The sequence below is a fragment of the Myxococcus dinghuensis genome, from assembly GCF_024198235.1.
Classification (GTDB): domain Bacteria; phylum Myxococcota; class Myxococcia; order Myxococcales; family Myxococcaceae; genus Myxococcus; species Myxococcus dinghuensis.
Genome location: NZ_JAKCFB010000003.1, coordinates 114,945 through 169,440, shown reverse-complemented (window position 1 = coordinate 169,440; position 54,496 = coordinate 114,945). Strand labels below are relative to the sequence as shown.

Sequence of the window (54,496 nt, the reverse complement as noted above, 5' to 3'; positions counted from 1 at the left end):
ATCGCATCATCCTCTACGTGGACGGAGCGGCTTCCGTTCAGTTCTCCGCGGACACGGATGGCGCCTTCTCCGTCACCCTGCCGGCGCCCGCGCTCACGGACGGTGTCCACACGGTGTCGGCCCGCTCGGAGGGGCTCGGGCTCTACAGCATCGCGGCGACCGAGGTGTCCTTCACCGTGGGCGCCGCCCAGGCGAGTGACGCGGGCACGCTCGCGCAGCCCGTCATCGTCGTCCCCGAGGCGGGGGACGTGACGGGGCCGCTCCCGTTCATCGCCGGCGTCGCGCCCGATGCCGACACGGTGGGCATCTACTTGGACGACCGGCCCGAGGCCATCGTCAAGGCGGATGCGTTCGGGCGCTTCCGCTTCCAGGTTCCCGACGACGAGCCGCTGCTGCCCGGTCCGCACCGCGTCAACGCGCACGCGCACAGCGCCGCCGGCGACACCGGACCGTCCACGGCCAACACCATTTTCGAGTCCGTCGAGGACCCGCAGACACCCGACGCGGGTGAGCCGGACTCCGGGACTCCAGACGCGGGCGCGCCGGACTCGGGGACTCCCGACTCCGGCACTCCGGACTCGGGGACCTCGGATGGTGGGACGCAGCCGACGACGGATGCGCCGGTGGTCGTCGTCCCCGCTTCGGGTGAGGTCGTGGACCCCCGCCCGCTGTTCGCTGGCGCGGCCCTCCCCGGAGCCTCCGTGGCGCTGGAGGTGGACGGCACCCGCGTGGCCACGGTGGTCGTGGATTCGCTCGGCGCGTTCCGGTACGTGCTGCCCAAGGGCGCGGAGCTGGTCGAGGGCGAACACGCCGTCTCCGCCTACCTGCTCGTCACGAACGAGCCCGGCCCGCGCTCGCCCAGCACCTCCTTCCAGGTGAGGGGGCCCACGGCGCTCGATGTCGGCTGCGGCGGCTGCGGTGCCTCGCCGGCGGGCATGGCGGGGGCGTGGGCCCTGCTGGTGGGCTGGGCCGCGTTGGTGCGTCGCCGCCGTCGGTAGCGCGCCTCACGACGCGCGGTGAGGCCTCCCTCCCATGGACGAGGGAGGCCCGCGCGTCGCTCAGTCGTCGCCGCCGAGCAGCGAGCCCAGGCCGACGCCGCCCAGCACGCTGCCCTCCTCGCGCGCGCCACCGGGTCCGGCGGCGGAGAGGATGCGGCCCGCGAGCCGGCTGAAGGGCAGCGACTGGAGCCACACCTTGCCGGGGCCCCGCAGGGTGGCGAAGAAGAGGCCCTCGCCGCCGAAGAAGGCCGTCTTGATGCCGCTCACCATCTGGATGTCGTAGTCCACCGAGGGCTGGAACGCGACGATGCAGCCGGTGTCCACGCGCAGCATCTCCCCGGCCGCGAGCGTGCGCTCGCGCAGGGTGCCACCCGCGTGGATGAAGGCGAGGCCATCACCGCGCAGCCGCTGCATGATGAAGCCCTCGCCGCCGAACAGGCCGGTGCCCAGCTTCTTCTGGAACGCGATGTCCAGCGACACGCCCTTCGCCGCCGCGAGGAAGCTGTCCTTCTGCGCGATGAGCTCCCCGCCCAGCTCCTTCAGGTTCACCGGGATGATCTTCCCGGGGTAGGGCGCCGCGAAGGCCACCTTGCGCTTGCCGCTGCCCTGGTTGAGGAAGACGGTGGTGAAGAGGGATTCACCCGTCAGCAGGCGCTTGCCCGCGCCGAGCAGCGAGCCCAGGAAGCCGCTCTTCTTCTCGGAGCCGTCACCGAAGAGGGTCTCCATCTCGATGCCGTCCTCCATGTACATGAGCGTGCCCGCCTCGGCGACGGCTGCCTCTCGCGGGTCCAGCTCCACCTCCACGAACTGGAGGTCGTCGCCGAAGATCTGGAAGTCCACCTCGTGCATCTGCGCCATGTCGTCGCTCCGTCGAGTTCGAGAATCGTGACGAGATGGCGCACCCTATGGTGCGCGGGTCTCGATTCGCGAAAGCAAGACGAAGCGGACGCCAGGCTATTGCGCCAGCAGCAGGGAGAGCGCGGCGGCGAGCTCGTCGTTCTCGTCGGCGAGCCGCGCGGGCACGTAGAGCGACACGGAGCGGTCCAGCTTCTCGCCGCAGGTGCGCCAGCCCTCGTAGCGGTCATGCCGCGTGATGAGCAACTGGTAGTTGCACAGGCCCACCGTGCCGGTGACCTGCTGGGGGCCTACCTGGAAGCTGGTGAGCTGACCGCCGAACGTCCCCTCGGCCTCGAGGATCTCCTCCCTGTCGGTCACCTTCAGGTCCACGGGCTTGCCGCCGTACTGGCCACGGACGGTGTCGTTCTTCAGCGTGAGGTCCACGGGGCGGCCGAAGGCCTGGCCGCGGAGGGTGTCGTTGGCCAGCTTCAACTGCATGTCCGAGCCGGAGAGGCTCTGGTCGGTGACCTGGACGGAGACGTCGTTGTTCGACGTCTGGAGCCGCAAGGCCGACTTCGGCGCGGCCAGGGCGGTGGTGCTGGCGAGCAACCCGAGGGCGAAAAGGCGGGAGGTCTTCATGCCCTCAACCTAGGTCGCGCCTCGCTCGCGCGCGGAGCGTGCCGCCCGGGCGTGGGGCGGGGTGCTCAGTCCGCAGGCGGGACGGGCGTGCTGCCCCCGGCGGGCAGCTCCACCGGAGGGCCCTCGTCCGGGTCGAGCACCAGCCGGCGCAGCGTCCACGTCTCCGGCGTGTAGGTCACCCGCGCCTGGAGCACGCCGCGCCCGAGCGGGCCCTGCACCGTGAGGTCGAAGTCGACGCGCCCGCCTTCGGCCGCGCCGTCATGGGCGCGCAGGGTGAGGAAGCTGCTCGTCAGGGGAGCGCCGAGCCGGTCGGTGGCGAGCGGCGTGGACTCGGCGGTGCGCAGCACGAGGCGGTGGACGTCCGCCCGGCGCAGCTCGCGCTCCATGTCCTGGAAGAGGGAGCGGGAGATCCACGCGACCCCCGCCGCGAAGCAGCCGAGCCCACCGACGACGAGCGCGGCGGCCACCATCCAGCTCTGCCAGGGGCTGTCGCGGTGCTGCGAGGGCATGCGCGGGTCTCCGTGGCCTCACACTAACGGGCAGGCGGGCGGGTTGCCGGGCAGGCGACGAGGCCGACCGTTATGCTCCCAACCCAGCCCGGGGACGAATCATCCTGGAGCGTGCGGCGCGGAGGTCCTGGTCGTGGCGGAGCTGTCCGAAAGCGTGGAGCAGGAGGGGCGACGGTCTCGCGCGAGGCCCCGGGTGTCGCGGTGGCTGCTGTCGCTGGGCCTCATCCTGTCGATGTTCGGGGGGCTGCACGCGTACATCGCGACGCGCCTGTTCGTGAGCCCGGCGTGGCCCGCGCCCTGGGGCGTGCTGGGCTGCGTGGCCGTGGCGCTGCTGTTCCTGTCGCTGCCCGCCGGGCTCGTCTGGGCCCGGGGCGAGGCGACGCGGCTCTCGCGCGTGTTGCAGTGGACGTCGTTCATCTGGCTGGGGAGCTTCGGCGTCCTGCTCAGCGCGGTGCTGATGGCGGACGTGGTGGGCGCCGTGCTCGGCGCGGCGGGCGTGGTGCCGGAGGGGCTGCCGCTGGCCCGGGGCAAGGCCGTGGCGGTGCTCGCCGTGGCGCTGCCCGCGGTGGTGTACGCGTTCTTCACCGCGCGGGGCCGGGCCACGGTGGAGCGGGTGACGGTGCCGGTGGAGGGGCTGGGCGAGGGGCTGCGCGGGCTGAAGGTGGTGCAGATCTCGGACGTCCATGTGGGGCCCACGCTGGATGGTCGGTGGCTGCGGCGCGTGGTGGAGCAGGTGAACGCGCTGAAGCCGGACATCGTCGCGGTGACGGGGGACCTGGTGGACGGCGACGTGGGGACGCTCCGCGACGAGGTGCGTCCGCTGGCGGAGCTGCGCGGGTCGCTCGGGGTGTTCTACGTGACGGGCAACCACGAGTACTACCACGGTGGGCCCGCGTGGGAGGCGGAGGTGTCGCGGCTGGGGCTCACGGTGCTGCGCAACGCGCACCAGGTGGTGGAGCGGGACGGGGCGCGGCTCGTGGTCGCGGGCATCACGGACCACGACGCGGGGCACATCGTACCGGCGCACGCGAGCCGGCCGGACGTGGCGCTCGCGGGCGCGCCTCCGGAGGTGCCGCGCGTGTTGCTGGCGCATCAGCCCCGCTCCGCGCTGCGCGTGGCCGAGTCCGGCGTCCGGGTGGACCTCCAGCTCTCCGGCCACACCCATGGCGGGCAGGTGTTCCCGTTCATGTTCTTCATCAAGCTCCAGCAGCCGGTGGTTCGCGGACTGGCCACCGTCGCCGGGGTGCGCGTGTACACGCACCGGGGCACTGGCTACTGGGGCCCGCCGCTGCGGCTGGGGCCTTCGCCGGAGATCGCCGAGCTGACGCTCGTCCCGGCGGGGTGAGGTCGCGGAGGCCTGGGGCCAGGGTGGGCGTCAGGTCGATGGAGGTGGATGCGTCGGGTGCCGGCCCGGTACGGGCGGCTTCGAGCCACTCGCCGTGACGAGAGAGCGCACCATGTCGACCTTCGCAGTGGATGCCGTCGAGGAGACGCAGACCCCGCTGGAGACCGTGCCCCTGGGGGACCTGATAGGAGAGGCGCTCTGGTTCGTCCCTGACGCCGGGACGCGGGTCATCCAGCTCCATGGCGTGCATCCGCTCCTCGCCGCCGTCCATCAGGCCTTCGCGGACCACCGCCCCCTGGTCCTCTCCCCGGACGTCGTCTGGCTCACCCTCGCGCAGGGGCTCGCCCATCACATCCGTCTCAACGCCGAGCGGTTCCGGGGGCGCCTCGTCCGTCATGAGGGACGCTCGACGCTGAGGGTGGAGGTTCCTACGACACCTGGGACCGATGAGGAGTTCAAGGGGCTGTTCGGGGCCTTCCGGGAACAACTGCGAGTGGCCGTCGGCCCCGGGCTTCCCCGGCTGCTGTCCTGTGATTTCTCCACGAGCACCGACGTCGAGCGCATGGCGGGGGACGTGGTGCTCATGGACGCGATGTCGCCCTACTTCGACTTCGAGGTGATGATCAGTTGTGGCATCCCGCGAATCACGCTGCTGGGGACTCCCGAGGACTGGCGGGCCATCCGGCGCCGCGTCGACGTCGTGGCGGAGTTCGACCTCGGTTGGTGGACGTCTTCCCTGGTGCCCATCCTCGACGAGTTCATCCGCGCCTCGGAGGGGACGCCGGACCGGGAGTTCTGGAAGGAGCTCTACAAGCCTCGCCAGGCCTATGGATGGGACCGCATGGCGGGTTGGGTGATGCGGCTCTTCCCCTATGTCGCGGGCGCCGGGCGGTTCGACGTCCGCAACCCCTTGCTCGAACGGCCCCACGCGGAGCTGATGCGATGGTCGGAGGAGAACGCCGACGCGGATGGGTTCGACGTGCCGGGGATTCCGCTGAGGGACATCCCCGCCGGGCTGTCGAGCGTGCCGTTCCACATCTCGTACGAGGACGACGAGCGCCGGGAGACATGGTCCATCGAGGCGGGCGTGCTCGCGGCGGCGGTGGATGCGAAGGGCGCGCTCATGCCCCGCGCGGGCGTCGTCGTGCGCAAGGTGGCGGGCATCTCCGTCCCTGACTTCGTCGAGACGCTCGCGGCCGAGCACACCGTGACACGCGCGACGGAGCCCACCGCCTACCATGGCCTCGCGGAGCTGACGGCGCTGTATGACCGCGTCACCACGGCGACGCTCTTCCCCGGGACGAACCCCTGGCGCGTGCGACCCGTGTCGGAGCACATGGAGGTCGACATCCTGCTCCCATGGGGAACTGCCACCCTGGTGCACTGCATCGTCGACTTGCCGGATGGGAGCGTGCTCGCGCTGTCCAACCACTACGGCGAGCGTCCGTATGTCCTCATCCGCCTGCGCTCGGAACTCTTCCAGCCCTTCCCCGCGAAGGACCTGGAGTTCCTGTCGAATTCGTCGGACGACAATCCCCGGACGCTCCCGATGCGGACCTTGCAGCCGGCCTCGGAGATTCCCATCGTGGGGAAGTCGCTCCTCGAGGTGTTGACCCGGGCGATCGAGGTTGGCGGGGACGTGGGCCGGCTGACCCATACCGAGTGTCTCGCGGAGGTGCTTCAGCCTCGGCGGAGGCACGGTCGCACCACCTGAGTCGTCGTGCCTCGACTCGCCGGGCGGGGATAGGATTCCCCGGCGAGCGTCGAGGGCATGGTGCCTGGTCAGTCCACTCCGCACGCGATGAAGAGGGGGCAGGAGCATGATCACCTTCGAAGTGGACGAGGTCGAAGAGGCGAAGACGCCGCTGGAGACCGTGCCGCTGGCGCAGCTCGTGGGCGAGGCGCTCTGGTTCGCGCCAGACGCCCAGACCCGTGTCATGGACCCGGGCGGGCTTCACCCGCTGGTGGCCGCCGTCCATCGGGCCTTCGCTGAGCATCGGCCCCTCGTGCTCTCGCCCGACGTCGTCTGGCTGACCATCGCCCAGGGGTTCGCACAGCACGTCCGGCTGAACGCCGAGCAGCTCCGTTCCCGGCTCGTCCGTCATGAAGGGCGCCGCGTGTTGGAGGTCGCCGTCGAGTCCCTGCCCCAGGGTGAAGAGGACATCCGCGCCGTGCTCGATGGCTTCCGCGCATGTCTGCGCGAGGCGCTCGGGCCTGGACTGCCTCGGCTCTTGTCGTGCGACTTCTCCACCACCACGGACATCGAGCGCATGGCGGGGGACGTCGTCCTGATGGACGTCATGTCCCCCTACTTCGATTTCTACGTCACCTGTGTGTGTGGCATTCCACGCGTCACCCTGCTGGGGACTCCGGAGGACTGGCGGGCCATCCGGCGCCGCATCGACGTCATCGCGGAGTTCGAGCTGGCGTGGTGGACGTCCTCGCTCGTCCCCATCGCGGACGAACTCATCCGCGCCTCGGAGGGGAAGCCGGATCGCAAGCTCTGGAAGGAGCTCTACAAGCCCGTGGCCGCGTATGGCGGTGAGAAGGCCGCAGGGTGGCTCATGCGTTTGTTCCCCTACGTGAGCAATGACGGACGCCTCGACTTCCGCAATCCGATGCTGGAGGTGTCCCACGCGAAAGCGATGAAGCAGGCGAAGCAAGGGAAGAGTCCCTACGGCGGTCCCTGGCTCGCGCCAGACGCCGTGCCCTCGACTGTCTCGCGTGTGTCGATCCACGTGAAGGACGTCGTGGGCTCGCGGGTGCTCTGGTCCATCGAAGGAGGCGTCTTCGCGGTGGAGGTGGATGCCACGGGCGCGCTCGTTCCCCGCGCGGGCGTCATCGCTCGCAAGGGGAGCACGTCCGTCCTGGATGTCGTCGAGCGCATCTTCGCTGAGCATGAGGGGCAACACGCCGCGAAGTCCGGGCTGGAGGTCCACCTGGGGCTGGCGGAGCTGACGGCCCTCTTCGACCACCTCGCCTCCGCCACGCTCTTCGCGTGCACGAACCCCTGGCGCATCCGCCCCATCCTCGAACAGCCGGAGATCCACATCCTGCTCGGCGAGGACGAGGTCTGCCCGGTTCGCGGGATGGTCGACCTGCCGGACGGGACGATCCTCGCGTATCGCTCCTGCAACGGCAGGGCGCGCGAGTCCTTCGTCCGGCTCCGCGCGGCGTTGCTCCAGCCCCAGCCCGCGAACCCGAGCGGGTTCCCTTCGTACCTGCTGGATCACGGGCGTCATCCGCGCGTGCTCCTCGAGACCCGCGAGCCCGTCGAGGACATCCCCGTCGTGGGGCGCTCACTCGTCGCCCTGCTCGTCGAGGCCCTCGACCATGGAGGGGACCTGGGCCGATTGCCGAAGCTCGGCTCGCTCGAGGAGGAGCTGGAGCGCTCCCAGCGGCGGCCCAAGAGGGCTGGCGAGAAGGCGCCCGCGAAGACCTGAGGAGGGGTGTCCATCATGACCTCCGGAACTGAAGTTCAGGTTCATGGAGGTCATTGGCCGGTGCCTGCCTGGCGCTCCCCTCTGGCGAAGCCCCGACAAAGCCGAAAATTTAAGCCCAATTTGATATTTCCGTTATTGCTGGGTACTCTGTGCTGCGTGATTCCCGCCATCGCCCCCGTGCACGTCCTGATGGATTCCGTTGCTGCTCCTCGTCTGAGGGAAGTGGCGGTGTTGGACATGCCCCTGCTCGCGGGCGCGCGTCGCACCGCGTCGGCGTCGCGTGGGCCTCGGGTGATGGTGGTGTCCGAGTCCCCGATGTTGCGGTTGGCCATGGGGCGGGAGTTGTCGCCTTCGTTCGAGGTGGTGACCGCGTTGGGCGCGGCGTCCGCGGATCGCCGGCTGGACGTGGGCGTGGCGCTGGACGCGATGGTGGTGGACCTGGACGCGCCGGAGCAGTCCGGTGTGCCGGAGTTCCTGGCGCGGCTGGTGGCGGAGCGCGACTTCGGTGGTCCGCGCATCCTGGTGTCCTCGCGGTTCCGGCCGGAGATGGCGGCGGCGTTCAGCGGCTCGTGCCTGACGCACTTCGCGCTCGCGCGGCCGTGGCGTCCCGGGTCGCTGCGCGCCCTGATGTCGTCGGTGCTGGGGACCACCACGCCGCTGAGGGCCGCGGGCGCGCGCTGAGGTCTGCTTCATGAGTCGTTCGTCGTCCTCGCTCCCGGCGCGACTGCTGGACGCGGGGCGGGGTCTGCTCACCGGCGTGCTGAGCGCGCTGCGCGGCGTGGTGCTCGGTCTGGGCGTGGTGCTCGGTGGCACCGCCCGAGGCGTCGGGTGTCTTCTCCGAGGCCGTCGCGGGGAGGGGCTCTTCCTGGTGAAGCGCGGGCTGCTGCGGGTGGTGCAGCTTCCCCTCGACGTGGTGCTGATGCTCTCGCTTCGCGTCGTGAGCGCGGTGCAGGTGGTGTTCTGGTTGGAGCCTCCTGGCCGTCTCCTCACCGGCTTCGAGGTGGCCCGCCTGCGGCCCATCTTCGGCACGGGCCTGGACTACGCGGTGGTCCGAGTGAAGGAGGGCCCCCTGGGCGTGCTGGGCGTGTCCGGACGCGCCTTCGTGCACGGCGACGTCGTCTTCATCCCTCCGGGACGCGAGGCCTCGGACCTCGGGCTGCTGGTGCACGAGCTGACGCACGTGTGGCAGCACCAGTGTGTCGGCACCGCGTACCTCAGCGAGGCCATCGCCGCGCAGTGGGGGCGCGATGGCTACGACTGGCGCAAGGCCGTGGCGAAGGGCCTGCGCTGGGAAGAATTCAATCCGGAGCAGCAGGCCCAGTTCATCGAGGACGCCGTGTCGTCGGACCTGGTTCCCCTCACGACGCCGCCGTCCCCGAGGGCGCGGCTGCGAGGGTGGACGGAGCAGGCCCTCCCGTTGTTGGAGGAAGCGCTCGCCCGTCTTCGCGCGGGACGCGGCGCGACCTGAGCACGCGACTTCAGTCGTGTGTGGCCACGGCGATGCACCGCGCGGCCTCGGTCGCGTCGCAGCCGTTGAGCCCCGCGCCCCAGGCGGCGTTCGCCTCCAGCAGGGCCCAGCCCCGCCCCTCCACCCAGGCGGCGTCCAGCACGCAGGCGCGAGGCAGCGGCGCGTCGCGGGCGATGGCCTCGAGCACGCCGCGCGCCTCCTCGACGTCGCCCGTGCCTTCGTACAACGCGCAGGAGCGCACCCGCCCGTCGAGCACCCAGGCGCGCGCCTCCGCGCGGAGGGGGACGACCTCCGAGGACAACACGGGCGTGTCGGGCGTCAGGCCCCGGCACTCCTCCGCGAGCGCCTCCGCGTCCCGCCACACCGAGGCGCGGAACACCTTCGGGACGAGCGGCTTGATGAAGCGGGGGAAGGGCCCGGTGGTGACGCTCGCCAGGGTCGCGCCATGGACCTCGCGCAGGAGCCGCTCCGGGCGGACGCGGAGCAGCAGGTCGTCCGGCGGCGAGACGAGCGTCAGCCCGAGCTTCTGTGCCACCACGAGACAGAACGTGTCGTTGCCGTAGAGGCGGGTCCGCGCGGGCGGCAGCTCGGGCGGGTTCCAGAAGCGCTCCAGCCGGTGGACCGTGCCGCCCCCTGACTCCCAGGCGCGCGCGACGGCGTCGCGCTCCGGGTCGGCCTTGGCTGGAACGAGCAGGTGGAGTGCCTGGAACATGCGCGGACGCTAGCGCATCCCGCGCGGACCCTCATGCGCGGGTCACAGCTTGGGCGGGGCGATGGGGTCGTGCTCGGAGAGCATCTTCGCCACGCGGGCCTCGTCCAGGCGCGTGCCCAGCTGCTCCATCTCGTGCTGGTCGCGCACCGTCTTCGACAGGCTGAAGGTGGAGCCCACGGAGAACAACAGGCCCATCCCCAGGAAAGACTTCACCCACGGGTCCACCGGAAGGTGCCAGATGCCGATGGTCGTGACGCCCACCGACAGGGCGAAGGACAGCCAGGTCTGGATGACCCAGGCGGAGCTGTGCGGGACGACGACCTTGGGCGTGGAGCGGGACATGCGGGTTCCTCCGAATGCGAGTCGGGCTCGCCAACGGGGAACACCATGCCCTTCCGCTTCGTAAAGCGCATGGAACTAATCCATCGCGGATTGATAACCTGGAGTGGATGATTCAGCTCCAGCGCCTGGAAGGTTTCTACCGCGTCGCGCGCGCAGAGGGCTACGCGCGGGCCGTCTCCTCGTTCCCGTACCCCATCACGCAGCCCGGCATCCACCAGCAGGTCAAGCGCCTGGAGGCGGAGGTGGGCGTGGCCCTCTTCGAGCGCGTGGGCAAGGACCGCGTCGTCCTCACGCCCGAGGGCCGCGCGCTGTACTCGCACGTCGCGCCGTTCCTGGAGGGGCTCGACGCGGTGGTGCAGTCGCTGCGAGAGGGCGAGGTGGGCGGCACGCTGCGCATCCACGCCTCCGGCCACGTGCTGCGCCACCTGCTGCCCGCGTGGCTGCGCAAGCTGCAGGCGAAGCGGCCCGACATCGAGGTCGTCCTCTTCGAGTCGAAGACACCGGCGATGGACATCCTCGCCTCCGGCGACACGGACCTGGTGGTGGACCACCTGCCCGACGTGCCCGACACGGTGGACGCGCGCGAGGTCGCCCACACGCGGCCGTTCCTCGTGCTGCCCTCGAACCACCCGCAGGCCCAGCGCAAGCAGGTGCGCCTCTCCGAGCTGCGCGACGACGCCTTCATCGCGTACAGCACGGACCGTCATCTGCGGGAGCTCCAGCTCGCGGAGCTGGCGCGCGCGGGCGTCCGTCCGAAGCGGCTGCACGCGGCGGACTCGTCGGAGACCATCCTCGGCTTCGTGGCGGCGGGGCTGGGCTATTCGCTGCTGGCCTCGCTGCTGCCCCACGGCCCTCGCGAAGCGGGGGTGGTGGCCAGGCCCCTGCCGGGCGCGCCCGTGGGGGCCGTCCACGCCGCGTGGCGCAAGATGGCCGCGCGCAGCCCGCTCATCCAGGCCGCGCTGGCGCTCGCGCCCCGGCCCTGAAACGGCGACGGGGCCCCGCCTTCCGCCGGAGTGGCGGAGCGCGGAGCCCCGGCGAGGGCCACGGAAGTACGCGGAGGGTTCAGCCCCGGTACTGGTGGATGGCCATGATGGGGTAGTTCATCGAGGTGTAGCTGATGCGCTGCGAGCCATCCGAGTTGATGTTGTTGGAGCCGATGAACTTGGGCTGGCCGTTCTCCCAGCCCGCGAACATCACCACGTGCTCGCCGCTGCCGACCTTCATGGACACCACGTCGCCCGGCTTCGCGTCCCGGAGCGAGACGCGCTTGAACTGCGGGTCCGCGTCCAGCTTGTTCATCAAGCCCATCACGCTGTTGTCGTGCTGGCCGTTGGAGATCATCCCGGCCTGCTCGAGGCACGCGGAGACGAAGTTGGCGCAGTTGACGTTGTTGGGGACCCAGTCCTCCATGTCCGCGCCCACGCCGCTGCCCTCCAGCTTGAGCGAGCCGGCGTTCTTGCCCAACTGCGCGCGGGCGATGTCGTAGGGGTTGCCGAGCGGGCCCTTGGTGCCGTCCGCCGAGTCCGGCGGCGCGGAGCCGCTGGTGCCACCGGTCCGTCCCCCGGAGAGGTTCGGGCCGCTGCGGCCGGGCGCGCTGTCGAAGCCGTCCGTCGCGCCGGGGATGTTCATCGTCGCGTCGGCGTAGATGAGGTCCGCGTCCTTGATCTGCGGATTGGCCTTCATCAGCGCGTCGACGCTGGTGTTGTACTTGAGCGCGAGAGCGGAGAGCGTGTCGCCAGACTTGATGCGGTAGTTCATGGGGGGCGCTGTCGGGGGTGTGACTCGCGAGAGTGCTGGGTGAAACCTGCCCCTATTCTCGAAGGCTGAGACCGCCAGTTGCGTGGAAAGGTGTGTCCACGCCCAGATTCCCCAGGAATCACGCCAGGTCGCGTGGTTGCGCGGGCCGCGTTGACTCGGTGTGATTTTTCTCGATTCCTGGAGTGCGTGCCCGGCGAGGGGGAAGGCGGGAGGAGCGGACACGGGGCGGCGAAGGTCCTTGAACCCCCTGGAGGGGCCACGCATGGTTCCCGCCGTGAGCACCTCCATTCCCCACCCCGACTTCTCGGCCGAGCGGTTCACCCGATGTCCGGATGCGCGCTTCCAACCCGCACCCGCGGACGGGGTGCTACCCGAGGGCTTCTTCACCACGACGAACCTGCCCACCTACGTGCGCATCGGCGGCGCGTGGCGGATGCCTCGTGAGCCACGCATGGACGGGGCGCTGGTGCTGGACGAGGGGGGCGCCCTGTGGACCCGGGAAGGACGCCGGGTGAAGGCGGGGGAGCGCGTGGTGGTGGGGCTCGCGGAGGACGGCTCCGAGGGCGTCTACGTCAACACGGCGTACCTGGGGGGCGGCGGGGAGGGCGAGTTCAAGTTCATGACCAGCGAGGTGTCCCGGGAGAAGCCCATCGACTACGCGCAGATGGCGCGGGTGCTGGTGGAGGAGCGCGAGCGGGGCGGCTATCCGGTGTGGGTGGCGGGGCCGGCGCTGGTGCACTCGCGGGCGCGCGCGGACATGACGTGGTTCATCGCGCATCGCTTCGTGGGCGCGCTCCTGGCGGGCAACGCGGTGGCGGTGCACGACATCGAGGCCTCCATCTTCGGCACCACGCTGGGGATGAGCGGGACGGGTGAGGCGACGTCGGGCGGTCACGGCCTGCACATGCGCGCCATCAACAAGGTGCGCGCGGCGGGCTCCATCGCGAAGGCGGTGGAGGCGGGCGTCATCACCAACGGCATCATGCACGCGTGTGTCGTGCACCGGGTCCCCTTCGTCCTCACCGGCTCCATCCGCGACGACGGGCCGCTGCCGGACGTGGTGACGGACAACGTCGCGGGGCAGGACGCCATGCGCCGCCACACCGTGAAGGCCACCATGGCGGTGATGGTCGCCACCGCGCTGCACGCCATCGCCACCGGCAACATGCTGCCGGCGTTCATCACGGAGCAGGATGGCTCGCTGCGGGAGCTGTCCACCATCTGCGTGGACTCGTCCGAGTTCGTGGTGAGCAAGCTCAAGGACCGCGGCACGCACCAGGCCTTCGGCGTGGTGACCAACGCGCAGGACTTCATGCACATCCTGCGGCTGTACGTGGAGCGCGAGCTGTCCGCGCGCGGCCTGTCGCTGTGAGCGGCGTCGGCGGCGCGCCTACCGCGACGCCAGCCGACCCGTCGTGTCGATGAGGAACGCGCCGGCCTCCGACTCCACCTGGAGGCCCTGGCGCGCCTCGGCCAGCGCCGTCACCATCCCCGGCACACTCCAGACGCGCTCGGTGCCCAGCTCCAGCACGCGGCCGTCCGCCGTGCCCGCGTAGCGCGACGTCAGCACCGTGTACGTCGCGTCGGGCGGCAGCGCCCGGGCCAGCAGCTCCAGGCGCTCCACGTACTCGCCCTCGCTCGCGTCCTCGGCGTCGGGCAACGCGTGCCACGCCACGTCGAGCACCGGCTCCACCTGGAAGGCCGCGTCCAGGGCCACGATGCCCTCGCCCGTGGCCACGAAGAGGCGCGCTCCCACGCGCTCGAGCGCCACGCACGCGCCGCCCGGCGACTCCCCGTCGAGCGAGACGACGCGCTCGGCGTGGCCCCGCTTCGTCAGCACCTCCAGCCCCTGCTCGGTGCAGGCGACGAGGCGCCCCGCGAAGGGCTCCAGCGCCACGGGGCCACCCCCCAGCGTGGAGGGAGAGGAGAGAGCGAGCGCCGCGACGACCGGGAGGGCGGAGAGCATGACTCCCACACCCATTGCGAACGCCGGGCCAGCCCGTGTCCCCTGGGAGATGCCTCGCGGGGTGTCCTCCCCCGGCCACAGGTGCGGCCGGGGGACAGCGCCTCGCGGGGAGCGAGGCTCAGTACGACTCCTCGGGGACGTCCATCAGGTCCAGCGTGCCCTGCTCGACCATGCGCGCGGCGTGGGCGAGGCCGGGGAGGACCTCCGCGCAGTACCAGCGGGCGCTGGCGAGCTTGCCCACGTAGAAGGCGCGGTCGCCGGGGTTGGCCTTCATCCGCTCCAGGGCCACGCCCGCGTGGCGCACCAGCAGCCAGCCGATGACGACCTCGGCGACGCCGGCCAGCACGCGGTTGCCCTGCAGGCCCACGTGGTAGACGGACTCGCCCAGCTTGCCCAGCAGCGTGCCCAGCATCTGCTCCAGGTCGCCCAGCGCCTTGCCCAGCGCGGCGCGCTCGGCCTGGAGCTCTCCGCCGCCCAGCTCACCGTCCGCCGTCTCGCGAATCTGCGACAGCAGGCCCTGCAGCGTGGCGCCGCCGTCCTTGGCCACCTTGCGCATCAGCAGGTCGAGCGCCTGGATGTGCGTGGTGCCCTCGTAGAGCGTGTCGATCTTCTGGTCCCGGATGTACTGCTCCACCGGGTAGTCCTGCAGGTAGCCGGAGCCGCCGTGCACCTGGAGCGACAGCGCCAGCAGCTCGTACGCCTTCTCCGAGCAGTAGCCCTTCACCAGCGGCAGCAGCATGTCGTTGAGCGCGTCCTGCTCGCCCGCCTCCATGGCGCGGTGGCCGCCCTTGATTTCCACGCCGTCCTGCACGGACGCGGTGAAGAGGCACAGGGCGCGCATGCCTTCCGCGAACGCCTTCTGCGCCATCAGCATGCGGCGCACGTCCGGGTGCTGGAAGATGGGCACGCGCGGCGCCGTCTTGTTGCGCGCCTGCATCAGGTCCGAGCCCTGCAGGCGCTCCTTGGAGAAGGACAGCGCGCGCTGGTAGCCGGCGGACAGCGTGGCCATGGACTTCACGCCCACCGCCATGCGCGCCTGCTCGATGATGTAGAACATCTGGCGGATGCCGTCGTGCACCTCGCCCAGGAGCAGGCCGCGGGACGGCTGACCGTCGCCGAACGTCAGCTCGCAGGTGACGGAGCCCTTGAGCCCCATCTTCTTCTCCAGCTTGGTGCAGACCACGCCGTTGCGCTCACCCAGGCTGCCGTCCTCGTTCACCCAGAACTTGGGGACGACGAACAGCGACAGGCCCTTGGTGCCCGGGGCCGCGCCGTCCGGGCGCGCCAGCACCATGTGGATGACGTTCTCGGACATGTCCGAGTCGCCGTTGGTGATGAAGCGCTTGACGCCTTCGATCTCCCAGATTTCGCCGCCCACGTGACGGGCCTTGGTGCGCGCGGCGCCCACGTCGCTGCCGGCGTCGGGCTCGGTGAGCACCATGGTGCCGCCCCAGCGCTTCTCCAGCATGTGTGGCAGGAAGCGGCGCTTCTGCGCGTCCGTGCCCAGCCGGTCGACGATGCGCGCCAGCAGGTTGCCCAGCGTGTAGAAGGCCAGCGACGCGTTGGCGCCCACCATCAGCTCGAAGGCCGCCCAGCCCAGCGACGGCGGCGCGCCCAGGCCGCCCAGGTGCGTCGGCTGCTCCAGGAGGTGCATGCCCGCGTCGAAGAAGGCGTTCATCGACTTCTTCAGGCCCGGCGGCAACGTCACCACGCCGTCCTCCAGCTTGGGCGGCGTGTGCTCGGCCTCGTCGAAGGAGGGCGCCAGCTCGTTCGTGCACAGCGTGGCGAACGTCTGCAGCATCTGCCGCGCCGCCGTCTCGTCCAGGTCTCCAAAGGGCGCCTTCCCGAGGGACGTGCGGCCGATGTCCAGGAACTCGAACAGGTTGAATTCGATATCGCGCAGGTTGGGGGTGTAGTGGTTCGCGGACGACGACATCTGGGACTCCTCACTGGGGACGAATGCGCCCGGGAGGGTAGCCGAGATTGATTTTCGGGTCAGCCGCGCTGGATGACGCACCCGGACACGACGAAGGGCCCCCGGGGAACCGGCCCCAGGGGCCCTTCATGGGCGCGTCACGTGTGGGTGAAGTGCGTCAGCCCTGCTTGAGCTGGAGCGTGGGCATGGCGCCCTCGCCGAGGACGAGGTGGACCTGGCCCACCTTGGCGGCGAGGTCCTTGTAGGCCTCCAGCTCCTTGAGGCGCACCATGAGCGGGTTCTCCGCGAGCACCTTCGCCGTCTGCGCGAGGGAGCGGGTGGCGGCGGTCTCCTCGCGGCGCATGATGACGTTGGCCTCGGCCTCCTTCTGGGCCTGGATGACGCGGTTGAGCAGCTCCTTCATGTCGCCCGGCAGCACGACGTCCTTGATGCCGAAGCGCAGCACCTCCAGGCCCACGGCGGCGGCGCGCTCGGCCACCTGGGTGTGGAGGACGGCGGCCACCTCGTCGCGCGCGGCGAGCAGCTCGTCCAGCGTGCGGGCGGCCACGGCCTCGCGGGCCGCCAACTGCATGGCGAGGTAGAGGATGTCGTCCGGCGTGCGGGCGACGACGGCGAGCCGGCGCGCGTCCGCCACGCGGAAGGCCGCGGACAGGTTGAGGCGCAGGGTGACGCGGTCCTTGGTCATCACCTCCTGGCCGGTGACGTGGAGCAGCCGCTCGCGCAGGTCGATGACGGCCAACTGGACCTTGCGGGAGACCGTCCACGCCGCGTGACGGCCGGCGGGCAGCACCGCGTCCAGCGCGCCGTCGACGTAGCGCAGCACCACGCACCCCTCGGTGGCGGTGGCCTCCGTGTAGTCGCTGGCGGGGACGAGAGGGCGGATGTCGTCGCGCAGCGGCTCGGCCTCGAGGCGGAGCGTGTCGATGCGCTCCACGCTCACCGCGGGGGCGCCGGGCTCCCGGTCGCGGGCGGGGAGGCGCTCCACCGTCCACAGCGCGTGCTGGCCACGGCCGAGCCACTTGTAGGGGCGGCCCCGGTGGAAGACGAGGGCGCGATCGTCGGCGCCCAGGGTGATGACCTGGAGGTCCGACTCCGGCACGAGCGGGAGCAGGGCGGTGTCGAGGTCCGTCAGCGGCATGCCGGTGGCAACGCGCACGATGCGCACGGACTTGAAGGGGTAGGTCAGCCGGTGGCGGCCGGGGGTGAGGTAACGCGTGGGCTGCTCATCCACCAGGACGAACGCCCGCTCGTGCTGCCCGACATCCACACGCATGAAGAAGCTCATCGCGCACCTCCCTCCTCCCCGAGCGGGGAGATCGATGTGACCGGGACGCGAGGTGGCGCGATGACGCGTGCGTCCCGGGGACTGCTGGAAAAGTGAAGACCCCGCCCTTCACGGGCGGGCGCCGCTGACTGCGTGCCCGAGCACCCTCCCCACATCCCGCGCTCGTGGGCCGGACCGACCGCGGACGGCGACGGGGACTCCCGCTGATGGCGCGGGGTGGCCCTGTCGCCCTGGCGGAGGGGCGGGCTTCACAGCGGAGGAGGGTGGAGGGAGCGGGCCAGCGGGCTCGCCGGCTCGGAGCGGGGTCTTCGGGTCAGAACCGATTTTGTGCTCGGGTCATGAACGAAGGATTCGAACCTTCTACCGCAAGATTGGGGATCTTGTGCTCTACCAGGATGAGCTAGTTCAGTCGGGTCCCGTGAGGGGCCCGTGGCGAATTGACGGAGGCCGTTCGGACGTACTCGATGCGAGAGAACCCCTGCGACGATGGACCCGGAAAAAAACCTCCTCCAGCGTGGCAACGCAGAGCGTCCCACGTGGACTCGGGAGCCCGGGGACAGTCCCGAGGTACCTCAGAGTCGCGTCGGGGCGGAGGGACGCAGGTGTCCCGCGTGGGCTGACACGGGAATTCAGCGCGACGCGCGAGGCAGCGAGGCCCGCCACGCCGTGAGCTCGGTGATGAAGGCGGCAGGGGGCGGTGGGCGCGGAGGGGAGGTCCGGTCGTGCAGGAGGGCGCCCACCAGGTGTCGGCGCGCCTCGCCCGAGGAGAAGGGCGACACGTGCTGCTCGCGCCAGTCCGACAGCTCCCGGGCCAAGGCCTCGGCGCTCTCGTGGCGCGCGTCGCGGTCGGTGCTCAGCGCGCGTCGGAGGATTTCCCGGAGCGGTGGGTCCAGGGTGGGGTTGAAGGTCTCCGCCGGCGTCAGTCGCCCCTCGACGATGTCCCGCAGGATGGAGAAGTCGGACTCCATGCCGAAGGGGAGGGTCGCGCACAGCATCCGGTACAGCAACAGGCCCACGACATACACATCCGAGCGCGCATCCAACGGTCGGCCGTGGCATTGCTCCGGTGAGAGATAGAGGCGTTTGCCCTGGAGGACGCCCGCCCCTGGCGGGGGCGGAATCCGCTCGATGCCGAACCCCTCGAGCTTCACGTCGCCCGTGAACGTCACGCGCGCCGACCCTGGGGACAGGGCATCGTGGGTGACGCCGCCAGGCTGACCTCGTTCGTCGCGGAAGGTGTGCGCCGCGTGCAGCGCGCGACACACGTCGATGATGATGCCCACGGCGAAGGCGGAGGGAAGCCACGGCAGGCCCTTCCTCCGGGCGGCGTGCTCCAACTGGTGCAGGTCCGTCGCGTCCAGTCCCTCGGAGGTGAGGTACCACGCGTCATCGACCTGCCCGAGCTCGAGGACGCGTCGGATGTTCTCGTGACGGAGGTCCATGGCGATCCGGGCGCCCCGTCGAAAGTCCTCCAGGAACGCCGGGTCTCGCGTCGACGTCTCGAACACCCACAGGAGCGACACGTCCGGGGCGTCCCGGGGCCAGGTCGGGCCTCGCGCCTGATACCGCACGCCGTGGTGGTCCACCTCCAGCTTCCGTTCCAGGACGAAGGGGCCGAATCGGGTCGTCATGACGTGCCGGGGGACGTTACCGCAATCCCTGTCGACGCGTGACCCGGCACCTTCGTCTGGAATGTCGGGCGGGTGCCGCGCGCTAATCGGCCGTGCCCGCGGGTTCGGATTCGAGCGGCGCGTTCGGGATGGGGTGCTGCGTCTTCTCCGTGGGCTTCTCCACGGTGGCGGAGGGCGCGGACGGGACGGGCTGGCACGTGCCGACCCCCTTGGGGTGCGAGTGCTTTCCGTCCTTCGACTTCAGCGCGCAGAGCGTGGTGGCGAGCGTGGGCTTCGCCACCTGCGGCCCGGGGGCCGGCGTCGCGTCCGGCTCCTTCGTGGTGTCGCCTCCGGACGAGACGTTGACCGGAGGGGGCTCGCCGCGCGTGCTGGCCTGGCCCTCGCTGGCCGACGTGGAGGAGGCCGTCGCGTATGCGTTGGGGGCGGGCTTCTTCGCGGCCTCGCCCAGGGCGTCCGCCATCCGCAGGTTGCTCTCGTGCATCTGGTCGAGCGTGGACTGCGTGGATTCGCGCTGGTTCTCGAGGGTGCTCTGGTAGCGCTCGCGCTCCTCCGCCATGACGGCGAGTGACTCCTCGCGCTCCTCCTTCAGGCGCTGCTGGTACTCCTCGCGCTCCTGCTCCATCCGGGCGCGGTTCGCCTCCCGCTCCTTCTCCTGCTTCGCGAGCAGCGCGTCGCGCTCCTCGGAGACCTGGGTGAGCTGCGCTTCCACCTCGCCCTTGTCGGTGGCGAGCACCTTCTCGGCGGTGGCGAGGCAGCCGTCGAGCACCTTCTCGTCGGACTCGCGCTCGGGGAGCGGCTCCCCGCGGTTCCAGGCGACCATCGCGCTGCTCTGCCAGCGGTAGTCGGCATGCATCACGCACTCCTGGACCAGCCGCGTCAGCCGGTCCTCGGACCACTCCGGCTTGGGTCTCGCGCAGGGGCCGACCTCCTCCTTCACCCTGGAGAGGAAGGAGCGGGTCTGCTTCACCCAGCATCCGTCCCGCTGCTCCACCTTCACCGTCGCGCATCCACTCAACGCCACCGCGAGCACCACCGCCGACGCCACTCGCCCCATGTCTCCCCCTCTCGCCGTGCCCGTACGCGAGTGCGTACCCGCATGCAGGATAGGGACGGCGGGGTTGTGCGCCCATTCAGCCAACCCCTTCGGCCCTGGTGGCATGTCCAGGGCGCGACGGATGCGGGCAGGCGGGCGGGCGCGTCCCGCGCCACCTTGCGTGGGGTGCCCGACGCTTCACGGGCCGCCGAGGTCGAGGCGCACGGCCCTTCGTTCAGTGGAGCAAGGCCCTCGTGTGCGTGAGCAGCTCCGGTCCGCCGGGCTCGCCATGGCCGGGGATGACCACGCGCGCCTCGGGGTAGCGCTGACGCGCGCGGTCCAGGCTCGCGGGCCACGCGGCCACGTCCGCGTCCGACAGGTTGCCCAGGTCCTTCGCCTCGGCGTCCTTCACGAAGCATCCGCCGAAGAGCACGCCGCTCTTCTCGTGCCATACGACGACGTTGTCCCGCGCATGGCCCGCACCGGGGAAGAACAGCGCCACGGGCCCCAGCGTCAGCGAGTCCGTGAACGTCTGTCCGGGCACCGGGAAGGCGTGCTCCGCCGACAGCTTCGCCGTCAGCTCCAGCGCATGCACGGGGATGCCCTGCGCGGCGAGCGCGGGAATCCCGCCCGTGCGGTCCTCGTGGAAGTGCGTGGAGACCGCGACGCGCACCGGGCGGTGCAGCGTCTCACGGGCCCACGTGAGGAGCAGCGCGCCGTGGGTCGCGTTCCAGCCCGTGTCGACGAGGATGGTCTCCTCTCCGTCCTCGATGAACAGGCCATTGGCCGAGACACGGCCGAAGCGTCCCGCGTCCGCCGTCGTCTGGTGCAGCCACACGCCCGGCGCGATGCCACGCACCGTGACGTCCTCCGCGAGCTGGTACACCGGGAAGCCCGTCGACCCGGAGGCCAGGTCCACCGTGGGCGGCGCGGCGCGGTCCGGCGTCGAGGTGCAGGCGGGGCCCAGCGAGAGCAGGGCGCAGAAGACGAGCGAGCGAGGGAGACGAAGGGGCATGGGGCGGGTTCCAGGGGAATCGGCGCGAGAATCCATCTCGCCGAGGCCGCGCGCATGTGCAAGTCACATGCACGGCTCGACGTGGCCCGTCGGCCGCACGGACGCCTGGGACGTGGGGCGGACTCGCGACGGGCCGCGTGGCCCCGAGGTGACAGGTCCACCTGTTCGGAGCGGCGCGGTCCTGGCGCCCGAGCGGGACGCGAGCCTGGGATGGGCCCGCCGACGGGAAGCGCGGTCCCGAGGCGACACTCCTTCGCCCCTGTGTCCCCTCAACCGCGTCCTCGATGCTCCGCTGCCAGGAGGCATGCCCGGGCCGGGCGCCCAGACGCGAGGTCGCGGCGCGCGGAGCCTAGTGACGCTCGACGTCCCACCAGCCGAACCACATGGTCCGCTGCTCGGCGAGCTGGACCCAGCCGGTCGCGTGGGTATACGCGCGAGGGAACAGGCCGGCGTCCGTCATCGCGCGCGCCGTCTCCTCGAAGGAATACAGGTGCAGCGTCACCGCCGGGCCCGCGGTCTGGACCTCGTGCCGGGCCTCTTCGTGGCCCTCGAGTCCAGGCCTGCGCTCCAGCACGGTGAGCAGCGCGCGGCCCCCGGGCTCCAGCGTGGAGGCGAGGTGTCCCAGGACACGAGGCAGGTCGTCGCAGAAGTCCAGGCACCCGATGGCGAGGGCCGCTTGGAAGCGACCCCACTCCTCGGGGAAGGGCTGGTAGTAGCTGTGGCGGTGCCACGCACCGGCGGGGCGGGCTCGTCGCGCCAGCTCCAACATCTCCGGTGACAGGTCCGTGCCCACCACGTCGACGGTGAGCGGGAGGTCCCGCGTGTGGAGCCCCGGTCCGCAGCCGACGTCGAGCACCCGGCTGTCTGCCGCGACCGCCTCCGCGAGGAAGCGCTCCACGCGGTCTTCATACCGGTGCAGCACGGGGAAGAGTGCCTCGTACGCGGGCGCGATCTCTCCATAGACCTGCCCGACCTCCTCCTCCTGGTGCTTCCGCGACATGATGCCCGTGACTTCCTCTCGCTCCTGGTGTCCCGCTCAGCGCCCGCGCGCGGTGCCGCACTCCGGGCAGAACTTCGCGCGCTCCGGCAGCTCGTGGCCGCACCCGCCGCAGTGCTGGTTCTTCGCGACGAGCGCCTCGCCACATTCGGCGCAGTACCTCCCGCCGTCCACTTTCGCGCCACAGCGGGGACACGCGACGACCGCGCGGTGCGACTGCATGTCCAGCTGGGCGACGTGGTCCACGGTGCGCGCCTTCTCGCGCGCCTGCTCCACCGCGACGTGTGCCTGGATGGACGCCGCCTCTTCCGCGAGGTCCGGCGCACACGCCTCGCACAAGCCGCGCGCCACGTTCCAGCAGGAGCTGGGGCACACCCACTTGCCACAACGGGTGCAGTTCTTGAAGTGCTGCTTGCCCGACTCCACCGCCGACGCATAGGCGTCGTCCCAGCCCTTGCCTCGCAGTGCGTCCTTGAGGTGCGTGCCCGCCTGCGCCGCGCGGCCTATCGTCCCGCCGAAGAACGAGCCGGCCGCGCGCAGGACGCCGGAGGCCATGCCCACCGTGCTCGCGATGAACGGCGACATGTGGCCGTTGCCACACTTGTCGCAGAAGAACTCGAACTGGAAGCCGTAGTCGTTCGAGCGGTCGGTGTAGTTCCGCGTGAACTGGATCATCGACATGACGTGCGCGCCCCTGGAGACACGCGGACACGCTAGCACGGTCCGCCTCGGTCCCCGACCTGACGGAACACCGCCAGCGAGCGGCCCACCAGTTCGAACCTCCGCGCCGCCGCCTCCTCGCCGCGGGTGTCATCCGCCGTGTACAGCTCCAGCTCCCAATGCTGGGCGGAGGCCGCGGGGGGCAGGGTGAAGGCCACCGGCTCGTGGTGGGCGTTGAGCAGCACCAGCAGGGCGTCGCCGATGACGCGCTGTCCTCGCTCGTCCGGCGTGGGGATGGCGTCGCCGCCGAGCAGGAACGCCAACGCGCGCGCGGAGGGCTTCTTCCAGTCCTCCTCCACCATCTCCGCCCCGTCCGGGCGCAACCACGTCAGGTCCTTGTGCTCGGAGTCCCACAGGTGCGCGCCCTTGAAGTAGCGGCGGCGCTGGAGCACGGGCTGCCCATGGCGGAACTGGATGAGCTTGCGCGTGAACTCCAGCAGCCGCCGGGCGCGCTCGTCCAGCTCCCACTCCACCCAGGAGCGCTCGTTGTCCTGGCAGTAGGCGTTGTTGTTGCCCCGCTGCGTGCGGCCCATCTCGTCGCCCGCGACGATCATGGGCACGCCGGTGGACAGGAAGAGCGACGCGAGCAGGTTGCGCTTCTGCCGCTCGCGCAGCGCGATGATGTCCCCGTCGTCCGTCTCTCCCTCCACGCCGCAGTTCCAGGATTGGTTGTCGTCCGCGCCGTCGCGGTTGTGCTCGCCGTTGGCCTCGTTGTGTTTCTGGCTGTACGTGACCAGGTCGTGCAGCGTGAAGCCGTCGTGCGCGGTGACGAAGTTGATGCTCGCCTGCGGCTTGCGCCGCGCCTCCGCGTACAGGTCCGAGTTGCCCGTCAGCCGGTAGCCCAGCTCGCTCGCGAGGTTCTCGTCGCCCTTCCAGTAGCGGCGCAGCGCGTCCCGGTACTTGCCGTTCCACTCGCGCCACGGCGCCGGGAAGCCGCCCACCTGGTAGCCCCCGAGCCCCACGTCCCACGGCTCCGCGATGAGCTTCACCCGGCCGAGCACGGGGTCCTGCTGGAGGATCTGGAACAGCGCCGCGTCCGGCTCGAACGAACCGTCCCCCGTGCGCCCGAGCACCGTGGCCAGGTCGAAGCGGAACCCGTCCACGTGCATCTCGTTCACCCAGTAGCGCAGGCTGTCCACGATGAGGCGCGCGGCCTGCGGGTTGGACGCGTTGACGCTGTTGCCGCACCCGGTGAAGTCCAGGAAGTAGCGCGCGTCCGGCATCAGCCAGTAGTAGCTGGCGTTGTCGATGCCCTTGAGCGACAGCGTGGGCCCCAGGTGGTTGCCCTCGCAGGTGTGGTTGTAGACGACGTCGAGGAGGACCTCGAGCCCGGCTGAGTGCAGCGTGCGCACCATGGCCTTGAACTCGGCCACGGCCGCGCCCGGCGTCTTGCGGCTGGCGTAGTACGCCTCCGGCGCGAAGAAGCCGAGCGTGTTGTAGCCCCAGTAGTTGGACAGCTTCTTGTCGTTGAGGAACGAGTCGTCCGCGAAGGCGTGCACGGGCAGCAGCTCCACCGACGTGACGCCCAGCTCCTGGAGGTGCTCGATGATGGGCGGCGAGGCGAGGCCCGCGTAGGTGCCGCGCAGGTGCTCGGGCACGTCGGGGTGGCGCATGGTGAGGCCGCGCACGTGCGCCTCGTAGATGACCGTCTTCCTCCAGGGCGTCTCCGGACGTCGGTCGTTGCCCCAGTCGAAGTAGTCGCTCACCACGACGCCCTTGGGCATGCCGGCCGCGCTGTCGCGCTCGTCGCGCACCAGGTCCTGCTGCGCCTGCCCGAGCGGATAGCCGAACACCGGCTGCTTCCAGTCCACGTCGCCGTGGAGGGCCTTGGCGTACGGGTCCACCAGCAGCTTGTGCGGATTGCAGCGGTGCCCCTTCGACGGCTCGTAGGGGCCATGGACACGCAGGCCGTACAGCGTGCCGGGCTCCAGGCCGGGGAGGTAGCCGTGGTGGACGAAGTCGGTGGCCTCGGGGAGCGTGAAGTGTTCGGTTTCGCGCGCCGGATTCGCGGGGTCGAAGAGGCAGACGTCGATGCGCGTCGCCACCTGCGAGAAGACGGCGAAGTTGACACCCTGGCCGTCGAACGTCGCGCCACGGGGCCAGGGCTTGCCTGGCCAGACCTCCCTGCTCATACGGGCTCTCGATTCCTGTCGAAGGAGAATGCCCGCCCAATGTGGGATGGCCCCCCTGGACCGGCAACCGTCAGGCGGCGGTTGCGTGGTCCAGTGAGCGCCACGTCCCCAGCGCCCAGTCCTCCTCCTCCGGGTCGTCGAAGCTCACCACGCACAGCGCGCGGTGCCGGCCGGAGCTGCACAGCGCCGTCAGCCGGCAGTCACCCGGCTCCACGTGCAGCGAGGCCCGCCCGCTCACCCGCTTGCCCCGGTGCTCCAGCGCCAGCGCCCGACGCTCCTCCGTCGTGGGCAGCACGCCGTCGTCCGCCGAGTCCTCCAGCGGCACGAAGCGCACGCTGCGGCGATGGTCGCGCGCCACCCACGTCCCGTCCCCCAGGTACGCCTCCGCGAGCGAACCCGGGATGCGAATCTCCCAGCCCGCCGGCAACACCACCTGCACCGCCCCACGCCGGTAGCCCAGCGGCGGTCCTCGCGCCGGGTGCTTCTCCGCCTGGGCGTGGACCTCCTCCGCCAGGGTGCCTCCCACGCCGAGATAGCCGAGCACCTCGCGCCACTCGCGCCAGGGATAGGCGAGGCCCGGGTCCTCTCGCCAGGCCAGCTCCAGCGTGCGCGCCACCTCGCGCAGCAGGCGCCGCTCCTCGTCCAGCAGGGGCGCGCGCCAGACGACGTCCGTCCACAACCGGCACTGCGCGCGGCCCAGCCGGGCACTCGCGCCCGCGCCGGGCTTCCACCAGGGGAACACGTCCATGCCCCGGCGAGGGTCGTCGTACACGCCGCGCAGCCAACGCTCGTCGCGAGGCCCCAGCGGCGTGAGGAGCGCGCCGGGATGTTCGAAGGTGTGGCCGAAGCGCATGGACATGGCGAAGCGCGACTCGCCCCGGCCGCGCAGGCGCAACACCTGCCCCACGGACGCCTGGAGCCAGGCGAGCATGTGCACCTCCACCGGCCCCGCGTCACCCGTGTGGAAGTAGCCCGTGGGGTCGCCCACGCCCTCCGCGTCGTCCGGGTCCGTCCAGGCGATGTCGAACTCCCGACCGAGCGCACGCAGCAGGTCGCAGAGGAAGACGTGGTAGCCCGGCCCCACCGCGGACGTCTCCGCGGAGACCACCAGCCGCGTGTCCGGCATGGCCAGCACGGAGACCTCTCCGGCCGCGGGATGCAGCCGCAGCTTCAACGTGGGCGCGCCGCGCGGCCCCGTCTCGAGGTGGCTGTCCTGCAGCCATTCGTCCGCGCCTTGCCGGAACCAGCGCTCCACCGAGCGGAGCCAGGCGCGGGGGTCTTCAGGTGGCGACGGAAGAGACGCGTTCCCCCCACGTCGTCCCGCCAGCAGCAACTTCACACTCATCACACCTCACTCGGGTTGGCGCTCCAAGTCTTGTCAGGAAAGCGCGCTTCCACCTGAAGGTGCCACCGACCCGGTGTGCCTGCCGTCACGTGCTCCACGTCGCGCGGAAGCCCTGGCGTGTGGACGCGCCCCTGTCCGACCGGCTGCTTCGCGCGCGCCACATCCGGCACCCGCGTGGAAGCGGGTCGCGCGGCCCGTGAGGTGGAGGCCGCGCGAGGTGAACGGTGATTCAGTTCTGCGGGGCGCTGGTGGCGGCCGGAGCGCCGGGGGTCTTCTTCGCGTTGGCGGCGACCTTCGCCGCGATGCGGGCCCACGCCTCCTGCTGCTGCAGCGGCTCCAGGGACGGCTCCGCGCCCAGGGCGTTGACGCCGTCGAAGCCCTCGTTGGCGGCGCGCTCCAGCCAGATGAGGGCCTCGTCGGCGCTGCCGGCGCGCGCGGCGATGACGCCGGCGAAGAAGAGGGCCCCGGGGTGACGGAAGCCGTCGTTCCACGCGCGGCGGTAGAGGAACAGCGCGTCCTCGTAGCGGCCGTCCTCCAGCAGCTTGTCGGCCTCCGCGCCGAGCCGACGCGCCTCGCTCTCGTCCGGACGCGTGGCGGGCGGGATGGGGCCGGTGGGGGACTGGGGGTCGTTGGTGTGCGTGGTGGCGCAGGCCGCGAGGTGGAGGACGGCGAGGACCATGATGAGACGACGCATGCGGGTGTGCTCCTGGAAGGGGTGACGCGGGAGGGACGCTGCCAAGCCCTGGGCGTGCGGGCAAGCAGGCCCCGGGTGTCCGCGAGCGGTGCGGGGCCCAGGTTCCAGTGGAAGGAGGCGGACATGCGCAAGAAGGACGAACACGATGTGTTGCACATCCCACCCGAAGCGGTCCCTCCCGCGCCGGACCACGACGCCGGCGCCGGGCACGAGCAACCCCCACGCCACCGCGCGCCACCGACGCTGCAGCCCGACGGCGGCCCCGGAGGCACCCCGGGCGCCGATGACACCCCTCGCATCATCGAGCCGCAGACCACTCCCGGGCGCTACCCCGGCGTCAGCGTGAGCTGAACGTCACGACTCCGTCACGCGGGAGGCCCGGAGACGACGATGCCCACGCCGGTGGAGGGCGTGGGCATCGTGGCTGCTTCGGGCTGTCGGAGCCGGGTCAGCGCTGCAGCGGCGTGGGCGCGGGCGTCGTGCCGCGGTTGTCCGGCGCGTACGGGTCCTCGCGGTTGGTCGGGTCGGGCGAGGTCACGTCGCCATCGCCGGCGGTGCCCGGGTCCGTGGTGCCGTCATCGACGTTGCCGGAGCCACCCGTGCCCGGGTCGAGCGTCGGGTCGCTGCCGGGCGCGGGGCTCAGCGACGGGTCGCTGCCGGGCGCGGGGGTCGGCGTGGGCTCCTCCACGCCCGTGCCGCCCGTGCCCGGGGGCTCCGTGCCGTCCGGAGGTGGCGTCACCGCCGGGTCGTCCATGCCCGGGCGGCCCGTGCCGCCGGTGCCCGGGTCGGTGGACGTGCCCGAGGGGGGCGGCGGCGTCTGGGTGTCATTGCCCGGGGTGTCCGAGGACGGGGCGGTCGTGTCGCTCTTCTTCGCGCTCGAGTCGGACTTGCACCCGGTTCCCAGCGCGAGGGCGCCGGCCGCGAGAGATGCCAGGACGAGCTGCGTCTTGAGGAACTTCTTCATGGTGGTTCTCCCACTGAGAAGGTTGGAATGGCTTGGATTGGGTACGGCTGGCTGCTGCTGGTCGGGAACGTGAGCAGCCCTCGCGCGCCCTGCAGCGTCCGCTCCTCCGGCCGGCTGCTCCTCGGGCGGAAGCGGGAACAGGGCCGCGCGCCCCTTGTCTCCGGGAGAGTGTTCGTCAGGCGTCGCCGTTCGGACCCACGAGCCGACGCTGGTCGTCCCCGCGCGTGCCTTGCGCGCGACGCCGCAGCGACTCGCGCCAACCCGGTGTCAGCAGCGGACAGTCGGCCAGCAACGCGGCCGCCTCCGGCGCGTGGTCGTGCATGGCGTGGTTGGCGAACGCGACGGTGAAGGCCGGGAAGGGGCGCTCCAGCAGCTCCACCGCGTCGCCCTCCGCGACGGGGCCTTCCTCCAGCACGCGGACGTACCACCCGGTGCGCCCCGTCTGCTGGAGCAGCGCGGGCAGCTCCTTGCGCCGCCAGCGCCTCGCGGGCTTCCAGCACGGCTGACGCGGCTGCGACACCTGCACGCGCGCGCCGCCCACGCGCAGCACGTCGCCGATGCAGACGGTGGACTCGTCGCCGCCGGAGAGCGTCCAGTTCTCCCCGAAGGCGCCCGCCGCCAGGTCGTCATGCGCCAGGCGCTCGCGCCAGAAGTCGTAGTGGGACAAGGGATAGGCGAGGACGGCCTTCTCCGGTCCGCCATGGACGCGCAGGTCCGCCTGCCCGTCTCCCGCCAGCCCCGTGAGCGACAGCCACAGCGGCCCTCGCACGGGCTCCTTGTGGATGGCGCTCGTCCAGGGACGCTCCATCGGGTCCGCCGCGCCGGCGGTACCCAGCTCGCGAGGGAGTCCCACGCGCAGCGACACGATGCGGGGCGGGTTGGCGTCCATCGCTCACGCGACAAAGCAGGCGCGCACGTCGGTGTCCAGCGAATCGGCGGCCCCGCCCGCGCCGCGACACCGGGTCCGGGGCACGGGCCGCGAGCAGCCCGCGGGTGTCCTCCTCCCGCGGGCCCTGGAGGGCCACCGAGGGCCCTCACGGGAGGCGCTCGGGCTGGAGCGCGTCCCGCGGGGCCCCACACCTCAGTAGCCGGTGCCGCCGTCGATGACGGAGCCGCCCGTCGGGGGCAGGAACGTCCCGGACGTGTTGTCGTCGGCGTTGCTCGGGAGCGTGGTGGTGCTGTTCGAGCCCGCGCCCACGCCGGAGCCGCCCACGCCCACGCCCGCGTCCGCGCCCGGAACGGCCGCCGAGCCCGGCAGGGGGGTGCTCGCGCCCGGCGTGGTCGTCGTGGTGCCCGGGGTCGTCGTCGTGGGCGGCGCGGGCGTCGTGACGCCGGGGGTGCTCGTGGTGGTGCCCGGCGGCGTGGTCGTCGTGCCCGTCGGGTACGTGGTGCCCGGCGTGGTGGTCGAGTTGGCCGGCGGGACGGCGCCCGGGTTGGTCGCGTCCTGCTGGGTGGGCGTGCCGGGGACGACGCCCGGCGTCGTCGAGCCCGGCTGCGGGTTGGGCACCTGCGGCTGCGTGGTCGTCGAGCCCGCGCCTCCCGTGCCCGGCTGCGTGGTGGTGTCGGCCTGGGCGACCATCACCGGGGCTTCCGTGGAGCTGCAGGCCGTGCCCAGCACGAGGCCGCCCGCGACGACGCCCGTCCACAACCACCGTCCCGTCCTGTTCTTCGCCATTGCCTTCCTCCTCTCGGGGTGTGTGCAGCGAAAGCCGTCAGCTCATGCGCGTGGCGTGTTCGGGGCCGGGGGCCGGCGTGGCGCGCTCCTTGGCGGCGGTGTCCAGCTCGGCGCGGTGCTTGCGGCGCTTGCGCTGCGACAGCACCAGCAGGATGGCGGGGAACGCCACCAGCATGACGAGCAGGTTGGTGGCGAAGCCCACACAGGCCAGCACGCCGATGGAGTTGAGGCCCGGGTGCTTCGCCAGGAAGAGGGCGCCGAAGCCCAGCGCGCTCGTCAGCAGGCCTCCCGAGATGGCGCGGCCCGTCTCCGAATACACCGCGACGAAGTCGCTGCCCGGCGACGACAGCCGCGTCAGCAGGTGGACGCCCGCGTCCACCGTGGTCCCGATGAGCACGGGGATGATGAGGATGTTGAGGTAGTTGAAGTCCAACCCCACCAGCGGCATCAGCCCCACCAGGGCCAGCAGCGACACCACGGTGGGCGCCATGCACAACAGCGCGATGCGCAGGCCACCCAGCGTCATCCACATGGCCAGCAACACCGCCAGCGTCGTGCCTCCGAGGATGAGCGGCGCCTCGTGGGTCACCATCTCCAGGATGTCCGCCATCACCATCGACTCGCCGGCGGCGGCCACGCGTCCCCCGTCCGCCACCGGCGTGCCGCGCACCTCGCGCGCCAGCGCCCGCACGGCCTTGCCGTCCGACTGGTTCACCGCGGGATACACGAGCACGAAGCTGCCCGGCACGCCGTGTCGCCCGAGGAACTGCTGGCGCACGCTCTCCGGCAGGTCGTCGCGCGTGAAGGGCGGGGACGCGGTCTGCTCACGCAGTTGGTCCAGTTGCTCGCGCAGCCTCGGGGTGAGGCGCGACTTGGGCACCTGGTCCAGCAGCCTCGCGATGTCCGCGAGCACCTGCTGCTTGCGCGGCTGGTCGCGCGGCACGAGCGACGACAGCGAGGCGACGAAGTCGATGGTGGAGTCCGGGCCCTGTTCGCGTTGGCGCTCGACGAGCGCCGTGGCCATCGCGTGCTCCTGCTCCGGCCCGTTGGTGAGCACCACCACCGGCGTCTGCGAGTAGCCGATGATGCGGTTCACCTGCGTGTCCAACACGAACGAGGGCAGGTCCTGGTCCCAGAGGGTGCCGAAGTCGTAGTCGAACTTCACCCGGCGCATCTGCGTGAAGAGCCCCACCAGCACCACCGCCGACACCACGGAGATGGCCACCCGGTGGCGCACGAGCAGCCGCCCCATGGAGGACTCCTTGGGGGACACGGCCGCGCGCCGGGGTCGCCAGCCCCACCGCGCCGTGAGCCCCAGGAGCGCCGGCAGCACCAGCACGTAGGCCGCCACCAGCACCACCATGCCGATGCCCGCGATGACGCCGAACTCGCGGAACGCGCGCAGTTGTGACGTGCCCAGCACGAAGAACGTCAGCGCCGCCACCAGCGCGGACACCAGCGCCGCGCCACCGGTGTGCGTGAAGGACTCGCGCGTGGCCTGTTCGGAGTGCTCGCCCTCCGCGCGCAGGTGCAGGTAGCGCCCCAGGAGGTGGATGCCGTGCTCGATGCCCAGGCCCCCGAGGATGGCGCCGAGGAAGCCCGTCAGCAGGTTCACCTGCCCGTACACCAGGCCCACCAGGCCGTACGTCCACGCCAGGCCCGCGCCCACCGGCACCAGCACCAGCCCCACCGCCAGCGCGCTGCGGAAGTGGAAGATGAGGTAGAGCAGCATCAGCGCCGTGGCCACCGCCGACGACACCGCGATGTCGCGCAGGATTTGTTTCTGCTGGTCCAGCTTCTTCTGGAACGTGCCGGTGATTTCCGTGTGGAAGCCAGGCCCGTACTTCGACAGGTCCTGCGCGGTGAGCAGCCCCTGCACCTCGTCCACCACGCGGCGCGAGTAGTCCAGGTCCGCCGACGTCACCTCCGGCTTCACGAGGATGACCACCCGCCGCGCGTCGGGGTCCAGGTAGTAGTCCTCGCGGGTGGAGGACAGGCGCTGGCCGGCGGCGCCGCCGTACTTCGCCTCCAGGTCGGAGAAGTCGAGCGAGGGCGCCGGTTCGTCCACCAGCGGCACGTACAGCGGATTGGCGCGCGCCTTCTCCCACTGCAGCCGCGCGTCGAGCCGGCGGTAGACCTCGCGCAGGTCGGCCTCGGAGAGGAAGTAGAGGGCCTTGTCGCGGAAGAAGGCGCCCGGGCGCTGCTTCTCGACGAAGCGGATGCTCGGCAGGTCGGCCAGCTTGGGCGCGACGTCGTCGGCGAAGCGCCGCAGCGATTCGGCGTCGCCTCCTTCCCCCACCACCGCAATCCAGCCGAGCGCGCCGAACCGCTCCTCGAGCGCTCGCAGGTCCTGCACGCTCTCGAAGGACCGGGGAAGCAGATCCACGAGGTTGGCGTTCAGACGCAGCGTGCGGGCAAAGAAACCTCCCAATGCGGCCAGCAACACCGCCACCGCCAGCGCGAGCGCTGGTCGGCGGTGGCTGCGAGCGGCCAGGCTCCCCAGCGACCGTTCCACGCGCGCCATCCAACGGCGCTCCGTCTGCTCTGGTGTCGTCGGCTCCGTGTCCATCCGTCGTCGCGGCTGTCCGCCCTCCAGGCGCCCGGACCCTTCCGGTGGCCTGGACGACGGCACGGCGTCCCCTCTGTCGGGCGCCCGCGAAGCGCGAGGCCCATGTGGCGGGGAACGTGACCATGCGGCGAGGGTGGTGCAGTCCTGTCCGCCAGCCTGTCTGCCCTCCGAGTGGACGATGGACCCACCGCTGACGGCTCTGATACGCGCTGAGGCAGACGGACCGGCGCCCGCCGGAGGGCAGCCCGTCAGACAGTCGGGCATGCGGGGAGCGTGCCTGTTACACATGCCCGGTCATTCGGGTCCTGACATTCCGCCTTCCGGCATAAACGCGTTGACTCCCTGGTTGGCGCATGCCCAAGGTGGGCCGCTGTTCGGCCAGCAATCAACACAGCAGGTGTCGCAACATGGGTGAGAAGCGTTGGTCGGAGCGGTTCGAGGGGGCCATTGGCCAGCTCGCCGCGCGAAGCTACCGTCGTCCCTTCTGGGCTCTGGCGGTGGCGGTGGTGCTCACGCTGCTGGGGACGTACTTCGCCCGGAACCTGACGCTCAGCGCGGACTTCGTGGGCCTGCTGCCCAAGTCGTTCCCGAGCGTCCAGGACATCGACAAGCTGCGCAAGCGCTTCGGTGGTCAGGGCAACGTCGTGGTGGTGGGCATGGGCGCGGAGCCCGAGACCCTCAAGCGCTTCGCGGACGACCTGGCGCCGAAGCTCGCGCAGTTGTCGGAGATCCGCTACGTCAACTACCAGCGCCCGCGCACGTTCTTCGACGAGCACGCGCTGTACTACGTGGACCTGCAGGACCTGAAGACCATCCAGGGTCGCATCGACGCGCGCATCGCGTGGGAGAAGGAGCAGGCCAACCCGCTGTTCGTGCGCCTGGACGAGGAGCCCGCGCCGTCGGTGGACTTCGCCGACATCGAGCAGAAGTACACGGGCCGCGCCAACCAGCGCCTGTCGGGCCAGGGTGACCTGTACTACATCGACCCGGCCGAGCGGATGGTGGTGCTGATGGCCAAGCCCAGGGGCAGCGCCGCCGACCTGGACTACTCCAAGAAGCTCGTCACCCAGGTGGAGGACTTCCTGGCGACGCAGGACCTGTCGAAGTACGGGCCGGGCTTCAAGACGGCGGTGACGGGGACCTTCAAGAAGAAGATCGACCAGCAGCGGGTCATCGTGAACGACCTGGCGCGGGCGTCCACGCTGGCCATGGTGATGCTGCTGGCCTACCTGTTCTTCCACTTCCGCAGCGCGCTGTCGGTGGGCTTCACCATGCTGCCGGTGCTCGCGGGCCTGGGGTGGACGTACGGCTTCGTGGGCCTGGCCTACGGGCAGGTGAACCTGTTGACGGGCTTCCTGGCGGCGGTGCTGGGAGGCCTGGGCGTGGAGCACGGCATCCACCTGCTGGGCAGGTACGGCACGCTGAGGTCGGAGGGGATGGACTCCGAGGCGGCGGTGCACGAGTCCTTCCGCCACACGGGCTTCTCCGCGCTCATCGCGGCGGTGGTGGCGGCGCTGACGTTCCTGAGCCTGGCGCTGTCGGAGTTCCGGGCGTTCCGCGAGTTCGGCATCATCGCCGCGGTGGGCATGCTGGTGAGCATCTTCGCCTACGTGCTCATCCTGCCGGCGACGTTGAGCCTGGCGGCGCGGTTCGGCTGGACGCCGCGGATGCACCAGGGGGGCACGGGCCCCATGGCGCTGCTGGGCCGGTGGTTGCCGCGCTCCTACCGGGGCGTGGCGGTGGTGATCGGCGTGGGCGTGCTGGTGCTCATCTCCCAGTCGTACCGCATCACCTTCAACTACGACTCGCGCACGCTGGAGGACTACAAGCAGGCGTCGGCGGTGCTGGACCAGAAGGTGAACAACATCCTGGGCTATTCGCAGACGCCGGTGGTGGTGCTGACGGACTCGCAGGAGATGGAGCGCGAGGTGGTGCGTCAGCTGGAGGCGCGCAAGGCGGCGCGCGGCAAGGACTCCACCATCGACTTCGTGGGCGCGCTGGAGGACCTGGTGCCGCGGCAGCAGCCGGAGAAGCAGGCGGTGCTGCAGGCCATCGGCGAGAAGCTGGGGAAGCTGGACCCGGAGCGGCTGCCGGAGGACACGCGGGCGGCGCTGACGCGGGCCTTGAGCATGTCCAAGGCGCAGCCCTTCACGCAGGCGGACCTGCCGTCGAGCGTGCGGCACCAGTTCGAGAGCCTGGATGGTTCGACGGGCGGCGTGGTGCTGGTGTACGCGGGCGGCGGGGTGAGCCTGTCGGACGGCGAGGGCACGCGGCGCTTCTCCAAGGAGGTGCGCGGCCTGCAGATGCCGGACGGCAGCCAGGTGTCGGCGGCGGGCGAGGCGCTCATCCTGGCGGACATCCTGGACATGGTGTCGCGCGAGGGGCCGCGCATCCTGGCGGCGGCGGTGCTCAGCGTGCTGGCGGCGATGTGGCTGACGCTGGGCCGGCTGCGCACGGCGCTCATCTGCATGGTGCCCACGCTGCTGTCGGTGGCGGGCCTCGTCGGGCTGATGGCGCTGCTGGACATCCAGTTCAACTACCTGAACATCATGGTGCTGCCGGTGCTGGTGGGCACCACGGTGGACGCGGGCGTGCACCTGGTGCAGCGGCTGGGTGAGCCGGGCGCGGACTTCATCTCCGTGTACGCGGAGACGGGGCGCGCCATCACCGGCGGCCTGCTGACGAGCGCCATCGGCTTCGTGGCGCTGGTGCTGGCCAAGCACCCGGGCCTCAACTCCATCGGCGACCTGGCGAACATGGGGTTCGGGCTCAACCTGGTCATCGTGCTGCTGGGCTTCCCGTCGCTGCTGCTGCTGGTGGAGCGCTGGCGCAGCAAGCACGGCGCGACGCCCGGGCAGTCCGAGCAGCCCGCCTCGGAGGCGTGAGCGGAGGCCGACGCCCGGTGGGTGTCATCCCGCCGGGCCGGTGGCAGACTCGGCGGTACGGTACGGAGGGCTCCCGGGCGCTGGTTCGGGGGCCCTCGCCGCTTCGACGGGACGAGGGTGGGTCATGACGCTGAAGACACGGCTGATGCTGGGCGCGCTCCTGGGGGCTTGCGTCCTCGCGGGCTGCAGCCACGGCGGCAAGAACGAGGAGAAGAAGGGCGACACGCGCTGCGAGGAGTCGCGCAACCTCACGTGCATCACCGGCACCGAGTGTTCCATCGACCGGGACCGCGGCTGCGAGGTGTGTCGTTGCTCCCCGGCGGACGCGCTCACGCCCACGGACAAGCGGCGGCCCACGGCGATGGAGCCGGAGCGGCGCTGGTAGGTCGGGAGGGGACGGCCGCCGTGGCTACGCCGCGCGCGTCGTCTTCGCGGCCCAGGCCTCCACGAAGTCCGCGAGCCCGCGCAACTGCCGGTCGTTGAGCGTGCACTGCCACCGGGCGTGGCGCAGCTCGCGGTACGCGGTGGGGGCCTCCCAGCCTCGCGCCACCATCACCGCCAGCCCCATCAGCGGGCCACGCCCCACGCCGTGCTCGCAGTGCGCGTAGAGCACGCCCCCGCGCTCCAGCCGGGGCAGGGCCCACTCCACGCCCTTCATCAACTGCGCCACGGACGGCGGATACCGGTCCGTCACCGGCAGCTCGAACAGCTCGATGCCGAGCGCGGCCAGGGCCCTCGCGTCGTCCACGCGCTCGGCGCGCAGGTCGATGACCGCGGTGATGCCCCGCGCCTTCAGCTCCGCGTAGCGCGACGGCGACACGGCGCCGCCCACGTGCAGCCAGTCATTCACGCGGGAGACGTTGAGCCCGCGGCCCGGCAGCTTCGTGGTCCACTCCACGCACCGGGCCACCGAGCGCAGCACCTGCTTGCGCACCCAGCCCTTCGCGCCCGGGACATGGTGGACCTCGCGCAGCAGCGTGAAGCTCACTGGTCTCCCTCGAGCGTCACTTCCATCAACCCCGCCACCGGCGTCTGCCCCGCGCGCTCCAGCACCGCGCGGTGCAGGTACGTCACCGGCGAGCCCACCACCGGCCTCACCAGCCCGCCGAGCATGCCCAGGTCCTCCACGGGCGCGCTGCGCTGGAGCAGCGACGTGGAGCGCAGCACCATGGCCTTCGCCCCGTCGCCGCCGAACATGTCCACCTTCCAGACGCTGCGCTCCTTGGCGCCCTCGCGGCTGAGCGTGAAGGACTCCATCCGGCTGGGCTCGCGCCCCTCCGTCCACGCGTACACCGGGCCGAACTCGCCGTCCTGGCCCTCGCGCGCCAGCAGCACCAGCCGCTCGCCGCCGCGCAGCGCGCGGAAGCGCACCCATCGCCGCGCCAGCTTCGCCGGGGGGATGGTGGAGCGCGTGTGGTCCGCGTAGCCGCCGCCGGTCCGCGCCACCTCCGCGGCCTTGGGCACCTGCACCGTCGCCTTCAGCGGACTGAAGGCCAGCGTCACCTCGTGGCGGTAGCGCGCGCTGCCCACCTCCACGTCGGAGCCCTCCGGGGAGTGGGGCGCCACCTGCGCGGCGTACTCCAGCACCACCCGGCCGTTGTCCAGCGGGGCCTCCACGCGCGTGGTGCCGTCCGCCGAGCGCGCCGTGCACGCGCCGACGCGCAGCGTGCTGGTGGCCGCGTCGTAGCCCCACTCCTTCGCGCCCACCTTCTTCTGCGGCGTCCACGCGCGCTCACCGGGGCGCAGCACCGTGGCGCGGCAGATGCCCGTGCGCGAGCCCGGGCCGATGTTCGTGACGGACAGCTGCACCAGGACGAAGGTGCCGTCCTCCAGGTCCCCGATGAACGTGAAGCTCTCCCCGTAGTTGTCGTTGGGGGAGAACTGCGGCTCCAGCGTCGCTCCCGCCGCCGCGAGGGGCAGCGCGAGCGTCAGCAGGAGCCCCAGGACCCGGAGGCGCGCCTCACGCCGCATGGGGGCGCTGCTCCAGGAGCGCTTCCGCCGAGGCCGCGTCGTTGAACACGTAGTCGCGCTGGAGCGGCAGGTTCCAGGCGAAGTACACCACGCCGCGCACCATCCACCAGCCGAGTGTGTAGGCCAGCTGCGGGTGCAGGGTGAGCAGCGCCACGCCGCCCGCGTTGAGCAGCGCGCTGGTGCCGCTCACCACGGAGTAGCGCATCATCTGCCGGCCCACCGCCGCGGTGCTGCGGAAGGTGAACACGCGGTTGATGGAGTAGTTCACCACCGCGCCCACCAGCGCGCCGAGCACCGTGGCCCAGGCGGGCAGGACCTCCATCCACTCCACCAGGGCCAGCACCACCGCGAAGTCCACCGCCGTGGCGATGGCGCCCGCCGCCGCGTTGAGGCCGAGGATGGCCTTGCCGGAGCGGGCCTCCTGGCGCTTGGGCGCGAGCGCGCGGACCAGGTTGCGGAAGCGGGAGATGGCGGTGAAGTTGCTCATGATGGCCACGAAGACCAGGCCCACCACCGCCATCCAGTGCATGGGGTGCTTCTCCTCGGGCCAGAAGACGGCCTCGAGGATGGGCGACAGCGCGGTGCCCACGCCCAGGAAGAGCACCCGCTCCAGCCGCTGCATGGCGCCGTCGCGGACGCTGACGCCCAGGCCCTCACCCTTGGCGCGCACGTACGGCACCAGCGACGAGCCGAGCAGCGCGCCCAGTGCGGGCAGGAGCACCCAGGTGTCCCGGTAGTACCAGGCCAGGCCCATCAGCATCGCGGAGTCGACGTAGCGGTCCAGCACGGAGTCCAGCGCGGCGCCCGCGGGGTTGGCCTCCTTGCGCGTGCGGGCGATGCGCCCGTCCATCACGTCCAGGATGCCCGCGGCCAGGAACAGCCAGCCGCCCAGCGCGAAGCGGCCCGCGGCCACCGCGACGCCGGAGGAGATGCCCAGCAGGCCCGACAGCATGGACAGCGCGTTGGCCGGCAGCCCCGAGCGCAGGATGAGCTGCCACAAGGGCTGGATGACCCAGAAGAAGTAGTGCCGCAGGAAGAAGCCCACCAGCACCGTGCTGCCGCGCTTGAGCGTCTCCTCGTCGCGAGGCACGCCCTTGAAGGCGCAGCGGATACAGAAGATGAGCAGGCCTCCCAGGAAGTACACACAGGCGAGGATGGCGGGCGCCAGCGCGGTCCAGATGCGCGCCGAGGGAGACAGGTTTCCGGTCAGCCATGCCACCAGGTTCTCAAGCACGGGTGTCTCCTCCAGGAGTCATGTGCACCGGCAAGGACACCGGTGCCGGCCTGCGTGCGAAGGCGAGCTCCACCACCAGGAAGGCGGCGAGCGCGGCGGTGAGGCCCGCGAGCACGTCCAGGACGTAGTGGTGCGTCAGGTATACGGCGGAGAATGCGACGAGCAGGGCGAAAGACCCTGTGGCCAGCCGCCACTTCACTCCTCGCTGCCACACGAAGAGCATCACCATGAAGGGGTAGGCGGCGTGCAGCGACGGCATGGCCCCGAAGACGTTGGGGTTGCGCGCGTAGAAGCCCGCGAAATAGTGGATGCCGAGCAGGGCGTCGAAGCGGGCCGTGCCCGCGGGGCTGGGCAGCGCGGCGAGGTTCGCCGGGCCGGTGCCGTACTGGAGGATGTACCAGGGCGGCGCGGCCGGGTAGAGCAGGTAGATGACGACGCCGATGGCGTTCACCGTCAGGAACGCCCAGCACAGCTTCTCGAAGCGAGCGTCCTTCTTCACGAAGAAGAAGATGGCCACGAGGAAGACTTCGTAAAGGTAGGCCGCGTAGGCGAAGCCGCACAGCAGGTCCAGGAAGGTGGTCGAGCGGGTGCTCCACCACTCGGGCCAGTTGACACCGCCGGGTGCGGGGAACAGCCGGCGCTCCAGCGCCCACAGGTCACCGGTGTGGATGGTGCCCCGCAGGAAGAGCCAGAGCCCCTGGCTGTCCAGCAACATCCCGGTCAGCCACAGCGGGAACCCGCCGATGAGGAAGCGCCGCGTCCGGGGGCCCGACCAGGCGACCCCGACCAGCAGCGCGTCCGCGGCGACGTGTTCCCACCGGAGCCGACCGGTGGACAGCACGAGCATCAAGTGGCCCGCCCCCAGGAAGGTGACGAGCCACGTGAATGCGTCGGTCTTAGCGAGCGAGCGGGAGGTCATCCCCGTAATAGTCGAGGCCGAGGTGGGTGATGGGCTCCTCGCCAGCCACGACGCGGAGGGTGTTCTTCAGCTTGGTGAGCTGGATGAACAGGTCATGCTCCACCGGCAGGCCCGGGTGCGCCATCGGGCTCTTGAAGTAGAAGGACATCCACTCCTGGATGCCCCGCCACTCCAGCCGCTTCGCCAGGTCGAGGAACAGCGCGATATCGAGCACCAGCGGCGCCGCGAGGATGGAGTCGCGGCACAGGAAGTTGACCTTGATCTGCATCGGATAGCCGAGCCACCCGATGATGTCGATGTTGTCCCACCCCTCCTTCGCGTCGCCGCGGGGCGGGTAGTAGTGGATGGACACCTTGTGGGAGTACTTGCTGTACAGCTCCGGATACAGGTCCGGCTGCAGGATGGTGTCCAGCACGCTCGACTTGGTGACTTCCTTGGCCTTGAAGGCCGCGGGGTCGTCCAGCACCTCGCCGTCGCGGTTGCCGAGGATGTTGGTGGAGAACCAGCCCTCGAGGCCGAGCATGCGGGCCTTGAGCGCGGGGGCGATGACCGTCTTCATCATCGTCTGGCCGCTCTTGAGGTCACGGCCGGCGATGGCCACGCCCTCCTGCTTCGCCAGCTCCTGCAGCGCCGGCGTGTCGACGCTGGCGTTGGGGGTGGCGTTGGCGAACGGCACGCCCTCCTTGATGGCGGCGTAGGCGTAGAGCGCGGTGGGGTTGATGTCCGTGCTGTTCTCGTCCAGGGCCTTCTCGAAGGCGGCCAGGGTCTTGAACGCCTCCGGCAGCGGGCGGAAGGTCTCCACGCTGCTGCACACGACCATCACCGCGCGCTTGGCGTTGAGCTCCTTCTTGAAGTCGCGGATGTCCTGGCGCAGCGCCTCGATGCTCTCGCGGTGCGTCTTGGTGGCCTTGGCGTGGTTGGCCTCGATGCGGCGGACGAACTCGGGGTCGTGCACGCCCTTCTTGGGCTTGATGCCCTGCAGGAAGGGCTTCACCTGCTCGAGGTGCTTGTCGTGCAGCACGCCGGAGCGCACCGCGACCTGGTACGCGTCCTCGCTGATGATGTCCCAGGCGCCGAACGCCACGTCCTTCAGGTCCGCCAGCGGCACCAGCTCGTTGAGCTTCACGGTGCGGCCGTCGGTGCGCTTGCCGAGCCGCGCCGTGCCCATCTGCGTCAGGGACCCGATGGGAGACCCCTTGCCCTGACGCGCCAGCTCCACGCCCGCCATCAGCGTTGTGGACACCGCGCCCAGGCCCGGCACCAGCACCGCCAGCCTGCCTTCGGGCTTCGCGACCGACTTCTTGTTCTCCATCGTGGATTCCTTCGATAGGCGGCCTGGCCGCCCGAATTTGAGTCCGCTTCGGATTCGCCGCTGCGCACCGTCGTCAAATCCCGTGGGGGGAATGCGGAAAATCTCGAATGCGGATGGTTGATACGCTAAAGCGTTCGTGACTTCAACGTCATGTGGGGCGCCGCTCGTTAGCACGCCAGCGGCTGCACTGATGGATCAGCGCAGTCGCAGGTACAAGGCGGCACGAACGCGCCTGTCAGAGAAACACCACGTCGTGAGAAAAGTAACACCTACCTGACCTCCCTTCGTCGGGAAGGGTGGGGTGGGGTGGGTGTGACCCGGGAGCAACGAGCCTGGGGGCGTCTGGTGGCTGGGGTGCGGAAGTGGCACGGGTTGCGGGCCAGTCATGGCGCCGAGCCCGCCCGGGCGCAACCCGAAGTCGAGGAGGCAGGCGTGCCTCCTTATATAGACGAGCCGCCGTCCAGCTCGAGGGTCTGGTGGTCGCCCGGGGTGTAGGTCTTCCCGGAGAGGACGGCCTTGAGCATGCCGGCGGCCTGGACCATGCGGCTGCGGGGGACGTCCCAGTACTCGGCCTTCTCCACGCGCACGCACAGCAGGCTCAGCCGCGGATCACCCAGGCCCTGGGGGAACCAGGCCTCGAGCGCGGGGTGCCACAGCTCGCGGATGCGGCGGGCGTCGCGCACCATGCGGGCGCGACCGCTGATGGAGACGTAGCGCTCGCGTGCGGGGTCGGAGAACGCCAGGTTCACCCGGTGGTCGTGCTCCACGGCCTCGACCTTGTGGGAGTCCTCGTGGGTGAAGAACCAGAGCTCGCCGTCGAAGTCGCGCTCCTGGGTCCACATGGGCCGGCTGTGCAGGCTTCCGTCCGCCTGGACCGTGGTCATCATCGCGACGCGGATGCCGTGGACGAGGTCCTCGAGGTGCTCGACGGCGTCCTGGGTGCCGGGGTGCTGCCGCTTGCTGGCCATGTGAGACCTCCTGGTGACCAGAAGGTAGGGCGCCCGGGGACGCGCGAGCAGGCGCGGGGTGGCTGGATGGCGCCTGGGCGGGCGGGCGGTGTGGTAGGTGGCGGGGGCCCGCTTCTTCATGGTGTGAGCGGTGGCGCCGGGGCGCTCGCGCGCGATGAAGCGTGGGCCCCCGGGTTCGAAAGCGAGTACGACGGATGCTGAAGACCGCGTGGAACGAGTGGAGCCTCAAGGCGTTGCAGCTCGAGACGGCCCTGCTGGCGCTGGAGGAGATCGAGCTGCCCGAGGAGCTTCACGGTCAGCAGGACGCGGCGGAGGAGAAGCTGCTGGACCTGGCGCGGGCGTGGAAGCAGCGCCAGCCCGCGAAGGAGCCGCGCCGCTGGGAGCGCCAGACGCAGGAGGGCGGCGTGCCGCGCGACGCGGAGCTGAAGGAGCTGGTGTCGGGCTTCCAGGAGGACGGCAAGGAGTGGACGCTGCTGCGCGCCCTCAGCGACCAGCAGGAGGTCGTGGAGACGGTGGTGTCGGAGGGGCGCGCGTGCATGGCCGCCGGGGGCGAGTACTACCTGGGCCAGTGGGACGCGAAGGAGGAGGTGCTGGAGGTGGGGCGCGACGACGACGCGGGCGAGCCGGGCACGGGCCTGGTGCTGTCGCCCACCGCCGAGCTCCAGTACACGCCGGACCCGGAGCTGTAGGCCGTCAGGGGGCGAGGACGCGGGCCATGCGCGCCCGCGTCTTCTCGTCCGGCAGCCGCCCGAGCCCCGCGCGCAGGTTGTCCGCGACGTGCTCGGGCTTGCTCGTGGCGGGCAGCGGGCAGTTCACCGCGGGGTGGCCGAGCACGAACTTGAGGAAGAACTGCGCCCAGCTCCCGCAGTCGAAGTCCGCGGCCCACTCCGGCAGGGGCTTGCCGCGCACGCGCTGGAAGAGGTCGCCGGTGGCGAAGGGCTGCATGACGAGCACCGCCACGCCGTGGGCCGCGGCGGCGGGCAACAGCCGCTTCTCCGCGTCGCGCAGGGCGAGCGAGTAGGGAAGCTGGACGAAGTCGAGCGGCTCGTCGCGCATGAGGCGCTCCAGCTCGTCGAAGGCGCCGCGCGCGTAGTGGGTGATGCCCACGTACCGCACGCGCCCGGCGGCCTTCCATTCCCGCAGCACGGGCAGGTGGGTGCGCCAGTCGACGAGGTTGTGGACCTGGAGCAGGTCCATGCGCCCGTGGCCCATGTCGCGCACGCTGGCCTCCAACTGCGCGCGGCCCGCGTCGCGGCCCGTCGTCCACACCTTGGAGGCGAGGAAGGGGCGGGGTGCGTCGCCCAGCGAGGCGAGCACGTCGCCCACCACGCGCTCGGCGCGGCCGTACATGGGCGACGAGTCGACGAGGCGCGCGCCGGAGTCGAGGAAGCGGCGCAGCACCTCCTTCAAGGGGGCGCGCTCGGCGGGGTCCGCGCCCACGTCGAAGGTCTGCCAGGTGCCGAGGCCGATGACGGGCAGGGCCTCGCCCGACTTGGGGATGGGGCGGGTGAGCATGGGGACCTTCGTCGTGGGAGGAGGTGTCCGCACGGCCTGCGCCCTCGCCGCGCCGGGCAGCAGCGCGGCGCCGAGCCCCGCGGCGAGCACGTCCCGCCGCGTCGGAGGAGGAGGGGAGCCGGACATGCCCGCATCGTAGCGCGCGGAGGCGGCATGGCGCCTGCGCGGGGCGAATCACGGGCCGGTGACAGTTCCCGGAGGGGCCGGTGTTCTGTTGCGCGGACGGGGGCGGCGACGTCCTCCAGGATTCGGCAGCCCCTGGTGCCTCACGAGGCCCGCGACGCGGGCCCGGGGGCCTTCTCGGAAACAGCTCAGGATGGTGCGGCGATGAAGCGCAAGGTCTCGGTGTGTGCGGGGGTCGTGGCGGCGGTGGTGGCGTTCTCGGCGGGCGCCGAGGAGGCGAAGGCGGCCGAGCAGGCACCGGTGACGCCGCCGTCGTCGGACGCGGGCGCGGAGGTGGCGGTGGAGGGGCCGGGGCTGGAGCGGGCGATGGCGCCTCCGCCCCTCATCGAGGCCACGGCGGCGGGCGCGGTGGCCGCGGACGCGCCGAAGGTGGGGGCCCAGGTGCGGGAGGAGGCGGCCGAGGTGCACGTGCCCTTCAGCCTCACCGTGCTGCCCGGGCTGAGCACGTCCGGGTTCGCGACGGGCAACGTGGTCAACGACGTGTCGCTGGGCCTGCTCGCCACCCACGCCAAGCGGGTGAACGCGCTGGGCATCGCGCTCGGGGGCAACTGGGTCCGCGCGGAGGCGAGCGGCGCGCTCCTGGCGGTGGGCCTCAACGTGGTGGGCGGACCCTCCACGGGCACGCACCTCGCGGTGGGCGCCAACGTGGCGAGGGCGGACTTCGGCGGCCTGCAGGGCTCCGTGGGCGCCAACATCGTGCGCGGGAAGGTGGACGGGGCGCAGTTGTCGGTGGGCGGCAACGTGGCGACGGGGGCGGTGGACGGGGCGCAGCTGGGCGTGGGCGCGAACATCGCGGGCGGGGACATGGTGGGCGCGCAGCTCGCGGTGGGCGTGAACGTCGCGAGCGGGACGATGAACGGCCTGCAGATGGCGGCGGGCCTCAACGTGGCGCCGCGGATGACGGGCGTGCAGATGTCGTCCGGCGTCAGCTACGCGGGGGCGCTGTCCGGCGGGCAGATCTCCATCATCAACGTGGGCGGCGCGGTGAAGGGCGCGCAGGTGGGGCTGGTCAACGTGGCGGGCAGCGTGGAGGGCGCGCAGGTGGGGCTGGTCAACGTGTCCGGGCGGACGGACGGCGAGGCGGTGGGCCTGTTGAGCCTCATCGGCAACGGGCAGGCGAACCTGCAGTTGTGGAGCAGCGACGTGGCGCTGACGAACGTGGGCGTCAAGCTGGGCGGCGAGCACCTGTACACGATGTTCACCCTGGGCTTCATGCCGCCCGTCGACGGTGAGCGGCGCCACTACACGGTGGGCGCGGGCCTGGGAGGCCACATCCCCGCCGGGCGCTTCTTCTTCGACATCGACGTGATGGGCTCCAGCCTGTCGTCGCGCCGGTTGTTCGACTACGAGGACGAGGACTCGAAGCACATCCTGGGGCAGCTCCGGGTGATGGCGGGCTGGCAGTTGGCGCGGCGGCTGGCGGTGTTCGGCGGCGTCAGCGCCAACACGCTCGTCACGTGGGACGGCAGCGACCCGTGGAAGGAGCTGGGCATCGGGCCCGAGTGGAAGGAGACCTCCGGCCGCACCATCATCCGCACCTGGCCGGGCGTGCTCGCGGGCATCCAGATTTGACGACGGCGGGGCCGCCCCCCATGTTCGTCGTGAGGAAGCGCCCACGCGCGGGTGGCGTGGGCGGGAAAGGGGGCGGGCCCATGGAAGGCAGCATGCGGGCCATGGTCCTGCGCGAGCCGGGCCAGCCGCTGCGGGAGGAGTCGTGGCCCATCCCGAGGCCCGGCCCGGAGGAGCTGCTCCTGCGGGTGCATGCGTGCGCGGTGTGTCGCACGGACCTGCACGTGGTGGACGGCGAGCTGACGCGCCCCAAGCTGCCCCTGGTCCCCGGCCATGAAATCGTGGCGACGGTGGCGGAGGCGGGGCCGGAGGCGCGCGGCATCGAGGTGGGGACGCGGGTGGGGGTGCCGTGGCTCGGGTGGAGCTGCGGCTATTGTCGTTTCTGCGTCTCCGGGCGCGAGAACCTGTGCGACTTCGGCCGCTTCACCGGCTACCAGGTGGATGGGGGCTACGCGGAGTACACGCTGGCGCACCACCGCTTCTGCTTCCCGCTGCCGGAGGGCTACCCGGACGTGCACGCGGCGCCGCTGATGTGCGCGGGGCTCATCGGCTTCCGGTGTCTGCGCATGGCGGGCGACGCGCCCCGGCTGGGGCTGTATGGCTTTGGCGCCGCGGCGCACGTGCTCATCCAGGTGGCTCGTCATCAAGCGCGGCGCGTGTATGCCTTCACGCGGTCCGCAGACGCGGCGGGGCAGCGCTTCGCGAGGGAGCTGGGCGCGACGTGGGCGGGCGGCTCGGACGAGGTGCCACCGGAGCCGTTGGACGCGGCCATCCTCTTCGCCCCCGTGGGCGCGCTGGTGCCCGCCGCGCTGCGCGCCGTGGACAAGGGCGGCGTGGTGGTGTGCGGGGGCATCCACATGAGCGACATCCCCACGTTCTCCTACGACCTGCTCTGGGAGGAGCGCGTGGTGCGTTCGGTGGCGAACCTCACGCGCGCGGACGCGCGGGACTTCCTCGCGCTCGCGCCCCAGGTGCCCGTGCGCACGGAGGTGCAGGTGTTCCCCCTGGCCCAGGCGAACGAGGCGCTGGCCGCGCTGCGCGAGGGCCGCGTGCGTGGCGCCGCGGTGCTGCGGGTCCTCGAGGACGCGTGAGTGTCGACGCGACGACGCCGTGTTTCACGCGGACGGGCGGGCGGGCGTGAGCCTGTCTCCCCGTGCGGGACACGAGCCCGCATGATGTGTAGGTGCCGCCCCTCTAGCGCTCGTGTGCCGGTATGTCTGTGATTGGAGAACACTCCGTCGCATCCATGACCGAAGCGTGGCGGGGGGCGTTATCCTGCCCGCGCTCCCGCCATGAATGCACCGCGGCTCCAGGTGCTGCTGGTGGATGACGAGGCGTCCGTGCTCGCCACCACCGCGGCTGTGCTCTCCGAGGACTTCGACGTCCAGTCGGCGCATGACGCCGTGCAGGCGCGCAGGCGGCTGGCGCACCAGCACTTCGACGTGCTCTGCACGGACCTCCACATGCCGGGCGGCCCCACCGGCATCCAGCTCCTGCGGGAGGCGCTCGCGCACCATCCGCATCTGGCGGGTGTGCTCATCACCGGCTACCGTGAGTACCTGGACTGGAGGGACCGGCTGGATGCCCAGGGTCTCTTCTACCTGGTCCTCAAGCCCTACCAGCCTCCGGACCTCGTCGCGATGATCCGCCGCGCCGCGGAGGGCGCGCGCCTCAAGCGGGAGATGAGCCAGTTGTCCTCCGGGCTGGCGGAACGGAAGTGGAGCACTCGATGAAGCATCCCGGCCCCGCACGCGCGGGCGGGTGGGCAGTCGGAGTCGTGATGTGGCTGGTGGTGGTGACGGGTGGCATGGCGCTGCTGGCCCGGCATTCCCTCACCCCGGGGGCCTCCCGGGGCGCGCCCGAGGCGTGGCCGGCGTCGGCCCGGCTGCCCCGGGTGGAGGGCCGCCCCCTCCTGTTGATGCTGGCGCACCCCCACTGCCCCTGTACCCGCGCCAGCCTGGGGGAGCTGGAGGTGCTGATGGCGCACGCCGGGGGCCGGCTGGACGCCGTGGTGCTCTTCGTCGCGCCCCCGGGCACCCCCCGCGACTGGACGCGCAGCCCGCTGTGGCGCTCGGCCACCGCCATCCCCGGCGTCACCGTGCTCGAGGACGTGGGGGGGGAACGGGCCCGGCTCTTCGGCGCCGTCACCTCCGGCCAGTCCTTGCTCTATGATGCCGCGGGTCGGCTCCGCTTCCAGGGTGGGATGACCCTGGCGCGGGGACATCGGGGTGACAACCCGGGCAGGTCCGCCGTGGAGGCGCTGCTGCGGGAGGAGGCGGGCGGGACGGGCGGTCTGTCGGAAAACGCTGTCTACGGTTGCGCGCTGGAGGATTCGCCCGAGGCCCGGGCCCAGAACACCCCATGAAGCCCTCGGAGGACTCCCCCGGCTCGACAGTGGCGCTCAAGGAGCGCGCCGTGCTGCTCTTCCGCGAGCACCTGGACACGGTGCGCCGCCGCACGGACCTCCTCTTCGCCGGGTTGATGATGGCCCAGTGGGTGTTCGGTGTCCTCGTCGCGCTCTTCTTCGCGCCCTACGGCTGGGACGGCAAGGAGCGCGCCCTCCACGCACACGTCTACACCGCCCTCTTCCTGGGCGCGGCCCTCACGGTGTTCCCCATCGCCCTGGCGCGCTGGCGCCCCGGGGCGGTGTCCACCCGCCATGGCGTGGCCCTGGCGCAGATGCTGTGGTCGGCCCTGCTCATCCACCTCACGGGTGGACGGCTCGAGACGCACTTCCACATCTTCGTCTCGCTGGCGTTCCTGTCCCTCTACAGGGACCCCTGGGTGCTGCTGACGGCCACGGGCGCCACGGTGCTGGACCACGTGGTGCGCGGCGCGGTGTGGCCCGAGTCCGTCTACGGCATCCCGGACCCGGAGGCGTGGCGCTTCCTGGAGCACACCGTCTGGGTGGGGTTCCTGGACCTGGTGCTCCTGCACGCCGGCCGCGTCATGCGGCGGGAGATGCGCGAGGTGGCGGTGCGCCGCGCGGAGCTGGAGCTGGCGCGCGAGCGCGAGGAGGCCAAGTCCGCGGAGCTGGACCGCGCGCTGCGGGAGCTCAGCGGGTTCCAGGAGCACCTCATCCGCGTGGAGAAGCTGGCGGCGGTGGGGCAACTGGCCGCGAGCGTGGGCCACGAGCTGCGCAACCCGCTGGCCGCCGTGCGCAACGCCCACGCCTACCTCTCCCGACGCTTGAGCCGGGACGCCATCGGGGCCGCGGATGACCCACGGGTCCCGCAGTTCCTCGGCGTCATGGAGCGCGAGCTGTCGGCGTGCGCGAAAATCATCTCCGACCTGCTGGATTTCGCGCGCGAGCGGCCCCCGGCGCTGCAGCCCTGCCCGCTGCGCCCGCTGGTGGACGAGGCCATCGGCGTCGTGCCCACCCGCGAGGGCGTGCGCATCCTCAACGAGGTCCCCGAGTCGCTGCCCGTGCCCCACCTCGACAAGGAGCAGTTCCGCCAGGTCCTCGTGAACCTGGTGCAGAACGCCGTCGAGGCGATGCCACCGGGACGCACGGGACAGGTTTCAGTGCTGGCGGAAGGCGCGGAAACGGGGCCGTGGGCGATTCGCGTGATAGATGACGGGTCGGGCATCCCACCGGACGTGCTGCCCAAGATTTTCGAGCCGCTGTTCACAACCAAGACGCGCGGCACGGGCTTGGGGCTGGCCATTGTGGCCAACATGGTGCAACGTCACGGAGGCACAATCTCTGTGCGAAGCGAAGCCGGCCAGGGTAGTGAATTCCGCATCCACCTTCCGGCAACCGCGGCGGCGCAGGCCGCATGATGGAGGACGTGTCTTTGGGCCCCGCTCGCATCTTGCTGGTCGACGACGAGGAGGGGCTGCGCATCACGCTCGCGGCGAACCTGGAGTTGGAGGGCCACACCGTGCTGGAGGCCGCCAACGGCGAGGAGGCGCTGCGCCTCCTGGGTGAGCAGCCGGTGGACGTGGTGCTCAGCGACATGCGCATGCCGGGCCTGCACGGCGTGGATCTGCTGCGCCGCATCAAGCAGGCGCGGCCGGACATGCCCGTGGTGCTGATGACGGCCTTCACGGCCGAGGAGCTGGTGGAGGACGCGCTGGCGGAGGGCGCCTTCACGGTGCTGCCCAAGCCCTTCGACGTGACGCACGCGCTGGACACCATCCTGCGCGCGGCGCGGGCGCCGCAGGTGCTGGTGGTGGACGACACGGAGCCGGTGGCGCGGGCCATGGTGCGCGCGCTGAGCACGGTGGGGCTGCGCGCGCGCGCCGTCTACAACGGCGAGGAGGCGCTGGCGGTGCTGCGCTCCGGCGACTTCGACGTGTGCGTGCTCGACCTGGTGATGCCGGAGATGAGCGGGCCGGAGCTGGTGGCGAAGGTGAAGGCGGCGGACCTGTCCGTGGCCGTCATCGCCATGTCTGGCCATGTGGTACCGGAGCTGCTGAGACAGGTGGCGGCCCAGGGCGCGGTCGTGTGCATGACCAAGCCCGTGCCCTTGCGTGAGCTGGTGCAAGCCATTGCGCGCGTGCGAGGACAACCGCGGGCGCAAGGGGCGGGACCCCAGGGCGCGAGGAATTGACGGATGGATTCACGCGCAGACCTCCAGGCGCGGGAACGAGCCGCGGTGGCGGACGTAGTGGCCTCCACCCTGCGGCATGACCTGCGCAACAAGCTCGCCAGCATCCGCAACGCGTCGTTCTACCTGATGCGCAAGATGCAGAAGACGGACGCCTGGGGCGCGGACGCCCGGGTGGAGGCCTTCTTCCAGCTCATCGACCGGGAGCTCGCCGCCGCGGAGGAGGTGCTGTCGCGCCGCGCCCCCGTGGTGAGCAGCGAGCGGCCCTGCTGCCGTCCTCGCGACGCCGCCGAGCACGCGCTCGGGGAGGCGCGCCTCGACGACAACGTCCGCGTGGAGCGCGACTTCCGCGACAGCGGCAAAGTGCCGTTGGACCTGGAAGACCTGGCGTTGCTGGTGCGCTGTCTGGTGGACAACGCGGTGGAGGCGATGCCGCGCGGCGGACTGCTCACGGTGCGGACGTGGGACATTGAAGAAGGGGAGGGCGGCGTGGCGATCCGCGTGGAGGACACGGGCGAGGGACTGGTGGCGGAGGCCTATTCGCGGGCCTTCGAGCCCTTCTATTCGACACGTCCGGGCCACGCGGGACTGGGATTGAACATCGTGCAGCGCTTGGTGCTGCGCAACGGCGGGAAGGTGGCACTGGATGGGGGCCCCACCGGGGGCACGCACGTGGAGGTGCTTTTCCTCCACCGTCCAGAGGCGGGGGCCAGGACGCGGCCCGCGAGCCAGGAAGAGACACGGGGGAACAAGTGATGGAGACGAGCTGGACCTTCGGGCGATGCCTGCTGCTGGTGGAGGACGACCCGTCCAACCGGATGACCCTCGCGGCGCTGTTGGAGGAGGCGGGCTTCGCGGTGGTGACGGCGGGGTCGTATTCGGAAGCGGAGAAGTGGCTCAACCACCCCCGGCCGATCGACGCGGTGCTGCTGGACCAGAGCCTCGGTGACGGCTTCGGCACGGGGCTGATTCCGCTGGTGCGTCACCACATGCCGGGGGCGAAGGTGGTGTTCGTCACCGGGGCGGACAGCGCCATCGACATGCCGGTGGACGCGGTGTTCCGCAAGGGTGACCACTTCGAGGCGCTGCTGGCGTTCCTCTTCAAGCTGTTGCCCCAGCGCCCGCTGGGGATGTCGTCGACCGCGTCGGGCCCGCGTCGTCCCTGAGCCGCTGCTCGGGGCTCACGGCGCGGTGGGGGCGCCGGGTGGGGTCGGCAGGCTGTGCGCGAGGATGAGCCACCAGCGCCCCTCGCGCCGCTGACACACGTCGGTGAACGTCGCGGCATCCGCGGCCTCGGTGCCGTCGTCCAGGCGCACGCGGGCACGCTGGATGCCCGTCAGCACGCCGGTATCCCCGAAGACGTGGGCGCGCAGGGACTCCGTCTCGACGGAGAGGAGCGTGCCGGGGATGGCGGCGATGCCGGCGAGGAAGTCCGCCCGGCCCAGCTCCGTGCCGTCGGGGCCCCGGAAGACGAAGTCCTCCGCGACGAGCGCCTGGAGGGCGTGCGTGTCGCGCGACTGGATGGCACGGACGACGGCGTGTTCGAGCGCGAGGAGCGCCCGGACTTCTTCGGTGTCGTGGGTGGGCATGGTGGACGGGCTCCGCGAGGCACCGTGGCCGCTGGCGCACGCGGACAGCAGCGCGACGAGGCCCGGCAGCAGGACGAGGTGGAGGCGCACGGTCCCCGTTTGAACATGGTCCCTCCGGTCCGGGCCAGGAATTCGTCGCTGGGCGTCGGGGGAGCGCGTGTCGGTGCGCATGCGTGGCTCGGCGTGGGCAAGCATGTGACCGGTGTGGCAGCGGACAGGACGGGCCTCGTGGGAGGGCCGCGCGTCCGCTGGAGGACACTCCCGGTGGCGTGAACCCAACCCATCCCTACGTTGCGGACCCTGACGCGGAACGGGCCGCGCGGTCGCGGGAGGGTGTATGGGCGAGCTGCTGTCGGGGGACGAGGGGCGTTTCCGTACGCGGGGCGTGGGGACTCCTGGGGCGACGCACGCGCACGCGGACGCCGAGCCGCTGGGGCTCGACGAGCCGATGAGCGTGACGGAGGCGCTCGACGAGGACCTCGACGCGTACCTGGACCGCGAGCTGCGCATCGAGCCCCGGGAGGAGGACGTCACCCCGGACGGGGATGACTCCTCGCGCGAGCCGAGCGCCGGGATGCGCGCGTTGCTCGAGCTGGCGGAGGAGGAGACGCGGTGGCTGGGCGGGCTCCCCGCGCCCGGGGGGATGGAGCCTCCGGACGCAACGTCCCCCGTGGTGCTCCCCGCGTGGATGCGCGCGAACCCGCGTTTGCGCATCGCCATGCCCGTGCGCGCGCCGTGGGCTCATCCGGTCGATGACGTGGCGTCGGAGCGGGAGTCGCGTGGAGACGCGGCCGGCGCTTTCGACCACGGGGCCGACGCTCGGCCCGGGCTCAATCTCCAGCAGCAGCCGTGGGGGCTTCGCATGGGGCCTCCGATGCCCCTGGCGCCCGAGGTGTCGCGGGCGCGTCCCCAGCGGCGGTTCGACCTCATGTCCGGGATGCTGCTGGGCGTCGCGGCGGTGGGGGTGGTCGCGGCGGTGATTCTCGGTGTCCTGAGCCTGCGCATCCTGAAGTACGGCGGACCGGTGGCGCGCACGGGCTTCTCCGGTGCGGACCTGCACGGCGTGCCAGGAGGCGGAGGAGAGGCGCGGTCTCCGGTGGGCCCCACCGCGGGGTTGGGGCAGGAGCTCGCGCCGGTGAACGGCACGTCCTCGGGACAGGTGACGTCGCCGGGTGGGGAACCCGCGTCACCGCGAGGAGTGGTCCCCTCTCCCGGTGCATCGACGCAGGCGATGTCGTCGGGGGCAGGCCTCGCGTCGACGCCCGGTGCGCCGCCGTCGCAGGCGCAGCCGGCGCACGTCGGGACGGGGCTGTCGTCTCCGCCTGGCGCGTCGACTCCACCGTCGCTGGCGGTCTCTCGAGGCTCGCTGCTCCCCCTCGCGGGAGGCGTCAGTGTCCCGGGCGCGGAGGTGCGCGGCGCCGCGAACGGCCTTCACGCGGGCGGGACGGCGACGGGGGGCACCCAGTTGCCGCGCGCGGTCTCGGGGACACCTGGCGCGGAGCTGATGGCGCGCCGTGACACCCTGGCCGTGAAGAACGCCCCACGTCGCGCGCGAGACGTCTCCGAGCCCTCCGCCGCGCCACCGGCGGCGACCCCCGCCGCGCCGCCGGCGGTGCAGGAGCTGTCCTTCGACAGCGGCGAGGCCTCGGATGACGACACCGCGAGCGTCGCGACCGAGGCCGTGGAGGCCGCCGTCGAGACGGGGCCGGACGAGGAGTTCGCGCGTGAGCTGGGCTTCACGGAGGAGGCGGACGCCGCGCGCGCGGAGGAGGCCGCGCCCACGCGGACCGTCTACGTGCCCCCGGCGCTCGACGGAAAGGCGTCGCTGACGCCGGACGACGTGCGGCAGGTCGTCGTGGCCCACCAGCCCGCCATCACCGCGTGCATCCGTCGGCACGCCCAGGACACGAAGGGGGAAGAGGGCGGGCGCTTCACCGTGCGCTGGTCCGTGCTCCCGAGCGGCGAGACGACGGACGTCGCCATGGACACGGCGTCGCTGCGCTCCACGCCGCTCGCGGGTTGTATCGAGGGGGTGGTGCGCGGCTGGAAGTTCCCCGAGCACCACGTCCGGATGAGCGAGCCCATCCGCTTCCCGTTCGTCTTCTAGCCGGGCCGACGCTGGCCCTATGCTGTCCGCCGACGATGCGCGCCCCCCTCCCACCCGAGCCCGAAGCGGGCTCCGAACCCACCGAGGTGCACGTCTGTCACAACTGCCGCGTGCGCCTGGACCCGAGCCTGGGCGGCGTGGACCTGCCCCGGCGCATCCGCGAGGCCCTGCACAAGCGGGGGCTCGCCATCACCACCCGCGTGCTCTCCTCGGGGTGTCTCGGTGAGTGTCCCCGGGGCCTCGTCACGGTGCTGGTGATTCCACCCGGCGGCAGGGGGGCCCACGCGGAGCTCATCGACGCGGCGAAGGACGGCGAGGACCTCGCCGAGCTGCTCGGGCGGGAGGCCGCGCGAGCCGGGCGGCCTTGAGCAGGGCCTCCACCATGGGCACGCAGCTCGCCTTCCCCTGACCGGCGATGGCGTACGCGGTGCCGTGGTCGGGCGACGTGCGCGGCACCGGCAGCCCCAGCGTCACGTTGACGGTGCGCTCGAAGTCGAGCGCCTTCGCCGGGATGAGGCCCTGGTCGTGGTACATGGCCAGCACCGCGTCGTACGCCTTGCCCACCTCGTCCGGCCGGGCGAAGAGCCCGTCCGAGGGGAGGGGCCCGCGCGCATCCACCTTCGCCGCGCGCGCCTTGCGGATGGCGGGGCCAATCACCTCCACCTCCTCGCGGCCCAGGAGGCCCCCCTCGCCGGCGTGGGGGTTGAGCCCCAGCACGGCGATGCGCGGCCTGCGTCCCACCACGGGCGCGAGGCTGCGCGACAGGAGCTTGAGCTGCGCGGTGAGCCCCTCCACCGTGAGCAGCTTCGGCAGCGCGGCGAGCGGGACGTGGTTGGTCGCCAGCGCGATGCGCACGCGGGGCCCGTCCATCATCATCATCACCTCCACCCCGAAGGCGTCCGCGAGCACCTCCGTGTGGCCCATGAAGGGGATGCCCGCGCGGGAGATCTGCTCCTTCGACACGGGGGCGGTGCACAGCGCGTCCACGTGGCCCGCGCGCATGGCGTCGATGGCGGCCGTCACGTACGCGTACTGCGCCCTGCCGCCCGCGCGCGAGGGGCGACCCGGGACGCGGTCCTTCTCCGCGAGCCGGGACACCTCGACCCGGGTGGGCCCCTCCACGCGCGTCAGCGCGCCGGGCTCCACGCGGGCGTAGCGACGGAAGACGGGGAAGCGCTCCAGCGTGGGGCCGTCCCCGAAGACGACGGGGACGAGCGCGCGACGCACGGAGGGGAGGGCCAGGGCGGCGGCCGTCACTTCCGGCCCGATGCCCGACACATCTCCGAGGGAGATACCGACGAGGGGGAGGCTCACGGCGCCGGAGCATCCCCCCGTCCAGGCCGGACGGCTACATCTTCACGTCGACGTTGGCCTTCTGCCGCAGCTCCTGCACGTACTGCTCGAGGAACTTGTCCGTCTTCTCCGAGAGCAGCTTCGACTCCAGCTTCGGGCGCATCTCCTCGTAGGTCTCGGCGGCCACCGAGCGCTTCTCCTCCACCTTCAGCACGTGCCAGCCGAAGTTGGTGCGCACCGGCTCGCTCACGTCCCCCTCCTTGAGGGCGAAGGCGACCTTCTCGAACGCGGCCACCATGACGCCGCGCTTGAACCAGCCCAGGTCACCACCGTCGGACGCGCTGGGGCCCTCGCTGCGGGCGCGGGCCAGGGCGGAGAAGTCCAT

53 protein-coding genes (2 of these 53 only partly in view) are annotated in these 54,496 nt (G+C 71.5%); 22 read left to right on the top strand and 31 right to left on the bottom strand.

Features of this window, described 5'->3' with window-relative positions; genetic code table 11:
• A protein-coding gene (gene agmC, locus LZ198_RS05670) for an adventurous gliding motility protein AgmC (RefSeq protein ID WP_253970851.1) crosses the window boundary here: on the top strand, positions 1–998 show its final stretch. 1,420 nt of this gene lie to the left of the window's left edge; the window shows 998 of its 2,418 coding nt (coding positions 1,421–2,418); its start codon lies beyond the left edge, outside the window; its stop codon occupies positions 996–998.
• A gap of 60 nt (positions 999–1,058) precedes the next feature.
• On the opposite strand, the gene LZ198_RS05665 is transcribed toward agmC, so the two are convergent.
• The 3 genes from LZ198_RS05665 to LZ198_RS05655 form a co-directional block, all read right to left on the bottom strand.
• Positions 1,059–1,856, bottom strand: a complete 798-nt coding sequence (locus tag LZ198_RS05665; RefSeq protein WP_253970850.1) for a TIGR00266 family protein — start codon at positions 1,854–1,856, stop codon at positions 1,059–1,061.
• Between the two features lie 96 nt (positions 1,857–1,952).
• Complete coding sequence (locus tag LZ198_RS05660; RefSeq protein ID WP_253970849.1) at positions 1,953–2,474, bottom strand: hypothetical protein; 522 nt, start codon at positions 2,472–2,474, stop codon at positions 1,953–1,955.
• Positions 2,475–2,539: 65 nt separating this feature from the next.
• Positions 2,540–2,983: a cytochrome c oxidase assembly factor Coa1 family protein gene (locus LZ198_RS05655; protein ID WP_253970848.1), complete on the bottom strand. Its 444-nt coding sequence runs from the start codon at positions 2,981–2,983 to the stop codon at positions 2,540–2,542.
• Between the two features lie 133 nt (positions 2,984–3,116).
• Here LZ198_RS05655 and LZ198_RS05650 point away from each other — a divergent pair, with 133 nt between their 5' ends.
• The 5 genes from LZ198_RS05650 (at position 3,117) to LZ198_RS05630 (ending at position 9,239) form a co-directional block, all read left to right on the top strand.
• Positions 3,117–4,328: a metallophosphoesterase gene (locus LZ198_RS05650; RefSeq protein ID WP_253970847.1), complete on the top strand. Its 1,212-nt coding sequence runs from the start codon at positions 3,117–3,119 to the stop codon at positions 4,326–4,328.
• Between the two features lie 112 nt (positions 4,329–4,440).
• Positions 4,441–6,042 carry a DUF4419 domain-containing protein gene (locus LZ198_RS05645; RefSeq protein WP_253970846.1) on the top strand — a complete coding sequence of 534 codons (1,602 nt, stop codon included), beginning with the start codon at positions 4,441–4,443 and terminating at the stop codon, positions 6,040–6,042.
• 106 nt (positions 6,043–6,148) lie between these two features.
• Positions 6,149–7,771 (top strand): DUF4419 domain-containing protein, encoded by a 1,623-nt coding sequence (locus LZ198_RS05640; RefSeq protein ID WP_253970845.1) that lies wholly within the window; start codon positions 6,149–6,151, stop codon positions 7,769–7,771.
• Positions 7,772–8,008: 237 nt separating this feature from the next.
• Positions 8,009–8,452 (top strand): response regulator, encoded by a 444-nt coding sequence (locus LZ198_RS05635; RefSeq protein ID WP_256559309.1) that lies wholly within the window; start codon positions 8,009–8,011, stop codon positions 8,450–8,452.
• A gap of 10 nt (positions 8,453–8,462) precedes the next feature.
• Complete coding sequence (locus tag LZ198_RS05630) at positions 8,463–9,239, top strand: DUF4157 domain-containing protein (protein ID WP_253970843.1); 777 nt, start codon at positions 8,463–8,465, stop codon at positions 9,237–9,239.
• A 10-nt stretch (positions 9,240–9,249) separates the two neighbouring features.
• On the opposite strand, the gene LZ198_RS05625 is transcribed toward LZ198_RS05630, so the two are convergent.
• Positions 9,250–9,951: an ATP-grasp domain-containing protein gene (locus LZ198_RS05625; protein ID WP_253970842.1), complete on the bottom strand. Its 702-nt coding sequence runs from the start codon at positions 9,949–9,951 to the stop codon at positions 9,250–9,252.
• Between the two features lie 42 nt (positions 9,952–9,993).
• Positions 9,994–10,293: a YiaA/YiaB family inner membrane protein gene (locus LZ198_RS05620; protein ID WP_253970841.1), complete on the bottom strand. Its 300-nt coding sequence runs from the start codon at positions 10,291–10,293 to the stop codon at positions 9,994–9,996.
• A 107-nt stretch (positions 10,294–10,400) separates the two neighbouring features.
• On the opposite strand from LZ198_RS05620, the gene LZ198_RS05615 reads away from it, so the two are divergent.
• Positions 10,401–11,276 carry a LysR family transcriptional regulator gene (locus tag LZ198_RS05615; RefSeq protein ID WP_253970840.1) on the top strand — a complete coding sequence of 292 codons (876 nt, stop codon included), beginning with the start codon at positions 10,401–10,403 and terminating at the stop codon, positions 11,274–11,276.
• Positions 11,277–11,355: 79 nt separating this feature from the next.
• Here the strand turns inward: LZ198_RS05615 and LZ198_RS05610 are convergent, their stop codons facing one another.
• Complete coding sequence (locus tag LZ198_RS05610) at positions 11,356–12,051, bottom strand: LysM peptidoglycan-binding domain-containing protein (protein WP_253970839.1); 696 nt, start codon at positions 12,049–12,051, stop codon at positions 11,356–11,358.
• A 262-nt stretch (positions 12,052–12,313) separates the two neighbouring features.
• Between LZ198_RS05610 and LZ198_RS05605 the strand changes: the two genes are divergently transcribed.
• Positions 12,314–13,423 carry a putative NPN-dependent ornithine cyclodeaminase gene (locus tag LZ198_RS05605; protein ID WP_253970838.1) on the top strand — a complete coding sequence of 370 codons (1,110 nt, stop codon included), beginning with the start codon at positions 12,314–12,316 and terminating at the stop codon, positions 13,421–13,423.
• Between the two features lie 18 nt (positions 13,424–13,441).
• Here the strand turns inward: LZ198_RS05605 and LZ198_RS05600 are convergent, their stop codons facing one another.
• From LZ198_RS05600 to LZ198_RS05550, 11 genes are all read right to left on the bottom strand, one after another.
• Complete coding sequence (locus LZ198_RS05600; protein WP_253970837.1) at positions 13,442–14,017, bottom strand: hypothetical protein; 576 nt, start codon at positions 14,015–14,017, stop codon at positions 13,442–13,444.
• 118 nt (positions 14,018–14,135) lie between these two features.
• Complete coding sequence (locus LZ198_RS05595) at positions 14,136–15,953, bottom strand: acyl-CoA dehydrogenase (RefSeq protein ID WP_253970836.1); 1,818 nt, start codon at positions 15,951–15,953, stop codon at positions 14,136–14,138.
• A 157-nt stretch (positions 15,954–16,110) separates the two neighbouring features.
• Complete coding sequence (locus tag LZ198_RS05590; RefSeq protein ID WP_253970835.1) at positions 16,111–17,238, bottom strand: slipin family protein; 1,128 nt, start codon at positions 17,236–17,238, stop codon at positions 16,111–16,113.
• A gap of 629 nt (positions 17,239–17,867) precedes the next feature.
• Positions 17,868–18,869, bottom strand: coding sequence for a serine/threonine protein kinase (locus LZ198_RS05585; protein ID WP_253970834.1), 1,002 nt, complete (start codon positions 18,867–18,869; stop codon positions 17,868–17,870).
• An 82-nt stretch (positions 18,870–18,951) separates the two neighbouring features.
• The gene (locus tag LZ198_RS05580; RefSeq protein WP_253970833.1) at positions 18,952–19,923 is read right to left on the bottom strand and encodes a hypothetical protein; all 972 of its coding nucleotides are present in this window, start codon (positions 19,921–19,923) and stop codon (positions 18,952–18,954) included.
• A gap of 214 nt (positions 19,924–20,137) precedes the next feature.
• Positions 20,138–20,917, bottom strand: a complete 780-nt coding sequence (bla, locus tag LZ198_RS05575; protein ID WP_253970832.1) for a subclass B1 metallo-beta-lactamase — start codon at positions 20,915–20,917, stop codon at positions 20,138–20,140.
• Between the two features lie 349 nt (positions 20,918–21,266).
• Entirely contained in the window at positions 21,267–21,917 is a 651-nt protein-coding gene (locus LZ198_RS05570; RefSeq protein WP_253970831.1) for a class I SAM-dependent methyltransferase, read from the bottom strand.
• Between the two features lie 36 nt (positions 21,918–21,953).
• On the bottom strand, positions 21,954–22,595 hold the full coding sequence (locus LZ198_RS05565) for a zinc ribbon domain-containing protein (RefSeq protein WP_253970830.1): 642 nt from the start codon (positions 22,593–22,595) through the stop codon (positions 21,954–21,956).
• Between the two features lie 32 nt (positions 22,596–22,627).
• Positions 22,628–24,766, bottom strand: coding sequence for a glycogen debranching protein GlgX (gene glgX, locus LZ198_RS05560; protein ID WP_253970829.1), 2,139 nt, complete (start codon positions 24,764–24,766; stop codon positions 22,628–22,630).
• A 70-nt stretch (positions 24,767–24,836) separates the two neighbouring features.
• On the bottom strand, positions 24,837–26,111 hold the full coding sequence (locus tag LZ198_RS05555) for a hypothetical protein (RefSeq protein ID WP_253970828.1): 1,275 nt from the start codon (positions 26,109–26,111) through the stop codon (positions 24,837–24,839).
• 229 nt (positions 26,112–26,340) lie between these two features.
• Positions 26,341–26,805, bottom strand: a complete 465-nt coding sequence (locus LZ198_RS05550) for a hypothetical protein (RefSeq protein WP_253970827.1) — start codon at positions 26,803–26,805, stop codon at positions 26,341–26,343.
• Positions 26,806–26,928: 123 nt separating this feature from the next.
• Between LZ198_RS05550 and LZ198_RS05545 the strand changes: the two genes are divergently transcribed.
• The gene (locus LZ198_RS05545) at positions 26,929–27,156 is read left to right on the top strand and encodes a hypothetical protein (RefSeq protein WP_253970826.1); all 228 of its coding nucleotides are present in this window, start codon (positions 26,929–26,931) and stop codon (positions 27,154–27,156) included.
• A gap of 97 nt (positions 27,157–27,253) precedes the next feature.
• On the opposite strand, the gene LZ198_RS05540 is transcribed toward LZ198_RS05545, so the two are convergent.
• The 4 genes from LZ198_RS05540 to LZ198_RS05525 all read right to left on the bottom strand — a co-directional run bounded on the left by LZ198_RS05540 (position 27,254) and on the right by LZ198_RS05525 (position 31,968).
• Positions 27,254–27,769, bottom strand: coding sequence for a hypothetical protein (locus LZ198_RS05540; protein WP_253970825.1), 516 nt, complete (start codon positions 27,767–27,769; stop codon positions 27,254–27,256).
• Between the two features lie 175 nt (positions 27,770–27,944).
• Positions 27,945–28,658 (bottom strand): MOSC domain-containing protein, encoded by a 714-nt coding sequence (locus LZ198_RS05535; RefSeq protein WP_253970824.1) that lies wholly within the window; start codon positions 28,656–28,658, stop codon positions 27,945–27,947.
• A gap of 192 nt (positions 28,659–28,850) precedes the next feature.
• Entirely contained in the window at positions 28,851–29,444 is a 594-nt protein-coding gene (locus tag LZ198_RS05530; RefSeq protein ID WP_253970823.1) for an Erp protein, read from the bottom strand.
• A 37-nt stretch (positions 29,445–29,481) separates the two neighbouring features.
• Positions 29,482–31,968 carry an efflux RND transporter permease subunit gene (locus LZ198_RS05525; RefSeq protein WP_253970822.1) on the bottom strand — a complete coding sequence of 829 codons (2,487 nt, stop codon included), beginning with the start codon at positions 31,966–31,968 and terminating at the stop codon, positions 29,482–29,484.
• Positions 31,969–32,420: 452 nt separating this feature from the next.
• Between LZ198_RS05525 and LZ198_RS05520 the strand changes: the two genes are divergently transcribed.
• Positions 32,421–34,898 carry an efflux RND transporter permease subunit gene (locus LZ198_RS05520; protein ID WP_253970821.1) on the top strand — a complete coding sequence of 826 codons (2,478 nt, stop codon included), beginning with the start codon at positions 32,421–32,423 and terminating at the stop codon, positions 34,896–34,898.
• A 124-nt stretch (positions 34,899–35,022) separates the two neighbouring features.
• On the top strand, positions 35,023–35,283 hold the full coding sequence (locus LZ198_RS05515) for a hypothetical protein (protein WP_253970820.1): 261 nt from the start codon (positions 35,023–35,025) through the stop codon (positions 35,281–35,283).
• Positions 35,284–35,307: 24 nt separating this feature from the next.
• Here LZ198_RS05515 and LZ198_RS05510 read toward each other — a convergent pair whose 3' ends face one another.
• The 6 genes from LZ198_RS05510 to LZ198_RS05485 form a co-directional block, all read right to left on the bottom strand.
• Entirely contained in the window at positions 35,308–35,886 is a 579-nt protein-coding gene (locus tag LZ198_RS05510) for a protein-tyrosine phosphatase family protein (RefSeq protein WP_253970819.1), read from the bottom strand.
• A complete protein-coding gene (locus tag LZ198_RS05505) occupies positions 35,883–36,869 on the bottom strand; it encodes a hypothetical protein (protein ID WP_253970818.1) in 987 nt (328 codons plus the stop codon). The genes LZ198_RS05510 and LZ198_RS05505 overlap by 4 nt, the downstream gene beginning before the upstream one ends.
• Positions 36,859–38,103 (bottom strand): GtrA family protein, encoded by a 1,245-nt coding sequence (locus tag LZ198_RS05500; RefSeq protein WP_253970817.1) that lies wholly within the window; start codon positions 38,101–38,103, stop codon positions 36,859–36,861. The genes LZ198_RS05505 and LZ198_RS05500 overlap by 11 nt, the downstream gene beginning before the upstream one ends.
• Positions 38,096–39,022, bottom strand: a complete 927-nt coding sequence (locus LZ198_RS05495) for a phosphatase PAP2 family protein (RefSeq protein WP_323381951.1) — start codon at positions 39,020–39,022, stop codon at positions 38,096–38,098. The genes LZ198_RS05500 and LZ198_RS05495 overlap by 8 nt, the downstream gene beginning before the upstream one ends.
• Complete coding sequence (locus LZ198_RS05490) at positions 39,000–40,334, bottom strand: inositol-3-phosphate synthase (RefSeq protein WP_253970816.1); 1,335 nt, start codon at positions 40,332–40,334, stop codon at positions 39,000–39,002. The genes LZ198_RS05495 and LZ198_RS05490 overlap by 23 nt, the downstream gene beginning before the upstream one ends.
• Positions 40,335–40,774: 440 nt before the next feature.
• Positions 40,775–41,302: a pyridoxamine 5'-phosphate oxidase family protein gene (locus LZ198_RS05485; RefSeq protein ID WP_253970815.1), complete on the bottom strand. Its 528-nt coding sequence runs from the start codon at positions 41,300–41,302 to the stop codon at positions 40,775–40,777.
• 194 nt (positions 41,303–41,496) lie between these two features.
• On the opposite strand from LZ198_RS05485, the gene LZ198_RS05480 reads away from it, so the two are divergent.
• Positions 41,497–41,991 (top strand): hypothetical protein, encoded by a 495-nt coding sequence (locus tag LZ198_RS05480; RefSeq protein WP_253970814.1) that lies wholly within the window; start codon positions 41,497–41,499, stop codon positions 41,989–41,991.
• 4 nt (positions 41,992–41,995) lie between these two features.
• Here the strand turns inward: LZ198_RS05480 and LZ198_RS05475 are convergent, their stop codons facing one another.
• Positions 41,996–42,943, bottom strand: a complete 948-nt coding sequence (locus LZ198_RS05475; RefSeq protein ID WP_253970813.1) for an aldo/keto reductase — start codon at positions 42,941–42,943, stop codon at positions 41,996–41,998.
• A 201-nt stretch (positions 42,944–43,144) separates the two neighbouring features.
• Here LZ198_RS05475 and LZ198_RS05470 point away from each other — a divergent pair, with 201 nt between their 5' ends.
• The 8 genes from LZ198_RS05470 (at position 43,145) to LZ198_RS05435 (ending at position 50,288) form a co-directional block, all read left to right on the top strand.
• Complete coding sequence (locus LZ198_RS05470) at positions 43,145–44,572, top strand: LA_2272 family surface repeat-containing protein (protein WP_253970812.1); 1,428 nt, start codon at positions 43,145–43,147, stop codon at positions 44,570–44,572.
• Positions 44,573–44,652: 80 nt separating this feature from the next.
• On the top strand, positions 44,653–45,660 hold the full coding sequence (locus LZ198_RS05465) for a zinc-dependent alcohol dehydrogenase family protein (RefSeq protein ID WP_253970811.1): 1,008 nt from the start codon (positions 44,653–44,655) through the stop codon (positions 45,658–45,660).
• Positions 45,661–45,861: 201 nt separating this feature from the next.
• Positions 45,862–46,302, top strand: coding sequence for a response regulator (locus LZ198_RS05460; protein ID WP_253970810.1), 441 nt, complete (start codon positions 45,862–45,864; stop codon positions 46,300–46,302).
• A complete protein-coding gene (locus tag LZ198_RS05455; RefSeq protein ID WP_253970809.1) occupies positions 46,299–46,934 on the top strand; it encodes a thioredoxin domain-containing protein in 636 nt (211 codons plus the stop codon). Before LZ198_RS05460 ends, LZ198_RS05455 begins: the two co-directional genes overlap by 4 nt.
• Entirely contained in the window at positions 46,931–48,352 is a 1,422-nt protein-coding gene (locus tag LZ198_RS05450; protein WP_253970808.1) for a sensor histidine kinase, read from the top strand. Before LZ198_RS05455 ends, LZ198_RS05450 begins: the two co-directional genes overlap by 4 nt.
• Positions 48,352–49,125, top strand: coding sequence for a response regulator (locus LZ198_RS05445; RefSeq protein ID WP_253971099.1), 774 nt, complete (start codon positions 48,352–48,354; stop codon positions 49,123–49,125). The genes LZ198_RS05450 and LZ198_RS05445 overlap by 1 nt, the downstream gene beginning before the upstream one ends.
• Positions 49,126–49,128: 3 nt before the next feature.
• On the top strand, positions 49,129–49,878 hold the full coding sequence (locus LZ198_RS05440) for an ATP-binding protein (RefSeq protein ID WP_253970807.1): 750 nt from the start codon (positions 49,129–49,131) through the stop codon (positions 49,876–49,878).
• Positions 49,878–50,288: a response regulator gene (locus tag LZ198_RS05435; protein WP_253970806.1), complete on the top strand. Its 411-nt coding sequence runs from the start codon at positions 49,878–49,880 to the stop codon at positions 50,286–50,288. Before LZ198_RS05440 ends, LZ198_RS05435 begins: the two co-directional genes overlap by 1 nt.
• Positions 50,289–50,303: 15 nt before the next feature.
• Here LZ198_RS05435 and LZ198_RS05430 read toward each other — a convergent pair whose 3' ends face one another.
• The gene (locus LZ198_RS05430) at positions 50,304–50,801 is read right to left on the bottom strand and encodes a nuclear transport factor 2 family protein (protein WP_253970805.1); all 498 of its coding nucleotides are present in this window, start codon (positions 50,799–50,801) and stop codon (positions 50,304–50,306) included.
• A 247-nt stretch (positions 50,802–51,048) separates the two neighbouring features.
• On the opposite strand from LZ198_RS05430, the gene LZ198_RS05425 reads away from it, so the two are divergent.
• A complete protein-coding gene (locus LZ198_RS05425) occupies positions 51,049–52,818 on the top strand; it encodes an AgmX/PglI C-terminal domain-containing protein (RefSeq protein WP_253970804.1) in 1,770 nt (589 codons plus the stop codon).
• A gap of 35 nt (positions 52,819–52,853) precedes the next feature.
• On the top strand, positions 52,854–53,186 hold the full coding sequence (locus tag LZ198_RS05420; RefSeq protein WP_253970803.1) for a (2Fe-2S) ferredoxin domain-containing protein: 333 nt from the start codon (positions 52,854–52,856) through the stop codon (positions 53,184–53,186).
• Here the strand turns inward: LZ198_RS05420 and pdxA are convergent.
• The gene (pdxA, locus tag LZ198_RS05415) at positions 53,110–54,132 is read right to left on the bottom strand and encodes a 4-hydroxythreonine-4-phosphate dehydrogenase PdxA (RefSeq protein WP_253970802.1); all 1,023 of its coding nucleotides are present in this window, start codon (positions 54,130–54,132) and stop codon (positions 53,110–53,112) included. The genes LZ198_RS05420 and pdxA overlap by 77 nt on opposite strands.
• Before the next feature lie 34 nt (positions 54,133–54,166).
• A protein-coding gene (locus tag LZ198_RS05410; protein WP_253970801.1) for a peptidylprolyl isomerase crosses the window boundary here: on the bottom strand, positions 54,167–54,496 show its 3' portion. The gene runs 639 nt beyond the window's last position; the window shows 330 of its 969 coding nt (coding positions 640–969); its start codon lies beyond the right edge, outside the window — the gene reads right to left on this strand; it ends in the stop codon at positions 54,167–54,169.

Excerpts from the sequence above, each read along its gene's own strand:
- glgX (WP_253970829.1), bottom strand. The coding sequence starts at position 24,766 with ATGAGCAGGGAGGTCTGGCCAGGCAAGCCCTGGCCCCGTGGCGCGACG.
- LZ198_RS05625 (WP_253970842.1), bottom strand. The coding sequence starts at position 9,951 with ATGTTCCAGGCACTCCACCTGCTCGTTCCAGCCAAGGCCGACCCGGAG.
- LZ198_RS05465 (WP_253970811.1), top strand. The coding sequence starts at position 44,653 with ATGGAAGGCAGCATGCGGGCCATGGTCCTGCGCGAGCCGGGCCAGCCG.
- LZ198_RS05660 (WP_253970849.1), bottom strand. The coding sequence starts at position 2,474 with ATGAAGACCTCCCGCCTTTTCGCCCTCGGGTTGCTCGCCAGCACCACC.
- LZ198_RS05540 (WP_253970825.1), bottom strand. The coding sequence starts at position 27,769 with ATGAAGAAGTTCCTCAAGACGCAGCTCGTCCTGGCATCTCTCGCGGCC.
- LZ198_RS05490 (WP_253970816.1), bottom strand. The coding sequence starts at position 40,334 with ATGGAGAACAAGAAGTCGGTCGCGAAGCCCGAAGGCAGGCTGGCGGTG.
- LZ198_RS05615 (WP_253970840.1), top strand. The coding sequence starts at position 10,401 with ATGATTCAGCTCCAGCGCCTGGAAGGTTTCTACCGCGTCGCGCGCGCA.
- LZ198_RS05645 (WP_253970846.1), top strand. The coding sequence starts at position 4,441 with ATGTCGACCTTCGCAGTGGATGCCGTCGAGGAGACGCAGACCCCGCTG.
- LZ198_RS05555 (WP_253970828.1), bottom strand. The coding sequence starts at position 26,111 with ATGAGTGTGAAGTTGCTGCTGGCGGGACGACGTGGGGGGAACGCGTCT.
- LZ198_RS05425 (WP_253970804.1), top strand. The coding sequence starts at position 51,049 with ATGGGCGAGCTGCTGTCGGGGGACGAGGGGCGTTTCCGTACGCGGGGC.
- LZ198_RS05590 (WP_253970835.1), bottom strand. The coding sequence starts at position 17,238 with ATGAGCTTCTTCATGCGTGTGGATGTCGGGCAGCACGAGCGGGCGTTC.
- LZ198_RS05570 (WP_253970831.1), bottom strand. The coding sequence starts at position 21,917 with ATGTCGCGGAAGCACCAGGAGGAGGAGGTCGGGCAGGTCTATGGAGAG.
- bla (WP_253970832.1), bottom strand. The coding sequence starts at position 20,917 with ATGCCCCTTCGTCTCCCTCGCTCGCTCGTCTTCTGCGCCCTGCTCTCG.
- LZ198_RS05605 (WP_253970838.1), top strand. The coding sequence starts at position 12,314 with ATGGTTCCCGCCGTGAGCACCTCCATTCCCCACCCCGACTTCTCGGCC.
- LZ198_RS05440 (WP_253970807.1), top strand. The coding sequence starts at position 49,129 with ATGGATTCACGCGCAGACCTCCAGGCGCGGGAACGAGCCGCGGTGGCG.
- LZ198_RS05485 (WP_253970815.1), bottom strand. The coding sequence starts at position 41,302 with ATGGCCAGCAAGCGGCAGCACCCCGGCACCCAGGACGCCGTCGAGCAC.
- LZ198_RS05655 (WP_253970848.1), bottom strand. The coding sequence starts at position 2,983 with ATGCCCTCGCAGCACCGCGACAGCCCCTGGCAGAGCTGGATGGTGGCC.
- LZ198_RS05505 (WP_253970818.1), bottom strand. The coding sequence starts at position 36,869 with ATGCGGCGTGAGGCGCGCCTCCGGGTCCTGGGGCTCCTGCTGACGCTC.
- LZ198_RS05480 (WP_253970814.1), top strand. The coding sequence starts at position 41,497 with ATGCTGAAGACCGCGTGGAACGAGTGGAGCCTCAAGGCGTTGCAGCTC.
- LZ198_RS05640 (WP_253970845.1), top strand. The coding sequence starts at position 6,149 with ATGATCACCTTCGAAGTGGACGAGGTCGAAGAGGCGAAGACGCCGCTG.
- LZ198_RS05445 (WP_253971099.1), top strand. The coding sequence starts at position 48,352 with ATGGAGGACGTGTCTTTGGGCCCCGCTCGCATCTTGCTGGTCGACGAC.
- LZ198_RS05530 (WP_253970823.1), bottom strand. The coding sequence starts at position 29,444 with ATGGCGAAGAACAGGACGGGACGGTGGTTGTGGACGGGCGTCGTCGCG.
- LZ198_RS05595 (WP_253970836.1), bottom strand. The coding sequence starts at position 15,953 with ATGTCGTCGTCCGCGAACCACTACACCCCCAACCTGCGCGATATCGAA.
- LZ198_RS05545 (WP_253970826.1), top strand. The coding sequence starts at position 26,929 with ATGCGCAAGAAGGACGAACACGATGTGTTGCACATCCCACCCGAAGCG.
- LZ198_RS05435 (WP_253970806.1), top strand. The coding sequence starts at position 49,878 with ATGGAGACGAGCTGGACCTTCGGGCGATGCCTGCTGCTGGTGGAGGAC.
- LZ198_RS05550 (WP_253970827.1), bottom strand. The coding sequence starts at position 26,805 with ATGCGTCGTCTCATCATGGTCCTCGCCGTCCTCCACCTCGCGGCCTGC.
- LZ198_RS05450 (WP_253970808.1), top strand. The coding sequence starts at position 46,931 with ATGAAGCCCTCGGAGGACTCCCCCGGCTCGACAGTGGCGCTCAAGGAG.
- LZ198_RS05460 (WP_253970810.1), top strand. The coding sequence starts at position 45,862 with ATGAATGCACCGCGGCTCCAGGTGCTGCTGGTGGATGACGAGGCGTCC.
- LZ198_RS05455 (WP_253970809.1), top strand. The coding sequence starts at position 46,299 with ATGAAGCATCCCGGCCCCGCACGCGCGGGCGGGTGGGCAGTCGGAGTC.
- LZ198_RS05525 (WP_253970822.1), bottom strand. The coding sequence starts at position 31,968 with ATGGCGCGCGTGGAACGGTCGCTGGGGAGCCTGGCCGCTCGCAGCCAC.
- LZ198_RS05420 (WP_253970803.1), top strand. The coding sequence starts at position 52,854 with ATGCGCGCCCCCCTCCCACCCGAGCCCGAAGCGGGCTCCGAACCCACC.
- LZ198_RS05665 (WP_253970850.1), bottom strand. The coding sequence starts at position 1,856 with ATGGCGCAGATGCACGAGGTGGACTTCCAGATCTTCGGCGACGACCTC.
- LZ198_RS05475 (WP_253970813.1), bottom strand. The coding sequence starts at position 42,943 with ATGTCCGGCTCCCCTCCTCCTCCGACGCGGCGGGACGTGCTCGCCGCG.
- LZ198_RS05630 (WP_253970843.1), top strand. The coding sequence starts at position 8,463 with ATGAGTCGTTCGTCGTCCTCGCTCCCGGCGCGACTGCTGGACGCGGGG.
- LZ198_RS05580 (WP_253970833.1), bottom strand. The coding sequence starts at position 19,923 with ATGGGGCGAGTGGCGTCGGCGGTGGTGCTCGCGGTGGCGTTGAGTGGA.
- LZ198_RS05600 (WP_253970837.1), bottom strand. The coding sequence starts at position 14,017 with ATGCTCTCCGCCCTCCCGGTCGTCGCGGCGCTCGCTCTCTCCTCTCCC.
- LZ198_RS05495 (WP_323381951.1), bottom strand. The coding sequence starts at position 39,022 with ATGACCTCCCGCTCGCTCGCTAAGACCGACGCATTCACGTGGCTCGTC.
- LZ198_RS05620 (WP_253970841.1), bottom strand. The coding sequence starts at position 10,293 with ATGTCCCGCTCCACGCCCAAGGTCGTCGTCCCGCACAGCTCCGCCTGG.
- LZ198_RS05470 (WP_253970812.1), top strand. The coding sequence starts at position 43,145 with ATGAAGCGCAAGGTCTCGGTGTGTGCGGGGGTCGTGGCGGCGGTGGTG.
- LZ198_RS05635 (WP_256559309.1), top strand. The coding sequence starts at position 8,009 with ATGCCCCTGCTCGCGGGCGCGCGTCGCACCGCGTCGGCGTCGCGTGGG.
- LZ198_RS05565 (WP_253970830.1), bottom strand. The coding sequence starts at position 22,595 with ATGTCGATGATCCAGTTCACGCGGAACTACACCGACCGCTCGAACGAC.
- LZ198_RS05610 (WP_253970839.1), bottom strand. The coding sequence starts at position 12,051 with ATGAACTACCGCATCAAGTCTGGCGACACGCTCTCCGCTCTCGCGCTC.
- LZ198_RS05585 (WP_253970834.1), bottom strand. The coding sequence starts at position 18,869 with ATGACGACCCGATTCGGCCCCTTCGTCCTGGAACGGAAGCTGGAGGTG.
- LZ198_RS05515 (WP_253970820.1), top strand. The coding sequence starts at position 35,023 with ATGACGCTGAAGACACGGCTGATGCTGGGCGCGCTCCTGGGGGCTTGC.
- LZ198_RS05535 (WP_253970824.1), bottom strand. The coding sequence starts at position 28,658 with ATGGACGCCAACCCGCCCCGCATCGTGTCGCTGCGCGTGGGACTCCCT.
- LZ198_RS05520 (WP_253970821.1), top strand. The coding sequence starts at position 32,421 with ATGGGTGAGAAGCGTTGGTCGGAGCGGTTCGAGGGGGCCATTGGCCAG.